We start from the raw sequence: 56,061 nt of genomic DNA on the forward strand, positions 1-56,061 counted from the left end.
GCGGGACGAGCATCAGGGTGGTGTATTCGACCAGCACGGGCCCGGCGTTCTGGTGGGGCGTGCTGTACACGGCTGTCACCTTCGCCATCGGGGCGAGCCTCTCGGTCTTGGGCCTCAGCAGGGCCATCGACCGGACGGACTGGTCACTCGACACGAGTCTGACGGTGTTCCGCCTCGGGCTCCTGCTCCAACTCGGCCTGTTCGTGTACGGCGTCGTACGGGACCCGGCACACGCCGGCAGCATAGGGTAGTTCGCCCGCATCTTTGCCCAGGAGCTGGGGCCTGCACAGTCCCGGTGACCGCGGCCCCCGGCCGATGACGAGAGCGCCCGGCTGCCCGCCGCTGAGTCGCTTACGGCGGCCGCTGTCCCGGTTGCCGTACGGATGGCGGACGGTGGGCTGGACGGGGGTGGGTGTCGACGGGGGGTGGTGCGCGCGGTGCGTCCACCGGCGGGTCCGTGGTCGCGGCGAGCCGGACCGGGCGTCCCGTGCCGCGCACGCCGTTGTCCAGCGGCGCCCTGCCGCGACGGGGCCGGCGGCGTTCCCGGCCGCCCCGCCGGCCACTCGCGGCCGGGCGGAATCGGCCCGAAACGGACCCTGCCGGGCCGCTCCCGGGCGAGTAGCGTCGGCCGCCCTTCTTCCCGTACGGAGGGTGCGGACCCATGGCCGACACCGTGAGTTACGTGCAGTACGAGACGTACCAAGGCGGCAGTCCAGAGGCGGAGCGACTGGTCTTCGAGAAGCTGGCACGCGACCTGATGCGCGTGCAGCTGCGCAACAAGGAAAGCAGCGGGGCGCACCGCGTGCAGCGCGCCTTCCATGCGAAGGGCGTCCTCGGCGTGGAGAACGCCCGGCTGCGCTTCAACGACGACCTGCCGCCCGCGCTGGTCCAGGGCTTCGCCCAGCCGGGAGCCGAGTACCCCGCACTGGTGCGGCTGTCCAACGCCAGCGGCATACCGGGATCCGACGTCTCGCCCGACCTGCGCGGCATCGCCGTGCGGGTGGAGGTGTCGGCCGAGGAGACGCACGACCTGCTGGCGACCAACTTCCCGGTGAGCCATGCGCGCGACGCCCGTGAGTTCGTGGCCTTCGCCAAGGCCATGGCGGGTGCCCGGACGCCGCTGCAGAAGGCGTTCGGGCTGCTGGTGAAGCTGCCGCTGGCGGTCGGCTGGGCCACCGCCACCCGCATGCGCCGCAACGTGCAGGCCGCGGCCCGGCACACCGTCGGCTCGCTGGCCCGCGAGACGTACTGGAGCCGCGGCGCGGTCCTGTGGGGCGACGCCGGGCCGGTGCGCTACCAGCTGCGGCCCGCGCCCGGCGGGGCACCCGCGCCGCGTCCCGACCGGCACGACCCCGACCACCTGCGGCACGAGCTGGCCGAGCGGCTGGCCGCAGCCGACGTCGAATTCGACCTGTGCGTACAGCGGTTCGTCGACGAGAAGCGCACCCCCGTCGAGGACGGTGCCACGGAGTGGCGGGAGTCGGACGCGCCGGTGGTCCCCGTGGCCCGGCTGACGATTCCGCGCCAGGACATCACCACGGCCGAGGCCGGCTCGGCGGCCCGCCGCATCGAGCAGCTGTCGTTCAACCCGTGGCACACCACGGAGGACTTCCGCCCGCTGGGCAATCTCAACCGGGCCCGCAAGGCCGCGTACCAGGCGAGCGCGGCGCACCGCCTCGGCACCCGCTTCGTGACCACCGAGCCGCTGCGCAACACCGTGCTCGGCGTACCGCTGCGGGCGCTCTTCGGCGCCCTGAACCGCTACGTGCCCTGGTACCGGCTGCCGCTCGACGCCGGCCTGCTCAACCTGGTCGCGCTGCGGCAGGTGCTGCGCCGCCGCAACCTCATCGACACCGAGGCCCCCGAGGCGCCGCCGAAGGCCGTCCCGGTGCCGGAGACGGTGGACGAGCGCGCCCGCACGGCCCGCTCGTACGACGGCTCGAACACCGATCTGTCGGCGCCGCGGATGGGCGCGGTCGGCTCCACCTTCGGCCGCAACCTCAAGCCCGTCTACCGCCCCGACCTCTTCGACACGCCGAACCCCGTCACGGTCGCCCGCGAACTGCTGCACCGCCGCGCGTTCCAGCCCGCCACCTCGCTGAACATCCTGGCCGCCGCCTGGATCCAGTTCCAGGTGCACGACTGGGTCGACCACCGGCGCTACGCGCTCGCCGAACGGTCGGTCGAGGTCCCGCTGCCGCCCGGCAGCACCTGGTACAACACCCCCGGCGGCCCCGCCGAGAACGTCATGCGGATCGCCGAGAACAAGGGGGTGGAACGCCCCGGCAAGCCGCCGATCCACTTCACCAACACCACCTCGCCGTGGTGGGACGGCTCCGAGGTCTACGGCAGCGACGAGCGCACCGCGCGCGGCCTGCGCGAGCCGGACGGCGCGAAGCTCCGCCTGGAGGACGGCCATCTGCCGATGGGCAGCAACGGCGTCCCGCTGACCGGCTTCTCCGACAACTGGTGGCTGGGCCTGTCGGTCATGCACACCCTCTTCGCGCGCGAGCACAACGCGGTCTGCGACGCGCTGCACAAGGAATACCCGACGATGAGCGCGGAGCAGGTGTACCAGACCGCCCGGCTCGTGGTCTCCGCGCTGATCGCCAAGATCCACACGGTCGAGTGGACGCCCGCGATCCTCGCCACGAAGTCCATCGACGTCGCGCTGCGCACCAACTGGGAGGGCCCGCCGGACAGCTGGCTGAAGAAGCTGGGGCTGTGGCTGGTCGAGTCGCACTCGCTCACCGGTATCCCGAAGACCCTGCCCGAGCACCACAACGTGCCGTACTCGCTGACCGAGGACTTCGTCACCGTCTACCGGATGCACCCGCTGATCCCGGACGACTACGAGCTGCGCGAGCACCACTTCGGGCAGCGCCTGGAGGCCCCGTCCTTCGCCGACCTCCAGGGCGGCGCGGGCGAGTCGCTGGCGCGCAAGACCGGGCTGACGGACTCGCTGTACTCGCTCGGCATCGCGCATCCCGGCGCGATCACCCTGCACAACTACCCGCGCGCGCTGACCCGCTTCGAGCGGGACGGCGAGATCATCGACCTGTCGGTCGCGGACATCGTGCGGGCGCGGCGGCGCGGGGTGCCCCGGTACAACGACTTCCGGGCCGGGCTGCACAAGCCGCGCATCACCCGGTTCGACGAGATCTCCGCCGATCCGGACACGGCCGCGCTGCTCAAGGAGGTGTACCGGAACGTCGACGAGGTCGACACCGTGGTCGGACTGTTCGCCGAGAATCCGCCGACGGGCTTCGGGTTCAGCGACACCGCCTTCCGGATCTTCATCCTGATGGCGAGCCGCCGGATCCAGTCCGACCGGTTCCTCACCGTGGACTTCCGGCCCGAGATCTACACGCCGCTGGGCATGGACTGGGTGGCGCGCGGCGGGATGAACTCCGTCATCCTGCGGCACTGCCCGGAGCTCGCGGCGATGCTGCCCCGCGACGCCAGCGCCTTCGCGCCCTGGCGGCCGGTGCTTCCGGTGCGCGGCAGCGGCGCGGGGTCGTGAGGGACCGCCGCCGGGCCGCGTACGCGGGGCGAGCGATCTTGTGAAACCCCACGGGATCGCTCCGGGGCGCGGACGTTAACCTCCTCCCTGTGGAGGAGAACACGCCCGCGCCCTTCGAGCGCGGTACGGACGGCCCCAAGGTCATCGTCGTCGGCATCGACGGCTCGCAGTCGTCGTGGCGGGCCGCCGCGTACGCCGCGGGGCTGGCCCGCCGGCAGGGCTCCAAGCTGGTGCTGGTGTACGTCCAGCCGGTGCTGGCGGCCGGCGCCGCGCTCGGCGCGCCGGTCGCGCCCACCACGGACGAGATAGCCGAAGAGCTGATGGCCGAGATCCGCGCCTCGACCGAGCGCCTCCAGGGCATCTACGACCTGCGCTGGGAATTCCACATCGTGCGCGGCGATCCGTACAGCGGAATGCTCCGGATGGCTGACGAGCTGAAGGCCGACGCGGTGGTGGTCGGCGCGTCGGAGTCCGCCGGGCACCGGTTCATGGGCTCGGTCGCGGTACGTCTGGTGAAGGCGGGGCGCTGGCCGGTCACGGTCGTTCCGTAGCGCGCCGGGGCGCTCCGAAGTCGTTCTTGAGGCGTCCGGAGACAGCTCCGGAGGCGTTCGGTGACGCGCTCCGAAGGCGTTCGGTGACGCGCTCGGGAGGCGGGCGGCGGCGGGCCGGTGCACTGTGGGAAAAGCGCACCGCGGGAGAGGCGCACCGCGGAGTACGACCCGACGCGCCCACCCGGCACGCCGACGGGTGCCCGACAACACGCCGACGAGGGAGTCTGCCGTGACCGACCGTACCTACCGCGTGACAGAGATCGTAGGAACGTCCCACGAAACCGTGGACGCCGCCATTCGCAACGGCGTACGGCGCGCGTCGCAGACGCTGCGCAACCTGGACTGGTTCGAGGTGACCCAGGTGCGCGGCCACATCGTCGACGGCGAGATCGAGCACTACCAGGTCGGCCTGAAGGTCGGCTTCCGGCTGGAGGAAGCGGACTGACCGGACCGGCCGGCTGATCGGGCGGCCCGGGCGTCCGCGTGCGGACGGTGCGGACGGTGCGCCGGCCGCGGGGGGCGTTTTCCGGTCCCCGCCCCCCGTATGGGGAGTCGCTCTCCGAGTCGCCTTCCGTAAGCGTCCGATAAGGGCCATGATGATCCGCCGTCGGAACGACGAGAGGACACGACATGGGCCTGCGCGCGGGACAGGGCGTATTGCGCCGCAAACCGATCGAAATGATCCAGGAGGCCGAGGGCGGCAAGGGCGAACAGCTCACCCGCTCGCTCGGCCTGTGGCAGCTGACGGCCATCGGCGTCGGCGGCATCATCGGCGCCGGCATCTTCACGCTGGCCGGCACCGTCGCGAACGAGAAGGCCGGCCCGGCCGTCCTGCTGTCGTTCCTCATCGCGGGCGTCGCGAGCGCGGCCGCCGCGTTCTCGTACGCGGAGTTCGCCGGGATGATCCCGAAGGCGGGCTCCGCCTATACGTACGGGTACGCGGTCCTCGGCGAGCTGGCGGGCTGGTTCATCGGCTGGGACCTGCTGCTGGAGTACACCGCGATCGTCGCCGTGGTGGCCATCGGCATCTCCGGCTACTTCAGCTTCCTGCTGGGCGAGATGGGCGTGCACCTGCCGGCCTGGATGCTGGGCGCGCCGGGCACGGGTGACGGCCACCGCGTCGACCTCTTCGCGGCGGCCCTCTGTCTCCTCATCGCCTACCTGCTCACGCTCGGCATCAAGAACGCCGCGCGCTTCGAGACCGTCGTCGTCGGCCTGAAGGTCCTCGTCGTGCTGGTCGTCATCGCCGTCGGCTTCTTCCACATCAAGACCGGGAACTACAACCCGTTCTTCCCCCACGGCATCAGCGGTGCGTTCGCGGGCGCGGCGACGGTCTTCTTCGCCGTCTTCGGCTACGACGCCATGTCGACGGCGGCCGAGGAGTCCAAGGACGCCCAGCGCCACATGCCGAAGGCGATCCTCTACTCGCTGCTGATCTCCATGGTCCTGTACGTGCTGGCCTGCCTGGTGCTGACCGGCATGCAGAACTACACGAAGATCGACCCGGAGAGCGGCTTCTCCACGGCCTTCAAGTCGGTGGGCCTGAGCAGCCTGGCGGACGTGATCGCGGTCGGCGCGATCATCGGCATCCTGACCGTCATGTTCACGTTCATGCTCGGCGTGACCCGCGTCTGGTTCTCCATGAGCCGCGACGGCCTCCTCCCCAAGTGGTTCGCCAAAACCCACCCCACCCGCCACGTCCCCACCCGCGTCACATGGATCGTCGGCGCGGCATCAGCGGTGATCGCGGGGTTCCTGCCGATCAGGGAGGCCGCCGAACTCACCAACATCGGGATCCTGCTGGCCTTCGTCGTCGTCTGCATCGCCGTCATCGTGCTGCGGCGCAAGCGCCCCGAACTGCCCCGCGCCTTCCGGTGCCCGGGCGTCCCGCTCGTCCCGGCCATCGGAGTCGTCTTCTCGATCTGGCTCATCACCTTCCTGGAGTGGCAGACCTGGGTCCGCTTCGTGGTGTGGTTCGCGATCGGTCTGGTCATCTACTTCGCGTACTCGTACCGGCGCTCGGAACTGGCGAAGGCCGACCGGGAAATCAGCGATCTGGAAGACCGTGAGGGTCGTCTCTGAGTTCGCAATTCATTCGTCCGAAATAACGGTACGGCGAGCCGATAGAAGCAATAATTGGACTATCGGGCGGGCCGGCCGCTAATGTCCGCCGCAATCGAGCAGAGCCGTCCGGTGCTGTTTTTCGGACGTGCCGCTGCGCGGAACAGCGGACGAAAGACGAAACACTTATGCGCAAGGCAATGCGTTCGATCCTGGCGGCGGCCCTCACGATGGGGTTCGCCGCCGCCCTTTCCACGCCGTCGTACGCCAGCGCGGTCGACTGCGTGGGCGGCAACGGGACGGACGACTCGTACCAGACCTGCACGACGGTCGAGGGCAAGGGCCTGCGGGTCACCCTGTGGCAGACGTCGGCGTACTCCTCGCTGGGCGGCCAGAACGTGTACGCCTACTTCTACGTCAACGGAAAGCGCGTGCACACGGTCAAGAAGTACACCGGAGCGCCCAAGCGGCTGGCCACCAATTTCCCCGGAAAGCTCCCGCGGAAATACCGCAACGGCACGCGGCTGTGCAATGTGTGGAGCGTAAACAAGCACTACAGGTCCTGCATCACCGTGCACAGGTAAGACGCCGGAGGCTGGATAACGAAAACCGTGCGCCCGCCGGGCATTGGGTCCGGCGGGCGCACGCGTATAGAAGTCGCGGCGCCACCGGGGCGGCGTCGGTTCGGCGAACCCATCCACCGGGGCCCGCATCCGCCGCGGGGCGACTCATATCGGTGCCGCGCGAGTGGCGAGGATTCGAGTCGGCGGGCGGGGCAGCCGGTGGTGCCGCGCGGCACGGCCGGAGGCCGGAGCGGGAACGCCTACGCCCGCCGGGCCATGGCGTTCGGCGGGCGTAGGCGTGTACAGGGGGCTGGGCCGGTGTTGGGCCCGGGGTGAGTCAGGAGTTCTGGAGGGCGGTCCAGAACTCTTCGAAGGACATCAGGCCGTCGTTGTTGGTGTCGCGGGCCGCGATGACTGCCTCGGCGACGGGGCCGGTGACGTAGGGGTCGCCCATCTCGGCCATCGCGTGCTTGAACTCCTCGGCCGTGACCATGCCGTCGCCGTTCGCGTCGAAACGTGCGAACGTCGCCTTGGCCTTCTCGATGTCTGCCACGGGTGTGCCCCCTTCGTGCGGTGCTGTCGTCGTGTCGTCCGGGTGACCGACCCGGCCGCCCCGGGTACATTAACCGACTGTCATCACCGGCCGAGCGCCCGGGCGAGGTAAGGCGCCGTGCGGCTGTCCTCCGCCGACGCGACCTCGGCCGGCGGGCCGGCCGCCACCACGCGGCCGCCCTCGGCCCCGCCGCCCGGCCCCAGGTCGATGACGTGGTCGGCGCCCGCGACCACGCCCATGTCGTGCTCCACCACGACCACCGTGTTGCCCGCGTCGACCAGCCCGTGCAGCTGCCGCAGCAGCACTTCGGTGTCGGCCGGGTGCAGCCCGGTGGTGGGCTCGTCGAGGAGGTAGAGCGTGTGGCCGCGGCGGGTGCGCTGGAGTTCCGAGGCGAGCTTGATGCGCTGGGCCTCGCCGCCGGAGAGCTCGGTCGCGGGCTGGCCGAGCCGGAGGTAGCCCAGGCCGACGTCCTGGAGCGTGCGCAGGGCGCGGGCGGCGGCCGGTACGTCGGCGAGGAAGTCCGCCGCGGCGTCCACCGTCATCTCCAGCACCTCGGCGATGTTCCGGCCCCGGTAGGTGACCTCCAGCGTCTCCGGGTTGTAGCGGGCGCCGTGGCAGGCCGTGCAGGGCGCGTACGTGCCGGGCAGGAAGAGGAGTTCGACGGCGACGAACCCCTCGCCCTGGCAGGTCTCGCACCGCCCGGACGCGACGTTGAAGGAGAAGCGGCCCGCCTTGTACCCGCGGGCCCGCGCCTCGTCGGTGGCCGCGAAGACCTTGCGTACGGCGTCGAACAGGCCCGTGTACGTGGCCAGGTTGGAGCGCGGGGTGCGCCCGATCGGCTTCTGGTCGACCCGGACCAGCCGGTCGATGGCGTCCAGCCCCTCGGCGGCGGCCAGTTCGGCCGTCTCCGGCACCCCCTCGTCGGCGCCCTCCTCGGCGTCGGCCCCCGGCCGCTTCCCCGCGCCGGCCCCACCGGCCCCGCCGGCCACCGCTTCCGCGCCCAGCCGCTCCCGTACCGCGTCCGCCAGCACCCGCGTGACCAGTGTTGACTTGCCCGACCCCGAGACGCCGGTGACGGCCGTGAACACCCCGAGGGGGAACTCCGCGTCCAGGCCCCGCAGGTTGTGGAGCCGGATGCCCGAGAGGCGCACCGTGCCCGTGGGCTTGCGGACCGTACCCGTGGGCTTGCGGACCGTGCCCGTGGGCTTGCGCGGCTCACGCGTGCCGTCGCCGTCACCACCGTCCCCGTCACCACCGTCACCGTCCCCCGGCTCGCCGAAGAGGAAGCGGCGGGTGACCGACTCCGGTACGTCCGCGAGGCCGTCGACCGGGCCGCTGTGCAGGACCCGGCCGCCGTGCTCGCCGGCCCGCGGCCCCACGTCCACGATCCAGTCGGCGCGCCGGACGACGTCCATGTCGTGCTCGACGACGAAGAGCGAATTGCCGGCGCCCTTCAGCCGGTGCAGCACGGTGAGCAGCGCCTCGGTGTCGGCCGGGTGCAGCCCCGCCGACGGCTCGTCCAGGACGTAGACGACGCCGAAGAGGCCGGAGCGGAGCTGGGTGGCCAGCCGGAGCCGCTGGAGTTCCCCGGCGGAGAGGGTGGGCGAGGGACGGTCCATGCTGAGGTAGCCGAGGCCCAGTTCGGTGAGCACCTCGATGCGGGCGACGAGGTCGCGCGCGAGGGTGCACGCGACGTTCTCCTCGGCCGACGCCGACGCCGAAGCCTCCGTACGGCCACTGCCGCCCGTACCGCCACTGCCGTCCGCACCGTCGCTGCCGTCCGCGCCGTCGCTGCCGGCCGTACCGTCGCGGCCGTCCGTACCGCCACTGCCGCCCGTGCCCTCGGCCGTCGGCCGCAGCAGGGCGGCGAGCGCCGTGAGCGGCATGCCCGCCAGCGCGGCGATGTCGTGCCCGGCGAAGGTGACGGCCAGCGCCTCGGGGCGCAGCCGCCGTCCGCCGCACGCCGGGCACGCCTCGGACACCAGGAACCGCTCGACGCGCTTGCGCTGCGTCTCGCTCTGGGAGTCGGCGAAGGTGTGCAGGACGTAGTGCCGGGCGCTCTGGTACTGGCCCTGGTACGGCCGCTGGATGCGCCCGGCCTCGCGTACCGGGTGCACGGTGACGACCGGGCGTTCCTCGGTGAAGAGGATCCACGCGCGGTCCGCCGCCGACAGCTCGCGCCAGGGGCGGTCGATGTCGTACCCGAGCGTGGCGACGATGTCGCGGAGGTTCTTGCCGAGCCAGGCGCCGGGCCAGGCGGCGATGGCGCCCTCGCGGATGGAGAGCGAGGGGTCGGGTACGAGGGAGTCCTCGGTGACCCGGTGGACCAGGCCGAGGCCGTGGCATTCGGGGCAGGCGCCCGCCGCCGTATTGGGCGAGAAGGCGTCGGAGTCGAGGCGTCCGGTGCTGCCGGCCGGGTAGTCGCCGGCGCGCGAGAAGAGCATCCGGAGGGAGTTGGAGAGGGTGGTGACGGTGCCGACGGAGGAGCGCGAGGTGGGGGCCGAGCGGCGCTGTTCCAGGGCGACGGCCGGCGGCAGCCCGGTGACCTCCTCGACCCGCGGCGCGCCGACCTGGTGGATCAGCCGCCGCGCGTAGGGCGCGACCGATTCGAAGTACCGGCGCTGCGCCTCGGCGTAGAGCGTGCCGAAGGCCAGCGAGGACTTGCCGCTGCCGGAGACGCCGGTGAAGACGCAGAAGGCGTCGCGCGGCACGGCCACGTCGACGGCGCGGAGGTTGTGCTCACGGGCGCCGCGCACCCGTACGTACCCATCGGTCATGGCGTCCATGATCCCTGAGGGGGCCGTGCCCGTCCCGCGGGGTACGGGCGTGCGGGGACGCCGGGCCGGCCGGCGGGGAGGTGGCCGGCCCGGCGTCCCCCGTCTCACTCCGCGCCGACGGCCGTGAGCAGGCGCGCGTACGCCTCCTCCCACGGCCCCGGCGTGGCGATCACCGCGCGCAGGCCGCGGATCTGCCGGGGCGGCAGTCCGGCGGCGAGCACGCCCGTGGCCAGCCCGTCCCGGCCGTAGAGCGCGGCCACCCGGCGCTCGTCCTTGTCCAGCAGGACCGTCTCGGCGCGGTCGGCGCCCGCGAGCACGCCGTACGCCTGGAGCTTCATCCCGTACTGGTCGGACCAGAAGTACGGGACCGGCGTGAACGGGCGGCGCTCGGCCCCGTCCACGCCCAGCTCGGCGAGCAGGTTGCGGGCCGCGGCCATGGCCTGCTCGGTGGCGTTCATCCGGTGCTCGATCCGCAGGTGGCGGCCGTGTCCCGGGTGGTACCAGCGGGCCACGTCACCGGCGGCGTGGACACCGGGCGCCGCGGCGCAGTACTCGTCGCAGCGCAGCCCGTCGGCCGTGTCCAGCGCGGCGTCGGCGCGCAGCCAGTCCACGGCCGGCTCGGAGCCGATGGCGAGCAGGACGGTGTCGGCGTCGAGCGTGCTGCCGTCGGTGAGCCGTACGCCGGTGACGTGGCCGTCCGCCGTCTCCACGCCGTCCAGGCTGCCGGTGAGCATCCGGACGCCGTGTCGCTCGTGCTCGGCGGCCAGCAGCGCGCCGGTGCCCTCGCCGACGAGGCGGCCCATGGGCAGCGGATCACGCCCGACGAGGGTGACCTCGTGGCCCAGCTCGCGGGCGACCGCGGCGGCCTCGCAACCGAGGACGCCGTTGCCCGCGACGACCAGCCGGCGCGGCGCGCCGAGCAGCCAGGCCCGGAGCCCGAGCGCGTCGTCGAGCGTGCGCAGGGTGTGCACGCCGGCGGTGCCGGCGAGGCCCGGCAGCGTACGAGCGCGGACGCCGGTGGCGACGATCACGCCGTCGTACGCCAGCCGCTCCCCGTCCGCCAGGGTCAGCGTGCGCGCCCCGCTGTCCAGGGCGGTGGCACGCGTACCGAGGCGGAGGTCCAGGTCCAGCGCGTCGAGCTGGTCGGCCGTGCGCAGCCCCAGCCGGTCGGCCTGCCAGTCGCCGGACAGCAGCTGCTTGGACAGCGGCGGCCGGTCGTACGGCAGGTGCGGCTCGTCGCCGATCAGGGTCAGTGCGCCGGTCCAGCCGCCCCGGCGCACCGCCTCGACGGCGGCGAGACCCGCCGCCGAGGCGCCGACGACGGCGATGCGTCCGACGGTCATGCGTCGACCTTGATGGCGGCGGCGGGGCAGATGGCGGCGGCCTCGCGGACCGCGGCGTGCTGCTCGGCGGGCGGCTGGGCGTCGAGCAGGACGACGATGCCGTCCTCGTCCCGCTGGTCGAAGACCTCGGGTGCCACCAGGACGCACTGGCCGGCGGCGCAGCACTTGTCGACGTCGAGGGTGATGTTCATGGCTTCTCGCTCCTGTGGGGTCGGTGTGGCGTGGTGGGGTACGGGGTCACCAGGTGACGGGCAGCTCGTGGCAGCCGTAGATGGCCATGTCCGTGCGGAAGGGGATGGACTCGATCGGCACGGCGGGGCGCATCGCCGGGAAGCGGCGGAGCAGGGTCGCGAGGACGACCTGCAGCTCGACGCGGGCCAGCGCCTGGCCGAGGCACTGGTGGATGCCGTAGCCGAAGGCGACGTGGTGCTGCGCGTTGGGACGGCAGACGTCGAGCGTGTCGGGGTCCTCGAAGGTCTCCGGGTCGCGGTTGGCGGCCGGCACGGCGACCACGACGCCCTCGCCGGCGCGGATGAGCCGGCCGCCGATCTCGACGTCCTCGGTGGCGGCGCGGCGCGGGCCGTTGCGGATGATGCTGTGGAAGCGCAGCAGTTCCTCGACGGCGCCGCGGATCAGCGAGGGGTCCTCGCGCAGCTGCTGCGCGGTCTTCGGCTCGCCCATCATGCTCAGCGCGGAGAGGCCGATCATGTTGGCGGTGGTCTCGTGCCCGGCGACCAGCAGCAGCGCGGCGAAGCCGATGACGTCGTCGTGGGTGATCTCCCCGGCGTGCTGCTGCTCGACGATCAGGCGGCTGAGGATGTCGTCGCCCGGGTTCGCCTCCTTGGCGGTGACCAGGCCGTCCAGGTAGGCACGCAGCTCGTTGCGGGCGGCGTCGGCCTCCTCCTTGGCGACGGTGCGGGACAGCAGCTTGCCGGTCAGGCCCTGGAAGAGCGCGTGGTCCTCGTAGGGGACACCGAGCAGCAGGCTGATGACGAGGGAGGGGACGGGGAGCGCGAGGGCCTCGACGAGGTCCACCGACTCGGCGCCGTTGAGCTTCGCGGACTGCATCTGGTCGCAGAGCTCGTCGGTGATCCGCTGGATCTCCGGGCGCAGCGCCTCGACCTTCTTGACCATGAACTCGCGGGTGACCATCCGGCGGAGCCGGGTGTGCTCCGGCGGGTCCATGCGGATGAAGCCGCGGTTCTGCTGGTTGGCGCCGCCGGTCATGCCGCTGAGCGGGTAGCCCGGGGTGGTGGTGTCGGAGCTGAACCGGGTGTCGCCGAGGATCGCGCGGATGTCGGCGTACCGGGTGACGAGCCACGCCCAGGTGCCGTCGGGCAGCGAGACCTTCTTGATCGGCTCCTCGATCCGCATCCGGCCGAACTCGGCGGGCGGGTCGAAGGGGCAGCCGGTGGGGGGTTCCACGGGCAGCGGGGCATGGGGGGAAGTGACGGTCATGTCGCTCCTTGCGGACACGCGGAGGGTGGCGCCGTACTCGGACGCTCGCCTAACACCCGTAAACTTACACGCGTAAAAGGCAGGCAAACGGACCGGGGGTCCCGTCAACTGCCGCACGGACAGCGGGTACGCTGGTGGTGGTTGCCAAATACAACCCATTGCCCGGAGTGCGGCCCGGATGCCGCACGGATGCTGCCGCCCGGACGGCGCTCGGCGCGCGGGGCGGTCAGGTCCCCTCGGTGTCCCGCTCCAGCAGCAGGTCGAGGATTTCGTCGACGAAGCGGTGCAGGCGCTCGGGGTTCTTCACGGCGGGCAGCACCTGCCAGAGCATGACCCGGCCGTGCACCGCCGACCACAGGACGTACGGCGCCTCGTCGCGGGAGCAGCGCACCCGCCGGCCCGCCTCCTCGCACGCGGTCAGCGCGTCGTGCAGGCCGCGCACCAGCAGGCCCGCCGGGTGCTGCGCCAGCCGCTCGGAGTCGACCGGGGACTGCCGGGTCTCGTAGAGCAGCCGGTACTTCGCCGGGTGGTCGATGGCGTACCGGCAGTACGCGCGCAGCCGGGCCCGCAGCCGGGCCACCGGGTCGCCCTCCGGGACCAGCGCGCTCGCCGCCGCCATGTCCTCGACCAGCCGCTCGTAGCTGACCTGCATCGTCGCCCAGACCAGCTCGGTCTTGTCGGCGAAGTGCCGGTAGATGCTGGGCGCGGCGACCCCCGCCTCGCGCGCGACGGCACGCAGCGACAGCGCGTCCTCGCTGCCGACCTGCTCCAGCAGCCGCTCCGTCGCGGTCAGCAGCTCGGCGCGCAGCCGGTCACCCTGGCCGCGCGGGTTCCTGGGCCGTGCGGCCGCGCTCTCCGTCATCGCCGTGCGCCTCTTTCTCGTCCTGGCGGGCACCCAAGAGTTTCATACCGCTCCCCCGGGCCCGCCGCACGGCCACCGCCGAGCCGCTAGCGTGCGGGCATGCCCGAGCCACCGCACCCCGACGCCGGTCCGGCCGCCGCCGTGCCCGCCCGGCGGCCCGACCTCTTCCCGCCCGGCCTGCCGGTCGCCGGAACGCTGTCCCGGCACGCCTCCGGCCGGGCCTGGCTGGCCCGGCTGCCGCGGCTCGTCCGCGAGGCCGCCGCGCGCTGGGAGCTGCGGCTGTCCGCACCGTTCGACGGCGGCAGCTGCTCCTGGGCGGCCCCGGTACGGCTGCCCGACGGCGGCCCCGCCGTACTGAAGGTGACCTGGCCGCACCGGGAGGCGGCGGGCGAGGCCGCCGCACTGCGCGCCTGGGACGGCCACGGCGCGGTACGGCTGCTCGCGCACGATCCGGAACGCCACGCGCTGCTCCTGGAGCGCTGCGTCCCGGGTACGACGCTGCTGGACGCGGTACCGGAGACGGACGCCGGCCCCGAAGCCGAGCGGAAGGCGGCTCTTCCAGGCGCCGCGCTGTCGCCCTCCGAAGCCGGGCGGGACGCCGCTCCTCCTGGTGCCGCGCTCTCGCCCTCCGAAGGGCTCTGCCGCGCAGCCGACGTGCTGGCGGAGTTGTGGCGCGCGCCCCGGCCGCCGGACGGCGAGCTGGAGACCGTGGCGGCGGTCTGTGCCGAGTGGGCGGACCTGGTGCGCGCACGGCAGGACCGGCTCCGCCCGCCGTACGACCCGGGCCTGGTGGAGCTCGGCGCCACCCTGCTCCGGGAGCTGCCCGCGACCGCCCGCCGGGACGTCGTCGTGCACGGCGACTTCAACCCCGGCAACGTGCTGGCCGCCGGCGGCCCCCGCGGCTGGCTCGCCATCGACCCCAAGCCGATGACCGGCGACCCGGCGTACGACCCGTGGCCGCTGCTGACACAGCTGGACGACCCCTTCGCGCACCCCGCGCCGGGCGACGTGCTCCGCGCACGGCTGCGGCTGCTCGCCGGCCGGCTCGGCGAGGCGCCCGAACGCCTCGCGGCCTGGGGCGTCGCCCGCTCCGTCGAGAGTGCCCTGTGGTCCGCGGCGCACGACGACGTGCCGGGCGGCGCCCAGGAGCTGGCGGAGGCCCGGACACTGGCTGAGGTCGCGGGGCTGTGAGGCGGGCGACGGCCGCACGGGCACGGTTTTCGGCCAACTGCCTCTAAGCTGACTGTGCATGAGACGCGAGTGTCCGGTGGTGACGGTCTGGGACGAGGCGACGCCCGGTGCCCCGCGCGTCGTCATGGTGTTCGGGCCGATCGCTCCCGGGCCGGAAGTCTTCGCCGGTCAGCGGCCGTTGGCCGAGCTGTTCCGGCTCGAACTGGCCGGGCCGACGGCGGGCGGCACCGGGCGGGACGGCCCCTGGGTCGCGGAACTCCTCGGCCGGGGCGCCCACTTGCTGGGGCACTGCGCCGGCGCGACGGCCGCCCTGAACGCCGCCGCTGCCGCGCCGGACGCCGTGCGCTCCCTCACGCTGATCGAACCCTGCGGCCTGCGGGCCACCGCGGAGGGCCTGCGGAGCACGTCCCCTCGCGGTGGCCCGCCCGACCCGCCCGTCCGCCAGGCCGCGCTGCTCACCGCCGCCTGGCCGAAGCTGATCGTGAACGGGGCGCCCGGCCGCCCGTACGACGCCCGCCGCCGCTGCGCCCACCCCACGCCGCCCGGGTACGGCGAGCAGCTGGCCGACGCGCTCGGCGCCCGCCAGCTGCGGGTGGACGACGCGGGCCATGCCCCGCAGCGCGACCGGCCCGGCCCGGTGAACGCAGCGCTGCGGCGGCTGTGGCAGGGCTGAGCGGCACCGGCCGGCCCCTTGGGCGATGGGCCCTGCGCGGCGGCCCCGGCCTCCCGTGCCTACGCGGCGGCCTCGGCCTCGCGACGGGCGGCCGCCGCCGTGTGGGCTGCCTCGTAGCCCTCCGGGACGCCGGCGGCGAGCACGATGTCCGCGTCGATGTGCCGAGTGCGCAGCGGCACGAGCTCCTGGTAGGCAGGTGAGTCGTACCAGGCGCGGGCCCGCTCCAGGTCGGGGAACTCGATCATGACCAGGTGCCCGGGCCAGGTGCCCTCGCGGACCTCGACCGTGGTGCCGTGCACCAGGAAGCGGCCGCCGAAGGGATCCATCGTTTCCTGGATGCGTTCCATGTAGGACAGCACGTCCTCGTGCCGGCTGCCGTTCTTCAGGTGGGCCACGGCGTACGCGCTCATGTCGGTCCCCTCTCCCCGTAGGAGGCGCCGGCCGCCCGTGCGGCCCGCGCTGACCCGTACGGTGGCACGTCCGGGTCAGCGCGTCGATGACCTCCGAGGTCATGGCCGGCGCGCGGGACTCAGTTCGCGCGCAGCGCCGCCAGCTGCTCCTCGAACGGCACGACGTCGTCGAGGCCGTCGACGTCATCGAGCGCGTCGGAGCCGTCGGGACCGTCCGCGGGCGAGGCGTCCGCGGGCGAGGCGTCCGCGCCGCTCGTGGCCGGTGCCGACGCCGGGCCGATGGGCAGCAGTGCGGTCAGCTCCGCCGCGGCCCGTTCGATGCGTTCGGTGAGCGCGCCGCCGGGGCCGCTGCCGCCCGTGCCCCAGTCCTCGGACGCGGCGTACACCGCGGTCGGCACGACCACCGCGCGCAGGTACGCGAAGAGCGGGCGCAGCGCGTGCTCCAGCGCGAGCGAGTGCCGGGGCGTGCCGCCGGTGGCCGCGATGAGCACCGGCTTGCCGGTGAGCGCGGTGTTGTCGACGACGTCGAAGAACGACTTGAACAGCCCGCTGTAGGAGGCGGTGAAGATCGGCGTGACGGCGATGACGCCGTCCGCCTCCGTCACGGCCTCGATCGCCTCCGCGAGGGCCGGCGAGGGGAAGCCGGTCACCATGTTGTGCGCGATGTCGGTGGCCAGGCCGCGCAGTTCGATCACGCGGACCTCCACCGGCCGGGCCGTCCCGTCCGCGGCGCGCTGCCGGGCGGCCTCGGCCAGCCGGTCGGCGAGCAGGCGGGTGGACGACGGCACGCCGAGCCCGGCCGAGACGGCCACGATCGTCAGGGGCTTCATTCCGCCACCTCCTCCAGGGCCGCGGCGTCGCGCTGTGCGACGCGGGCCGCGTGCGTGGGCCCGTCCGGCACCTCGGCCGGGCGGTTCTTGGCGAACTCCTTGCGGAGCACGGGGACGACCTCTTCGCCGAGCATGTCCAGCTGCTCCAGGACGGTCTTCAGGGGCAGGCCCGCGTGGTCCATCAGGAACAGCTGGCGCTGGTAGTCGCCGACGTAGTCACGGAACGCGAGGGTCTTCTCGATGACCTGCTGCGGGGAGCCGACGGTCAGCGGCGTCTGCTCGGTGAACTCCTCCAGGGACGGCCCGTGCCCGTAGACCGGCGCGTTGTCGAAGTACGGACGGAACTCGCGCACCGCGTCCTGGGAGTTCTTGCGCATGAAGACCTGGCCGCCGAGGCCGACGATGGCCTGCTCGGCGGTGCCGTGGCCGTACTGCGCGTACCGGTGGCGGTAGAGCCGGACCATCTGCCGGGTGTGGTGCTTGGGCCAGAAGATGTGGTTGTGGAAGAAGCCGTCACCGTAGTACGCGGCCTGTTCGGCGATCTCCGGGCTGCGGATCGAGCCGTGCCACACGAAGGGCGGTACGCCGTCCAGCGGGCGGGGCGTGGAGGTGAAGCCCTGCAGCGGGGTGCGGAACTTGCCCTCCCAGTCGACCACGTCCTCGCGCCACAGCTTGTGCAGCAGGGCGTAGTTCTCGATGGCGAGCGGGATGCCCTGGCGGATGTCCTGGCCGAACCAGGGGTAGACCGGACCGGTGTTGCCGCGGCCCATCATCACGTCCATCCGGCCGTCGGTGATGTGCTGCAGCATCGCGAAGTCCTCGGCGATCTTCACCGGGTCGTTGGTGGTGATCAGCGTGGTGGACGTGGAGAGGATCAGCCGCTCCGTGCGGGCCGCGAGGTAGCCGAGCATGGTGGTCGGCGAGGACGGCACGAACGGTGGGTTGTGGTGCTCGCCGGTGGCGAAGACGTCCAGGCCGACCTCCTCGGCCTTGAGCGCGATGGCCAGCATCGCCTTGATCCGCTCGTGCTCGGTCGGCGTCCGGCCCGTCGTCGGGTCGGTGGTGACGTCGCCGACGGTGAAGATCCCGAACTGCATGGTGCCGCCTCCGTACGGTCCGCGTGGGGACGCGGTAGTTGAATCATGAACTACACCGCCCAACCGTATCGGCCACGCACGTATTCCGCACGTCCGACCCCCGCGCGCTCACCACAAGCGACTGGCGGAAATAACACCGATCCCGTGAAGTTCACGTCTTGATTTGAGAACTTCACATGTGCTTTTGTTTTAAGCACCATGAACGACGTGATCCCTGAGAACTCGCCGTCCCCTGGCCCCTCCCCCGGAGGCCCCGGCGGCCGCCGCCCCGTGGTGGGCGTCTCGCTGAAGCTGTACTTCGGGCTCGCCGAGACCCGGAAGTGGCTCGCGGACGTCGCCGCGCTGGCCGGCACCGCCGCGCTCGGCACCCGCGCCGTCGACCTCTTCGTCCTGCCCTCCTTCCCGGCCCTGGCCGACGCCCGCGAGCTGCTGGCCGGCACCGGGGTGGCCTACGGCGCGCAGGACGTGCACTGGGCCGAGTCCGGGCCGTGGACCGGCGAGGTCTCGGCGGGGATGCTCGCCGAGGCCGGGGCCGCGTACGTCGAGGTGGGGCACGCCGAGCGGCGCGCGCACTTCGGCGAGACCGACGAGACCGTGCGCGCCAAGACCCGCGCCGCCACCGCCGCCGGGCTGGTGCCCGTGATCTGCGCGGGCGAGCGGGACGGCACGGACCCGGCGGCGGCCGCCGAGGAGACGGTGCGGCAGGTGCGGGCCGCGCTCGCGGGCGCCGTGCCCGGCAGTGAGGTGGTCGTCGCCTACGAGCCGGTCTGGGCGATCGGCGCCGCCGACCCCGCGCCCGCCACTCACGTCCTGACCGTGGCCGCCGCGATCCGCGCCTGCCTGGACGCGCACGACGTGCGCGGCCGCCTCATCTACGGCGGCACGGCCGGGCCCGGTACGTACGAACGGCTCTCCGCAGGCCCCGTCGACGGCCTCTTCCTCGGCCGGCTCGCCCATGACACCGAGGGCCTGCGCCGCGTCCTCGACGAGATCGCCCCGTCCGACCACCCCAGGGAGACCCCATGACCTACCGCATCGCCATCGGCTGCGACGACGCCGCCTTCGAGATGAAGGACGCGATGATCGCGCACCTCAAGGGCCTCGGTTACCCCGTCACCGACCTCAGCGCGACGCCCGACGAGGACTACCCGGACGTGGCCGAGCGAGTGGCCCGCAGCGTCGCGCGCGGGGAGCACGAGCGTGCCGTCCTCGTGTGCGGCACCGGCATCGGCATGGCCATCGCCGCCAACAAGGTGCCCGGCATCCGCGCGGCCCAGATCCCGGACAGCTACAGCGCCGAGCGGGCCCGCAAGTCCAACGACGCGCAGATCGCCTGCTTCGGCAGCCGCACCATGGGCGTGCACGCCGCGCTGGTCTGCCTGGACCACTGGCTGGTCTCCGACTTCGCCGGCGGCGGCTCGGCGCCCAAGGTGGAGAAGATCAAGCAGGTCGAGACCCGCAACCTGGTCGCCTGAACCGTCCCGCACCGCCCCGACCCGAAAGGTGGCAGCACCATGCGCGCAGTAGTCATCGAGGAACCGAACAAGCTGAACGTGACCACCGTGCCGGACCCGACGCCCGGCCCCGGCGAGGTCGTCGTCAAGGTCACCGCCGCCGGGCTGTGCGGTACGGACGTGCACATGCTGGCGGGCGAGTTCGGGCCGACGAAGTACCCGGTCGTCCCCGGGCACGAGTTCTCCGGCGAGATCGTCGCGGTCGGCGCCGACGTCACGGAGTTCGCCGAGGGCGACAAGATCGCCGCCGATCCGGCGATCTACTGCGGTGCCTGTCACTTCTGTGCCATCGGCCGCGGCAACCTCTGCGAGCAGTGGGGCACCATCGGCATCACCGTGGACGGCGCGGCCGCCGAGTACGTGAAGGTCCCCGCGCGCAACTGCTACCGGCTGCCGGAGACCGTCGAGCTGCGGCACGCCCCGCTCATCGAGCCGCTGTCGACGATCGTGCGCGGCTTCGACATCGTCGACCCCAAGCTCGGCGACCACTTCCTGATCTACGGGGCGGGCACCATGGGCCTGCTGTACATGCAGGTCGCGCAGCGCGCCGGGGCCGGCTCGGTGTCCGTCGTGGACATCAACGAGGACCGGCTGGCGGTGGCGAAGAAGCTCGGCGCCGACCACGTCGCCACCAGCGCCGACGACCTGCCGGGCCCCCGGCTGGGCTGGCAGGTCGTGACCGACTGCACCGGCAACGTCAAGGCGATCGAGGACGGGCTGACCCGGCCGATCCGCGGCGGCACCTTCCAGCAGTTCGGCTGCGCGCCCGACCAGGAGATGGCGCGGTTCTCGCCGTTCCGGATCTACAACGACGAGATCCGCATCGTCGGTTCGATGGCGATCCTGCACAGCTACGGGCGCGCGGTGGAGCTGCTGGGCAAGGGCGTCATCGACTCCGAGACGATGATCACCCACCAGTTCGCGCTGGACGAGTACGCCGAGGCGCTGGAGACCTTCAAGCGCGGCACGGGCCGCAAGCTGCAGATCGTGCCCGACAAGGCCGCCGCCTGACGTACCGCCGACGGCGGTACGGGCGGGGCGAAACCGGTGGTCCGGGCCGCCCCGCCCGGCGAGAATGCCCGCATGCGACGCCTCGTGGTCCTCGACGCCCCGTCCAACCTCGGCCTCCGGCCGCCCGCCGAAGGCACCGTGCCCGGCTGCTACAAGCTGGCGGGCGCGCTGCGCGACCGGCGGCTGGTGCAGCGGCTCGGCGCGTACGAGGGCGGGGTCGTCGTGCCGCCCCGGTACGACCGCGGCGGCTGGCGGCCGGGCGACGGGGTGTTCAACGCCGCCGCCCTCGCCGCGTACACCCGCAAGCTCGCCGACCGCATCGAACACCACGTACGCGCTGGGGACTTCCCCGTGGTGCTGGGCGGGGACTGCTCCATCCAGCTCGGCGCCTCGCTCGCCCTCCGCCGCATCGGCCGGTACGGCATCGCCGTCCTGGACGGTTCGGCGGACTTCCGGCATCCGGGCAACGCCGCCCACGTCGGCGCCGCGGGCGGCGAGGAACTGGCCCTCGCCACCGGGCGCGGCCAGCCGGACCTGACGGACCTCGAAGGGCTGCGGCCGTACCTGAAGGACGAGGACGTACGGGTCCTCGGCATCCGGGACGACGACACCGAGCGGGCCGAACTCGCCGAGCTGAAGATCATGAATGCCACGGTGGGCGAGATCCGCGAGTGGGGCGCGGCGGAGCTGGCCCGCGCCGTGCTGCGCACCCTCGAAGCCCCGGTGACCGGGGGCTTCTGGGTGCACCTGGACGCGGACGTGCTGGATCCGTCCGTGATGCCCGCCGTCGACAGCCCCGACCCCGGCGGCTTGCTGCCCGGCGAACTGGGCACGCTGCTGCGCACCTTCGTGCGGTCCGAGCGGTGCGTCGGCCTCAACGTCACCATCTACGACCCGGACCTCGACCCCGACGGCTCCTGCGCGGCGCTGCTCGCGGACGTCGTCGTGGAAGCGCTCGTCGGGAGCTGACCGCGGGAGGGAGCTGACCGCGGGCCGGCGCGTCAGCCCGCCAGCGCCGCCAGTTCGCAGCCCGCGTGCAGGAAGGCGCCCACGCCGAAGTCGGCCGTGGTGTCCGGGCCGACCGGCTGGCTCGACTCGGGCCGGTCGCCGACGCCCTGGACGTGGCCGAGGAAGCCGTCGGGGTGCACCGCCGTGGTGGTCAGGCCGTGCCAGGCGCGCACCGCCACCGGGAGGTACCGCGCACGCGGCACGAGCCGGGTGCGCAGCGCGTAGGCGGTGGCGTACAGGAAGAAGGACGTGCCGCTCGTCTCGGGGCCCGGGAGGTGCGCGGGGTCGGCGAGGTTCACGTTCCAGAACCCGTCGGCGCGCTGGACGGCGCGCAGCGCGGCCAGTTCGCGCATCAGCGTGGCGCGGTACTCCGGTACGTGCCGGGCGCCGGCGGGCAGCGTGCCGAGGACCTTGACGTGGGCGCCGGCCACCCAGCCGTTGCCGCGCGACCACAGGACGGGCCGGCCGTCCGGCGAGACGATCCCGCCGGGGAGGAAGCGCTTGTCGCGGTACCAGAGGCCGGCCTGCGGGGCGTACAGGCCGGGGCCGCCCTCCGCCGACTTGGTGTGCGTGTAGAGCGCGTACAGCTTGTCCCAGTAGGCCGGTTCGGCGCGCAGTTCGCCGAGGCGGGCGAACGGCGGCATGGCCATGTGCAGCGCGTCGTCCCACCACCAGTCGTCGTTCTTCTCCGGCCGGTCGGTGAAGACCATCCGGTGCAGCGAGTCCTCGATGGCGGCGATCTTCCCCGGCTCGGGTTCCAGTGCGTACAGGTCGAGGTAGGTCTGGCCGGCGCAGTGGTCGTCGGCGTGCCGGGTGGTGACGCCGTTGTTCAGCGCGTAGTCGTGGCCCTCGGCCCAGCCGCGTGCGTAGGCCAGGTAGCGGGGGTCGCGGGTGAGGCGGTGGAGGGCCATCAGCCCGCTGAAGAAGGTGGCGCGGGCCCACTTGTTGTCGCCGGGGTCGGCGTGCGCGCCGATCCAGTGGTCGGCGACCCGGCGGAGCACGGCCGTGATCTCGGCCGCGGTGGGGAGCGGTCCGGGCGGGCCGGCGGGCGCCGCGGCGCGGGCGGTGGCGGGGAGTGCCGGTACGGCGGCGAACGCGGCGCCCGCCGCGAGGACGCGCCGCCGTGCCGGCTGTCGTCCGGGGTGCCCGAGGTGTGTCATGCCTGCGCCCTTTCCGCCGACGGAAGCCACGCGCGTCACGCAAGCCATACGGCTCACGTACGTGAACATCGTTCACCCACGCGGCGCACAGAATGGCACGCCAACTCCCGTCAGCGGAAGGGGACTTGCCTCAGATCCTGGTGTCCCGGCCCGCCCAGTACGGCTCGCGCAGCCGCCGTTTGAAGAGCTTGCCGGACGGGTCGCGGGGCAGTGCGGCCTCGAAGACGACGGTCCTCGGGACCTTGTAGGCGGCGAGCCGGGCCGCGACGTGGGCGCGGACGTCGTCGGCGGTGAGCCCGGCGGCCGGGTCGGCCTGCACGTGCGCGGCCAGCGCCTCCCCGTACTCCTCGTCCGGGATGCCGAAGACCGCGGCGTCCCGTACGCCTTCCAGCGACAGCAGGCAGCCCTCGATCTCCGCCGGGTAGATGTTGACCCCGCCGGAGATGACCATGTCGTTCAGGCGGTCGCTGAGGTAGAGGTAGCCGTCCTCGTCGAGGTGGCCGATGTCGCCGATGGTGACGTAGCCGGGCAGGTTCGGCGCCTCCATCCGGGCGCGCTTGGCGGGGTCGCCGAGGTAGGTGAAGCGCGGCCAGGTGTCGGCCGGTCTGAGGTAGATCTCGCCGGTCTCGCCGGGCGGCAGCACCTGTCCGTCGGGCCCGAGCACGGCGACCGCGCAGGTGCCCTCCGCGTGCCCGACCGTGCCCGGGTGGGCCAGCCACTGCTCGCTGTCGCACCAGGTCACGGCGCCGGTCTCGCTGCCGCCGTAGTACTCGCGGAGCACCGGCCCGAGCCAGTCGATCATCGCGTGCTTGACGTGCTGCGGACAGGGCGCAGCGGCGTGCACGACCGAGGTGAGGGAGGACAGGTCGTACCGCTCACGGACCTCCTTCGGCAGCCGGAGCAGGCGCACCAGCATGGTGGGGACGACCTGCACGTTCTCGATGCGGTGCGCCTCGATCAGCCGCAGGAACTCCTCGGCGTCGAAGCGCGGCATGAGGGTGATGTCCAGGCCGCAGGCGACCGCGAGCACGGCGTGCTGGCTGGGCGAGGCGTGGTACAGCGGCGCCGGGATCATGGTCCGGCCGCCGGGGCGCACGGCGAAGTAGGAGAGGAAGTTGGCCACCGCGTCGGGCAGTGCGGCGGCCGGGACGGGCTCGCGCAGCACGCCCTTGGGGCGGCCGGTGGTGCCGGAGCTGTAGATCACGGTGGAGGGCCGGTCGGGCACCGGCTCGGCCAGCGGCGCGTGACCGGCCAGCCAGTCGTCCAGGACCGGATGCGCACCGCTGACCGGGGGCGCGGGAAAGCCGCAGGCCGCGGCGACGCCTTCGGGCACGGGCGCCTCGATGACGTGCACCCCTGCGGGCAGGTGCGCGGTGACGGCGGGCAGCATGTCGGAGTGGACGAAGACGGCGCGGCTGCCGCTGTCGGTGAGGACGTGACGCAGGTCGTCGCGGCGGAAGTGCCAGTTCACGGGCACCGCGGAGATGCCCGCCTGGGCGGCGCCGGTGGTGACTTCCAGGTAGGCCGGTTCATTGCGCATGACCACCGAGATCCGGTCACCCGGCGCGATACCGAGGGCCCGCAGTCCGGTGGCGATGCGGGCGGCGCGTTCCTGGAAGGCGGGGTAGGGGCGTTCGTGCCCCGCGGAGCGGATGGCGGGTGCGGACGCGAGATCCATGCAGCCTCCAATGATTTTCGGCTCGCGCACATCAAACCGGCAGCGCCGGGGATTGACCAGGGTGCTCACACCGGAAAACACCGGGCCGCTGACGGTGCATCAGCGTCACGACGGGGGTTCGCCCCCGGTGGTGCCGGCGGCATCGGCTGCCGCAGGGCGCGCGTCGGGGCGCCGGGGCCGGCCCGCGCTCCTATGCTGAGGAGACATGGAGTCCAACGACATTCTGCGCCGGCACGGCGAGGCCATCGACCTGTTCGGGGACCGCGTCCACGCCGTGCGCGACGACCAGTGGGACGCCCCGACGCCGTGCACGGACTGGACGGTGCGGGACCTGGTGAACCACCTGACCGCCGAGCAGCTGTGGGTGCCACGGCTGGTGCGGGACGGGGCCACGATGGAGGAGGTCGGCGACGCCTTCGACGGCGATGTCCTGGGCGACGACCCGGTGGCGGTCTGGGACCGTGCCGCGGTCGCGGCGGTCGCGGCGTTCAGCGAGCCCGGCGCCCTGGACCGGGAGGCGCACCTCTCGTACGGCACGAGCGGCGCGGCCGCGTACTGCAGCCAGATGACGATGGACGCGGTGGTGCACGCCTGGGACCTGTCACGGGCGATCGGCGCGTCGGAGGAGCTTCCGGGCGAGCTGGTCGGCCATGCGCTGCGGGAGGTCGAGCCGTACGCGGCGGAGCTGAGCAAGTCCGGACTGTTCGCGCCCGCGGTCGAGCCCCCGGCCGGCGCCGATGAGCTGACCCGGCTGCTGTGTCTGCTGGGCCGCCGTCCGTAGGCAGCGGCCACAACGGCGTTCCGGCGCGGTCAGCCGCGCCCGGAGCGCATCATCGGGGAGAGCCGGCCGGGTCACCCGGCCGGCCGTACGCGTCAGTCGATACCGCGGAAGATGTGCTGCTCGGTCGCGGATTCGTCCTCGCAGCCCGCCAGGTGGACCGGGGCGCAGCGGCTCCAGACCTCCAGGTTGCGGACCTCCCGGATGCGCCCCTGGCGCTCGCCCTGCTTCGGTCGGGGCTGCTTGCTGATCGTCTGCTCCGGTGCCACCACGCACTCCTTAGCCAAAGGGATGAGGTACTGACGCGGTGGCGCCGTATGTCACAACCGGGAGTTCGGCCATGGTTCGTGGCGCATCCCGCGACGGGCCGAGGATGTCGGCATCTCCCAGACAGGTCGTCCGTCGTCGCCCAGCCTAACGACATGAGTGCCCCACTGCTCGGCAATTACCGTCGATAGGGTCACAGGACGGAGAAACCGCCCCCGCACGGCGGGTTTCGGCCATGGTGGCGGCGTGTGACAGGCATCTTACGACGTGCCCGCGCGCGGCCTTGCGACACGGGCGCAGCCCGGTGGGCACAGTGGCCGCCACGGTGCTACGGATAGGCAGATGGAGTGGTTCCCGGCACCGGAGTACTGGCTGGGCCGGCTGGTCTTCCAGCGGGCCCTGGCCGCGCTGTACGTGATCGCGTTCGTCTCGGCCGCGCTGCAGTTCAGGGCGCTGATCGGGGAGCGCGGGATGACCCCGGTGCCGGAGTTCGTGCGCCGGGTGCCCTTCCGCAAGGCCCCCTCGGTCTTCCACTGGCGCTTCTCCGACCGGTTCTTCGCGGGCTGGGCGTGGGCGGGCGCCGCGCTGTCGGCGGCCGTGCTGGCGGGCGCCGCTGACGCCGTGCCGCTGTGGGTGTCCATGGTGTGGTGGGCCGCGCTGTGGGCGATGTACCTCTCGATCGTCAACGTGGGCCAGACCTGGTACGGCTTCGGCTGGGAGACCCTGCTGCTGGAGACCGGGGCGCTGGCCGTCTTCCTGGGCAACGCGCGCACCGCGCCGCCCGTCCTCGTGCTGTGGCTGCTGCGCTGGCTGCTGTTCCGGCTGGAGTTCGGCGCGGGGCTGATCAAGATGCGCGGCGACCCGTGCTGGCGGGACCTGACCTGCCTGTACTACCACCACGAGACGCAGCCGATGCCGGGCCCGCTGAGCTGGTTCTTCCACCATCTGCCGAAGCCGGTGCACCGGGTGGAGACGGCCGCGAACCACGTCGCGCAGCTGGGCGCCCCCGTGCTGCTCTTCACCCCGCAGCCGGTGGCCACCTGGGCAGCCCTGGCGATGATCGTCACCCAGCTGTGGCTGGTGCTCTCCGGCAACTTCGCCTGGCTGAACTGGCTGACGATCGTGATCGCGGTGTCCGTCGTGGACGCCTCGGCCGTGGGCCTCGGCGGCCTCGCCGGGCCGCCGGCGCACCTCGCCCCGCCCCCGCTCTGGTACGAGGTGCTGGTCATCGCCGTGACCGCGGCCGTCCTCGTGCTCAGCTACCGCCCGGCCCGCAACCTGCTCTCCCGCCGGCAGCGGATGAACACCTCCTTCGAGCCGCTGCACCTGGTCAACGCGTACGGCGCCTTCGGCTCCATCACCCGGGTCCGGCACGAGGTGGTCATCGAGGGCACGGCGGACGAGGTGATCACCGATGCCACCGAGTGGCGGGAGTACGGGTTCAAGGGCAAGCCGGGTGACGTGCGGCGGCTGCCGCGCCCCTTCGCGCCGTACCACCTGCGGCTGGATTGGCTGATGTGGTTCGCGGCGCTGTCGCCGGGCTACGCGAGCCGCTGGTTCGGCCCGTTCCTCGAACGGCTGCTCGAAAATGACCGGGACACGCTGCGGCTGCTGCGCCACAACCCCTTCCCCGGCGAGCCGCCCCGCCACGTACGCGCCCTGTACTACCGCTACCGCTTCACGACCTGGCGGGAACTGCGGGAGACCGGCGCGTGGTGGCACCGGGAGCCGGTACGGCAGTTCTTCCCGCCGACAGCTCTGCGCGGAAGGATCTGACCATGTCCCGGGCGTGCCGCAGCCCGATCCGGGTGACCTCCCGCTCCACGTCGTCCAGCTCGGCGCACACCTCGTCGTACGGCCGGCCCAGGTGCGCCCCGGACTTCACCAGGCCCAGCCGCGCGAGCGCCGTGCCCCGCGGCTCCGACATGGACCGGAACTCCGCCAGCGCGCCCCGGTAGACCACCGCGGCCTCCTCGTAGCGGCCGGCCCGGTACAGCACGTTGCCGCGCATCTTGTGGTTGTAGGCCAGCGCCCCCGCGAGGTCCAGCTCCCGGCAGAGCGCCTCACCGCGGCTCAGCAGCCGCAGCGCCGCCTCCGTCTCCCCCAGCACGGACCGCACGTCGGCCACGCCCCGCAGCGACCAGGCGAGCCCCCGCCAGTCCTCGGCCTCCTCGGCGACCCGGGCGGACTCCTCGAACAGCTCCAGCGCCTTGTCGTAGCCGCCGGTGTTGCGGTGCATCTGCGCGATCCCCGACATCGCCCACACCATGTGCCGCGCCTCGCCGTGCGCCCTGGCCTGCGCCAGCAGCTCCTCGTGCAGTTCGGCGACGGCCTCGTAGTCCCCCTGTATCCGGCCGGTCTCGGCGAGCCCGGCCAGCGCGTACCCGTGCGCGAGGCGGTCGCCGCTCGGCTCGGCGAACGCGACGGCGGCCGCGAGCAGCCGGCGGGCGAGCGCGAGCCGGCCGCACTGGCGGGCGAGGGTGCCGCCGCTCCACAGCGCCCAGGCCATCCCGCCGGGGTCCCCCGCGGCCCGCGCGCTGCGGTAGCTGGCCCGCCACGCGGCCCCGGCCTCCGCGACCCGCCCCAGCCGCCGGCCGGCCTCCGCCTCCGCGAGCGCGGCGCGTGCGGCCTCCCGCGGCCCGTCGGCCGTCCCGCGCGCTCTGCGGGCCGCCGCGAGCACGTCCTCGTACGAGGAGTTCACACTCAACTCCGCCCCCAGCTCCCCCTGATACTCCGGAGCGAATGCCTTCCCGTACATCGCGGTCCTCCTGGTCACATGCGTCGGTCGGTCATCGACGCTATGTGCCGGGGAAGCCGCCACACGTCCCTCCACCTGCGGTGATTCCGGTCGCTCTCGGGATGTACGGACGCGCTGCCGATCACCCTGGAGATGTACGGGGTGTCCCCTAGGGGGAGGAGGCGCGGGCCGGGGGCGACGAAGGATGTACGGGCCGTTCCGCCCTGCGCAGGAGGCCGCGGCCGGGGACGGCGGTGAGGATTCCAGGGGCGACCGGCCACACACACCAGGGGGAGAACGGATGACGCACCGCCGCGGCAGAACAGCCACCACTTCCAGGACCACCCCGTCCACGTCCACTGCGTCCACGGCCACCGCGTCCACGGCGGGCGCCCTGCGCGGGGCCCTCGTCGGCGGCCTCGTGATGGCGACGGCGCTGGGGGCCGGCACCGTCCTCGGCCCGGCCGCCGCCGCGGGCCTCGGCCTCTCCGGGCTGCCTGCCCGGCTGCTGCCGGCCGCGCTGGTCAGCGCCCTCGCCGTACCGCTGCTCGTCGTCGCGCGCCGGGGCCGTGCCGGGCGCCCGCTCGGGTTCGGCGGCCCGCGCGCGAGCCTGCGCGCCTTCCTGACGGGTACGGGCGTGACGGCGGCCGCGGCGGCACTCGTGCTGGGCGCCGCCACGGCCGCCGGGCTGCTGCGCTGGTCGCGCCCCGACCCCGGCGCCCTCGCCGGGTTCCTCGCCTCGAACGCGGTGGTCGCCCTGCTGCTCGAAGCGCTGCCGGAGGAGACGGCCCTGCGCGGCCACGCCTGGACGGCGCTGCGCGGACGGTTCGGCGGCACCGTGGCCGCGCTCGGCACCACCGCGGTCTTCCTGCTGGTACCGGGGGCGTCGACGGTCGTGGGGGCGGGGACCGCGTGGCTCATCGGCGCGGAACGCCAGCCGGTCGGCTTCGCGCCCGGCGGGCAGCCCGCCGCGGACTACCTCGTCCTGCTCGCGGTGTTCGGCCTGACCCTCGTCGCGGCCCGCACGGCCGTGGACCGGGCCCCGCTCTGGGCCGCCATCGGCGCGCACCTGACGTTCCTGACGGTGAACCGGATCGTGCTGGAGGGCGCGGAGCGGGGCGCGGGCTGGTCGGCCCGGCTCCTGACGCCGGACGCTGTCCTGCTCGTACCGGCGTACCTGCTGGTCGCCGCCGCCGGGTTCCTCGTGTGCCGCCGGATCACACGGACACGCGCGGCCGAGCGGACCCTTCGGGCCGTGCGGGAGCGGCCGGGGCCGGACGACGGGTCCCGCGCGTCGCGCCGGCGCGCCGTCGGGCGGTGAGGAGACGGAGCAGGTGGTGGCCGACGAGGGTGGTGAGGGTGCCCAGTGCGATGCCGCTGACGGCGAAGGCGCCGCCCAGGTGGAGGGAGACCCCGCCGATGCCCACGATGGTGCCGGCGGCGGTGGGGACGAGGTTGACGGGGTCGTTGAAGTCCACCTTGTGCGCGGCCCAGATCTTGGCGCCGAGCAGGCCGATCATGCCGTACAGCACCACGGTGACCCCGCCGAGCACGCCGCCGGGTATGGCCGCGACCAGCGCACCGAACTTGGGGCACAGGCCGAAGAGGACGGCGGCCCCGGCGGCGACCCAGTAGGCGGCGGTCGAGTAGACGCGGGTCGCCGCCATCACTCCGATGTTCTCCGCGAAGGTGGTGGTGGGGGCGCCGCCGACCGAGGTGGACAGCGCGGTGGCCAGGCCGTCGGCGAAGATGGCGGGGCCCAGGCTGTCGTCGAGGTCGGTCTCCGTCATCGCCGCCACCGCCTTGACGTGCCCGGCGTTCTCGGCGATCAGCGCGACGAGCGCCGGGAGGGCCATCAGGACGGCGCTCAGGTGGAACTCCGGAGCCTGGAAGTGCGGCAGGCCGAACCAGTCGGCTTCGGCGACGCCGGCGAAGTCGATCCGGAAGTGGGTGGTCACGCGGCCCGTCCCGTCGGCCGCGTGCACGGGGCCGGTGAGCAGGTCCAGGAGCCACGAGAAGGCGCAGCCGCAGAGCAGGCCGAGGAAGACCGCGATGCGGCCCCAGAAGCCGCGCAGCAGGGCCGCAGCGGCGATCACCGCCACCATCGTCACCAGCGCCGCCCACTGGTCCTGCGGCCAGTAGGCGGTGGCCACGACCGGGGCGAGGTTGAAGCCGATGAGCAGGACCACGGCGCCGGAGACCACGGGCGGGAACGTGCGGTGGACGAGGTGCGGGCCTACCTTCCGTACGAGGAGTCCGGTCGCGGCCATCACCACGCCCGCCACCAGGATCGCCCCCAGGACGGTGGCCGTGCCGCCGCCCGCCGCCCTGATCGCGGCCACCGCGCCCACGAAGGAGGCGCTGGTGCCCAGGTAGCTCGGCACCCGGCCCCGCACCACCAGCAGGAACAGGATGGTGGCCAGCCCCGACATCATGACGGCGAGGTTGACGTCCAGCCCCATGACCGTGGGGAAGACGAAGGTGGCGCCGAACATCGCCACGACGTGCTGGAGGCCGAGCCCGGCCGTGCGGGGCCAGGAGAGGCGCTGGTCGGGGCGTACGGCCTGGCCCGGCGGCGGCGCGCCGCCGTCTCCGTAGAGCGTCCAGCGCACGCCCAGTCTGCTGCCCGCCATCGGTGCGGTCACCTTTCTCTCGGTGGGGTGGAACGAAGGGGTGGGGCGGACGCGCGGGGCGGTGGGGCGGGGGCCGCCACCGCCCCGGCGCGGCCGGCGCGCGGCGTCAGGAGACCGCCGAGACGACCGGTGCCGTGTCGCGCGCGCCGGGTTCCGGCAGCGGCGCGCCGGTGATGCCGTCGATCTCCGCGATGACGTCCGGCGCGATCAGGCCGAAGCGCTCGTTCAGGGAGCGGAGCCGGCCGGGCAGCGCGGGTCCGTCGGCGAACTCGCAGGAGAGGATGACGTTGCCGTGTGCCCGGCCGTCGATGTGCAGCCGGGTCGCGCGGACCAGGTCCAGCTCCGTCCGCAGCGCCGCGACCGACTCCGGGGTGAGGTCCGAGACGGGGAACTGGAAGGCGTACCGGCGCGGGCCCTGCCCGAGCCGCCGGGCGTGCGCCGCCGACCAGCGGCCCTGCGCCATGTCCAGCAGGCATGCGTAGGTGTTTTGGCCGGAGGCGGCGATGGACAGCGTCGTGGATCCGGAGACCCGCGGGTTGATCTCGATGATCTGGTAGGCGCCCTCGCTGTAGATCATCTCGACCTCGGCGGCGCCCTCGATGCCGATGTCGGCGCACATGGTGCGCAGCCGTTCGGCGACGGGCGCGAAGTCGGCCTCCGCCTGCAGTCGGGGCGCGGAGTAGCGCAGCGTTCCGAAGGTGAACTCCGGTCTGCCGCCGGTGCGTCCCTTCCAGATCAGCGGCTGGACGAAGTGGTCGCCGCCCCGGCCGACGATCTCCACCGAGCACAGCTCGCCGCGCAGGCACTTCTCCAGCACCGCGTTGCCGTTGTACGGGGACCGCAGGTAGTTGCGCAGGTCGGCCTTGCCGTCCAGGAAGCTGACCCCGTTGGCGAGGCAGTCCCACAGCGGCTTGGTCAGCAGCGGGAACCCGAACCGCAGGGCGCTGCGCTCGACGAGTTCGCCGTACGCGGGGACCGCGAGGCTGCGGCCGTTGAGCAGGTCCCCGTCGAGGAGCATGCCGTCCGGGGTGTCCAGGCCGTAGGAGCGGACCAGTTCCTTGGTGTCCCACTTGTTGGCGAGCCGGCGGGTGGCGTCGACGCCGTGCATGACGACGGGGATGCCGTGTGCGGCCAGTTCGTCCTTGACCAGGGCGTCGCGCAGCGCGTTCTCGTCCGCGATGGAGAGGGAGACCACGCCGTCGGGCCGCCAGCGCAGCAGCTCCTCGGCGAGGCGTCCCGCGGTGATGTCCGGGTCCAGCCGCCGGGCCTCGCCGGGGAAGTCCTCGGGGCCGCACTCGCCGTCCGTGTAGTAGAGCCGGGCCTCGATGCCGTCCCTGCGGAACCGCTCCCGCAGGTGTGCCAGGTACGGGGCCGTCTGCTGGATCTCGATGGACCGGAGGAAGGCTATCTTCGTCACCACTGGGTCACCATCTCCACCGTCACGGCGCTCATCGCCTCGACCGCCGCCTTGTTGACCTCCGTCGCCGTGGCGCCGCGGAGCATGACGTGCCCGACGCGCCCGATGTTGTCCTGCGGCCCGCCCACCTCGTCGCCCGGCATCTTGTAGACGCTGGTGGCGATGGTGTGTTCGCCCTCGGGGAGGTTGCCGATCCACTTGAGGGTGCCGGCCTCCGGCGCGGTGAAGAAGCGGATCGCGGCGGCCGCTTGGCGATCGGGGGTGACGTCGGGCCGCTCCCCCAGCGCGGTCTGCAGGTACGCCCGTGCCTCGCTCACGCCCAGCGCTTCGGACACCAGCCGCATGATGTGGTCGCCGGGCGGCCGCGCGCCGATTTCGATGATCTTCGCGTTGCCCCGTCCGTCGGCCTTCACCTCGGTGTGCGCGATGCCGTTGCGCAGGCCCAGCGCCGCCACCGCCGCGTCGACGGCGGCCAGGACGGCCGCCCGGTCGGCGGGCTGGAGTTGGGCGGGGACGGTGTGGCCCAGCTCGGCCCGGCCCGCGCCGTCGGTGGTGAACTTCTCGGTGACGGCGAGGTGGTGGGTGACGCCGTCGGCGATCACGGTTTCCACGCTGTACTCGTCCCCGCCGACGTACTCCTGGGCCAGCAGCGTGGTGTCCAGCGCGATGCCGTGCGGGAACTCGTGCGTCTGGGCCTGGGCGAGCCGGGCGGCCCCGGGCAGCTCGGCGGCCGAGCGGACGACCGACACCCCGATCGATCCGGCGTTCTCGGCCGGCTTGACGACCAGCGGGTACGTCAGCCCGCTCGCCTCGATGCGCCGGGCCAGTGTCTCGTGGTCGGGGGCGTGGACGGTGCGCGGCGCGGGCACCCCGTGCGCCGCGAACACCTCGGACATCAGCTTCTTGTTGCGGCAGGCGTCGGCGTGCTCGGGGGCGTGTCCGGGCAGGCCCAGTTCGGCGGCGAGCCGGATGGCGAGCGGGGAGAGGAACTCCCAGGAGGTGACCACGCCGTCGATGCCGGTCCGGCGGCAGAAGTCGGCCAGGTCGCGCAGTGCGCGGTCGGGGTCTGCGAAGTCGGTGAAGACCGTGCCGGCGATCGCCTCCCGCAGTTCGGTGCGGTACTGCTCGTACAGCTCCTCGTGCGTGGCGACGTACGCGTCGACGCCCAGTCCGGCGGCCGCTTTCAGCAGCTCCTCGCCGGCGGCCACGTTGGCCTCGATCAGCAGGACTTTCTTCGCGGTGTTCACGGGGTCTTTCCTTCCAGGGAGACGGGGGTGCCGGCGGCGGGCGGGGCCGGCTCAGGGGCCGGTGCGGTCCGCGGTTCCAGGCCGAGCACGAGGGGCACGGCGAGCAGGCTGAGCGCCGCGAGGAAGAGCCAGGGCCAGGCCGGGCCCAGGGCGAGCAGGCCGGTCAGCGCAGCGGGCGCGACGACGCCGCCCAGCGTCCACGACAGCTGGAACACGCCCAGGTAGCGGCCGCGTGCGTGCTCCGGGGCCAGCGAGACACTGAGTTCGCCCATGGGCGGGGAGCCGAGCACCTCGGCGAGCGTGTAGACGATGACGGCGAGCAGGAGGCCGGCGAACACGGCCCAGCCGGGCAGCAGGCCGAGCGCGGCGAAGGCGCCGAACGCCACGGCGTTGACCACGGAGGCCAGCGCGATGACGCGGGCCGGCCGGTGCCGTTCGATCCACCTCGTGGCGACGGTCTGGGTCGTCGCGACCAGTGCCGTGTTGAGGGTGATCAGTACGCCGGCCACCCAGGCGCCGGCGCCGAGGCTGTCCGTCGCGTAGATGCCGAGCAGGACGCTGAGCACCATGGAGGCAAGCACGAAGGCGAGGTTGGCGACGACCAGCCGCAGGTAGCGGCCGTCCTTGAGGACCAGCAGGTACCCGGCGGCCGGGCGTTCCGCCTCGTCGGACCCGGCGGTGTCCCCGCCGGCCCGCTCCCCCGCCGGCCGCCAGCCGGTGATGAGCCAGGCCGCGACCAGGTAGCTCACGGCGTTGAGCGCCACGAGGACGCGCAGGCCCGTGGTGCTGGCCAGGGCCACGGCGAGCGCGGCGACCGCGCCGCCGAAGCCGATGCCGACGTTGCGCAGCGCGCGGATGAAGCCGAACCACCGGGTGCGGTCGTGTTCCTGGGCGACCAGGGTGACCAGGGCGCTGCTGGACGTCCAGTACAGCGAAGCGCCGGCCTGGACGACGAACTGGGTGACGACGATGTGCCAGGCCGAGTCGGCGAACAGCAGGGCGACGAAGCCCAGCGCCGAGGCGAGGTTGCCCACCGCCACCGTGCGGCGCGGGCCGATCCGGTCCAGCAGCCAGCCGGCGAGCGCGGGCCCGGGGAGGGCCAGCGCGTACCCGAGGGTGAGGGCGGTGCCGACCTCGGCGAGCGGCAGCGAGGTGGCCCGCGTGAAGTAGACGACCATGAAGGCCACGACGAGACCGCTCGCGAGGCTGTCGATGACGTTCGCGGTGACGAACCGGCCGTTCCCCGCCAGGTCGGGGAAGCCCAGCTTGGCCAGTACGGTCGCGCCGCGCGGCCGGGCGGGTGGGGTCAGCGGCATGGGTGCACCATTTCTTCTGCGTACGGTGTGCGGGGCGCCCGCCGCGGGAGCCGCCCGCGGCGCGCGCTCGGATCAGAGGTCATAGGCCCGGCGGAACTTCTCCGTGATGTACTCGCCGGAGAGCACCGGGGCGTACCGCGCAGGGCGGCCGGGGCCCGCGCAGGTCGGGATGCACTCGATGAGCGCGTCGTAGTTGGGCTGGTGGAAGAACGGGATGGAGTACCGCTCGCGGTGGGCCTGTTCGCGCGGCGGGTTCACCACGCGGTGCACCGTGCTCACCCACTTGTCGTTGGTCCAGATGGCCATCAGGTCCCCGATGTTCACGACGAAGGAGCCCGGGATGACGGGAACGTCGAGCCACTGGCCGCTCTTGTCCTGGACCTGCAGACCGCCCGGGGACTCGTCCTGGTAGAGGATCGTCAGGCTGCCCCAGTCGCTGTGCACGCCCTTGCGCAGCTGCCCCGGCTCCGGCGCCACCGGCTGCGCCGGGTAGTAGTTCGCCGTCATGTTCGTCATGTGCTGGTCGACCTTGCCGTCGAACCACTGCTCGGGGAGGTCCAGGGCCAGCGCGAAGAGCCGCATGATCTCCTGCGCCAGGTCCTCCATCCGCGCGTAGTACGCGCGGTAAGCCTCGGCGAAACCGGGCAGCTCGGGCCACTTGTTGGGCAGCCGGAGCCGGTCGTCGGCCGAGTCGGGCAGCCGTACGCCGTGCCCCTCGCCGAGCCGGTTGTAGGTGAAGGTCTCGGAGAGGTCGGGGCGCTTGCGCTCGTCCTCGACGGAGGCGTCGGCGTTGGAGGCGGCGAGGCTGCCCTTCCGCCCGAAGCCCCGCATGAGGGGGTCGCGGGGGTCGCTGCGCAGCGCCTCCTTGGCCTCCTGCGGCAGCGCGAAGAAGCGGCGCGTCGCGTCGTACACCGAGGCGATCGACTCCTCGGGCACGCCGTGCCCGACGATCACCAGGAACCCGCTGGTCTCGCAGACCCTGCCGATGGCCTCGGCGACGGCCTGCCGGTCGGCCGCCGTGCCGCCGCGGGCCGGGCCGATGTCGATGACCGGTACGTACCCGTCGACCACGGTGATCAGGGAGCCGCTTCTGGTGTCCGGGGCCGGCTGCGTGCTCATCGTCGTCATGTCGTCCTTCTTCCGTGCGTGTTCGTCTGCGTCTTCGTTCTGTGGGGTGGGCGGCGTGTGCCGCCGGGGTCGCTTCCGGCGCGCTCCTGGGTCACTTCCAGCGGGGCGGCGGGGGCTGCCAGGACGCGCACACGTCGAAGAGGTCCTGGGCGTCCCGGATCAAGGTGAAGGCCGCCAACTCCTCCGGGCTGAGGAAGCCGTTGACGGCCATGCCGCGCGCCATGCCGAAGAGGCGGTTCCAGTAGCCGTCCGTGTTGACCAGCGTGATCGGCTTGCCGTGGTGGCCCAGCACCAGCCAGGCCCACACCTCGACGATCTCCTCGACCGTGCCGACGCCGCCGGGCAGCGCCACGAAGCAGTCGCCGAGGTCGGCCATCAGCTGCTTGCGCTCGTGCATCGAGTCGACGACGTGCAGCTCGGTCAGTCCGGGGTGCGCCACCTCGGCGTTCACCAGGGACTGCGGGATGACGCCGGTGACCCGGCCGCCGGCCGCCAGCGCGGCGTCGGCCACCGCGCCCATCAGGCCGACGGCGCCGCCCCCGTAGACGATCTCCCAGCCGGCCTCGGCCACCTGCCGGGCGAACCGCCGTGCCTCCTCCAGGAACACCGGGCGGTTGCCCGGCGCCGAGCCGGCGTAGACGGTCACCTTCCGCTGCTTGTCCCTCAGGCCCTCCGCGCGGGAGATCACGGGCTGACCCGGCCGAAGGAGTTGAACGCCTGGTGCGTCAGCGGCATGAGCTTCGCGAACTCGTCCTCCATCTGCTCGGCGACGATCTCGATCTCGCGCTGCGGGTGGGAGACGTAGGAGGCGTCCTGCCGGTTGGTGCGCAGTCCGAGGAAGTGCATCAGCGAGCGCGCGTTGCAGGTCGCGTAGACGGCGGAGTACGTGGAGACCGGCAGCACCATCCGGGCCAGCTCGCGGGCGACGCCGGCCTGCAGGAGGTTGGTGTACTCCTCGTAGGCGGCCTCGTACACCCGGGACGCCGAGGCGGTCAGGAACGCGTGGTCGCCGTCGGCGCCCGGCACGTACTGGTAGTCGCCGGGCTTGCCCTCCTGGCGCAGCAGGCGGTCGCCGTCCGGTACGTAGAAGACCGGCTTGATCTCCCGGTAGCGGGCGCTCTCCTCGTTGAAGGACCAGGTGCGGTGCCGCATGAGGTGCCGCACGGTGAAGATCGGGGCGCTGATCAGGAAGGTCATGTAGTTGTGCTCGAAGGGACTGCCGTGCCGGCTGCGCATCAGGTACTTGATGAGGCCGTTCATGTAGCCCTCGCCGCGCTCCTCGCGGTGCGCCCGCTCGCCGGCGGTCGAGACGCGGGCCGCGCGCACCACGCCGAGGTCGCTCGCGGAGTGGTCGACCAGCTCGACGGTGATGTCGCTGCGCAGCTCGAATCCGGGGCCCTGCGGGAGGCTCACCGGGGAGGTCGTGAGGCCGGCCGGCGCCTCGATTTCACTGACGGTCATTTTCCGTTTCCTTCTCTTCCTGATTACCGTGAATTGGTCTTGTACCGGGCTTTGCGCGACCTTTACCGCTTCCCCCAACCGGAATCCGCGCTTTCACTTGCCGCGGCCATCGCGTACTTCCGGCCGGCCCACCCCTGAGTCGTGGCCCTGAACATTTCCCACCCCTCGTTCCTGTCCTTGCGGTCCGTTCCGCCCGGTGCCCCACCATCGTGTCCCGCGAGTCCGGCGGTTGAGAATGCCGGAAGCGGCTCACCTTTCTGCACTGCGCCAAGATGAGGGGTGAAAAATGGACGCAAGGGAACACATCCCCCCGCCCTCCCCCGCTTTGCTTCACGACCGAGCAACAAAAGGCGCCGAGGGCCCGCCATAACATTCCCGCCGGCCTTTTTCTCCGTTGCCCGGGTACCGACCGACTCCGGCCCGCACCAGCCGACCGGGTGATCCAGGTCACAGCAGAATCCCGAATGTCGCATGAGATACTGCTCGCACCCCCACCAAAAAGGAACATTCAGCATGAAAGTGTGCGACTCGAAAAACCCGTTCCTGAACGAGCCGCCGTCCGTGGTGCTCAGCACCGAGGCGAAATCGCTCTACCGCCGGGCCTTACGCCAAGGGGTCCTCAGGCCGTTCGCCGAACAGCCCTCGGACGCCGCACCCGGGCAGGCCCGGCGCACGGCGGTCGACCAGCTCGTCCGGCTGGGCCTGCTCGAACGGAACCCGGCTGCCGAACCAGGCGCCGGCGAAGAATTCCTGCCGATCGAACCGCAGATAGCCGAGGCCCGGATAGGCGTCACCTGGCGCGCGAAAGCGCTCGATCTGCTGTCCCAGGCGGTCGATTTCAGCGATCAGCTCGCGCCCTTCATCGAAGAACACCGGAAAGCGCCGGCGCCGGCCTCCGCGAGTGCTGCCCTGGACCGGATCACCGGTTATCAGGCCATCAATTTCCAGCTGGACCGGGCGCTCGGCGAATGCCGCGAAGAACTGCTGACCGCACAGCCCGGCGGCGGCCGTCCGGCGGAACTCCTGAAAGAGGCGGTCGAACGCGACCGGGCCGTTCTCCAGCGCGGCGCGACGATGCGCACGCTTTACCAGCACAGTGCGCAGTTCGACGTGCCGACCCGGCAGTACGTCACCGAGGTCACGTCAATCGGCGCTCATGTGCGGACGCTCGACGAATTCTTCAAGCGGCTGATTGTCGTCGACCGGCGGGTGGCCTTCATCCCCGCCGCTGACGACGACAGCGCGGTCGTCATCCACGACGAAGCCGTGGTGCACTACCTGGCCGACGTCTTCGACCGCAACTGGCAGCGGGCCACCGCATTCCCCGTCGGGCAGAGCCCGGCGGTCACCCGGCGCATCGCCAACGAGGTGCGCCAGTCCATCATCCGGCTGCTGGTCGAGGGGGAGAGCGAGGCGGTCATCGCCAAGCGCATCGGCCTCAGCAAGCGGAGCTGCGCCGCGCACATCGCCAAGATCAAGCAGCAGCTGGGCGCCGAGACGCTCTTCCAGCTCGGCTACCGCGTGGCCACCGCGGAGCCGGCCCTCACCACCACCCGGGCCGCTGCGCCGCACACCGTGCCGCCGGCCGTCCCGGAGAACCCGCCGAGTCGATCGCATGGAGACGATCGTGCAGTGTCGCGGGCGGTTCACGATGTCATTTGACGATCGTCGTCAACCGACGGGGTGGCCGGGCACCCGGCGGCGAAGGGTGGGCAAGTGAGCGTAACGATCGACATCACGGGGCTGACCGCCGACCAGGTGCTGTTCGCGCCCTCCCCGTTGTCCGAACTGGCCGAGATGCTGCACGTCATGGCCGAGCCGGGACACCATCCGGGGCTCGCGTCCTGGGCCACCGCGACCGCCTCCGGGCTGCCGCCGGGCCTCGCCGACCGGCTGGCCGACGCGGAGTTCCTGTGGCGCACCACCCGTGCGGACGTCCTGCTGCCCGCGCGGCCCGGGGCGACGCTGGAGGAGGAGCTCGACGCGCTGGACCGGATGGACACCGAGGTGTTCGTGGCGGCCGCGCTGGAGATCTCCTGCATGGCCCACTACGACCGCGGCGTACCGCAGCCGCTGATCAGCGCCGAGGACCGGACCCGGGCAATGGAGCGGGCCGAGGCGCGCGGCCCGCGCCAGGCGGCCTTCGCCGAGCGGCTGCTGACCGACCCCGAGGGCGTACGGGCCTGGCTGCGGCGCGTCCTGGAGGACTGTGCCGAGGCGTTCTTCACCGACGCCTGGCAGGACGTGCAGGCGCGGCTGTACGCCGACGCGCGGCACAAGACCGAACTCCTCAAGCGGAAGGGGCTGGCCGAGGCGCTCACGGCGGTGTCACCGGCGCTCGACGTCGACCTGGAGCGGTCCCGCGTCGTCGTGGACAAGCTGCACGACAGCGCGGGTTCGGTCGCGGGCCGCGGACTCACCTGCATCCCGAGCGCCTTCGGGTGGCCGCACCTGATCGTGATGGTGACCCCCGGCTTCCGCCCGGTGCTCCAGTACCCCGTCGCCGCACCCGACCTGCCCGCGCCCATGGCGGTCGAGCTGATCCAGCGGCGCCTCGAGGCACTGGCCCATCCGGTCCGCATGCGGATGCTCCGGGCGCTGGCGCGCGGCCCGCACACCACGGGCGAACTGGCCGGCGCCTACCAGCTCACCGCGCCGGAGGCGTCCCGGCACATCGCCCGCCTGAAGAAGGCCGGACTGCTGACCACCCAGCGCCGCGGCCGGTACGTCGTCCACCAGCTGGACCTCACCGCGGTGGCCCGCCTCGGCAGCCACATCCTGGAAAGCGTGCTCCGCTAGCGGACTCCGCAGGCGGGCCCGCGCCCGGCGCGGCGCCGGGCTTCGCGCCGGGCCGGACCACCGTTCCCCGGTCCGGCCCGGCGCGCCCGCTCACGCCGTGACCTCGCGGCCGGCAGCCCGCCCCGCCCGGCACCGTCCCGGCCCCCGCAACGGCCCGTACAAGAAGCCACGTGGAGAGGGAAAACGCAACGTCGACAAGGCCCGCGGAGACGGCTACCTTCACCTGGTCTTCGGCGGCCGCTCACCCGCCTCGCGATTCCTCGCCCGTGCGTGAGCCGCCGCGCCGGGTCCGCACCAGGCACCCCCGACCAAGGAGAGACGCATGCCCCGCCTCGCGCTGTACACCTTCGGCGTCCTGAAGTCGCCTCTCGCCGATCAGGGACCTCTCACGCGCGAGTTCTACGACACCGGTGGGGCCGTCTACCGGGCGATCAGCCGGCACCCCGGGTACCTCGCTCACGCGGAAGCCGCGGACGATGCCCGGGGCGTGCTCTTCGACGCGGACTGGGGCGCATGGGGAGAGTTCGCCGTACCGGGCTGGTACGACAAGGGCCGTACGGTGGAAACCACCGCCCTGGCCGCGACCCTCTCGCTCTGGACCGGCCTGCGCCCCGCGTTCGACGCCATCTACACCGGGCTGCACCGTGCGGCGCTGAACAGGCGTGACGACTGGTTCGAGCGGACGGCACACCCGAATTACGTGTTCTGGTGGGTCTCCGACGACGCGATACCCACCTGGCAGGACGGGGTTTCCCGGCTGGAGCACCTCCACCGCCACGGCTCCGCGCCGCACGCCTTCACCTTTCCTCACTCGTTCGCGCCGGACGGAACTCCGGCCAGGGTCAGGGGCATGGGGCCGAAGAGCGACCAGGTGGCCGGCAAGGGAGCCTGAACGGCCTTACGGAGGCGGCCACTCGGCGTCGGCGTACTGCGGGCCCACTACTCACGCCGGGCCGGGACGTCCGCTCGCCCGTCCGGCCCGGCGCGCCCGCTCACGCCGTGGACTCGCGGGCCAGCAGCCGGTGGCGGGCGACCACTTGGCGGGACGGGGTGTTCGCCAGGCGGCCGTAGATCCGGTCGGCGAGCAGCTGCAGCGAGCTCTCGGCGATGTGCTTCTTGTCGGGGGCCACGGTGCTCAGGGCCGGGGTGCTGTACCGGCCGTCCTCGATGTCGTCGAAGCCGATGACCAGCAGGTCGCGCGGGACGCGCAGACCGCGGGAGAGGGCCGCGCGGAGGGCGCCGAGGGCCAGTTCGTCGGTGAAGCAGAAGACGGCGTCCGGCGGCTCCGGCAGGTCCAGCAGTGCCTCCATCGCGCGTCGGCCCTCGGCGCGGTGCAGCGAGGCGACCGCGGCCGTCAGCCGGGGGTCGGGCGTCAGGTCCGCCTCGGCCAGCGCCTCGTGGTAGCCGCGCAGCCGCAGTTCGGCGGTGCGGTTGCGCAGCTCCGGCTGGAGGCCGAGCGCGGCGGGCCGGCGGGCGCCGCGGGCGAGCAGGTGCCGGGTGGCCTCCCGGGCCGCGGTGACGTTGTCGATCGCCACGTGGTCGGCGGTGCCCTCGGGGTCGATCTCGCCGAGGACGACGACGGGCGCGGGGCCCTGGCAGGTGCCGATCTCGGCGGGCGACAGCGCCCACGGGCTGATGATCAGGCCGTCCACGGCGTGGCCCTCTGCGCCGGACAGCAGCCGGCGCTCGCGGTCGGCCCGGCCGGCCGTCTGGTCGATGAGGACCGTCCAGCCGCGCTCCTGGGCCGCGTCGATCAGCAGGCCCGCCAGTTCGCCGAAGTAGGGCGAGCCGACTTCCGGTATGGCGAGCCCGATCAGTCCGGTACGGCCCTGCCGCAGGTTGCGCGCCGCGAGGTTCGGGCGGTAGCCGGTCTGCTCGATGGCGGCCAGCACCCGCTCCCGGGTGGCCGGCGCCACCGCAGCGGAGTCGTTGACCACGTTCGACACCGTCCGCACGGAGACCCCGGCGAGGGCGGCCACGTCTTTGAGCTTCGCTCCCACCTGCTCCTCCTCCGGACACGCGCCAGGTGATCGTCTCACGCCCCCGGGAGGGCCGGGCAGCCGGTCGAAAAAATCTTGCCGCGCACTATTGCAACGTTGCATTCCACGTTGCAATGTAGCGCAGACATCCCCCGCCTCCCCTGACGCGAGGAGTACCACCCATGCCCGAGACCGCCATTTCCCCGGGCCGCGCCGCCGTCTCGCCGATACCGGCGGCCGCCGCCGAACCCACTCCCGTGGAGATCGGCAGCGCCGTGCGCGAGCTGTACACCGACGGCATCACGGCCCGCCGGTCGGCCTTCCCCGTCACCTTCGCCGACCGGCTCCGCGAGGACATCGAGCGGGCCTTCGAGGAGGCCCGCAGCCGCCCGGGCGGCGCCGTGGGCCGCGGCCCGAACCGGTACTACGTGGAGATCCACCCCGAGCAGCTGCGCGACTTCGTCGAGCTGGTGGACCACCCCTGGGTCCGCTCGGTGTGCGAGGCCGTCCTCGGCCCCGAGTACCGCATCGTCGAGCTGGGCTTCGACGTCCCCCTCGAAGGCGCCGTCAACCAGCCGTGGCACCGCGACTTCCCCTCCCCCGCCGCCACCCGCGAGGAGCACCGGCTGACCTCGCTCGCCTTCAACGTCACCGCCGTCGACACGGCCGAGGACATGGGGCCCTTCGAGATCGCCCCGGGCACGCAGTGGGAGACCGGCAGCGACTTCACGCACGAGATGTTCCCCGACCGCTCCGAGTACCCCCGGTACGAGGCGCGGGCCGTTCGCAAGTACCCGCGGCGCGGTGACATCTCCGCCCGCTCGGCGCTGACCGTGCACCGCGGTACGACCAACCACTCCGCCGCCTCCCGGCCCGTCCTGGTGCTCGGCGTGGACGCGCCCGGCGCCGGCAACGAGGCCCACCACGACATGGCCGTGACCCGCGACTACTGGGCCGCGCTGCCCGCACGCGTCCGCGACCGCCTCGCCGCCCGCGTCGTGGACGAACTCCGCCCCGTGGTGCAGCAGCACACCATCGAGGGCCTCGTCATGGGCGACGCCTGACCCAGCGCGGGCCCTCCCGCCCGGGCCGGCGCCCCGCGGCCGCCGGCCGGCCGTCCGCATCCGACACCGAACCGACCGACTGGCGAAGGAATCCCGTGACCGTGCTCGAACCGGCCGGCAGCGCCGCCACCGGGGACACGCCCCGGCGCTCCGGGCCGCCCGCCCTGCTGTACGCCGTCGCCGCGATCTCCGCCCTGGGCGGACTGCTCTTCGGCTACGACACCGGCATCATCTCCAGCGCGCTGCTGGACCTCGGCCGCGATCTGCACCTGTCCACCGGCCACCGCGAGGTGGTCGTCAGCGCGATCCTCGTGGGCGCCATGGTGGGCGCGCCGGTGTCCGGGGTGCTCAGCGCCCGCCGGGGCCGGCGCCCCGTGATCATCGCCGTGGCGGCCGTCTTCGCGCTCGGGGCGCTGGCCTCGGCGCTCGCGCCGTCGGCCGCCGCGCTCACCGTCGCCCGGCTGGTGCTCGGCCTGGCGGTCGGCGCCGCCGCCAACACCGTGCCCGTCTACATCGCCGAGACCGCGCCGCCGGCGATCCGCGGCCGGCTGATGGTCCTCTTCCAGCTCATGGTGGCCATCGGCCAGCTGATCTCCTACCTCGTGGGGTACGCGCTGGCCGGGCCGGGCGGCTGGCGGTGGATGTTCGGGCTCGCGGTGATCCCGGCCGTCGTCCTCGCGGCCGGCATGCTGCCGCTGCCCGAGAGTCCCCGCTGGCTCGTCGGCCGCGGCGAGCAGGAGCGCGCCCACGCGGTACTGACCCGGCTGCGCGGCCCGGACGCGGGCATCGCCGCGGAGGTCGAGGACATCGCGGCGCTGTGCCGGGCCGAGAGCGACGCGCCCCGCGGCCTGCGGGCCACCGCACGCGCCCTCGGCGCCCGGCGGCTGCGCCCGGCCCTCCTCATCGCCCTCGGCATCGCGGCGTTCTCCCAGCTCACCGGCATCAACGCGATGGTGTACTACGCGCCCACCCTGCTGACCGACGCGGGCTTCGGCGGCTCCGTCGCACTGCTCACCGGCATCGGGATCGGGGTGATGCTCGTCCTCGCGGGCATCACCGGGGCGCTGTCCGTCGACCGCGTCGGCCGCCGCCGGCTGCTGCTGTGGCTGATGCCGGCCTCCGGCGCGGCGATGGCCGTCCTCGCGCTGGCCTTCCTGCTGCCGGCCTCCGGGGTGCAGCGCTGGACGGTGGTCCTCGCGCTGTTCGCGTACATCTTCCTCAACGGCGCCGGCATGCAGACCGTCGTGTGGCTGCTGGCCCCCGAGGTGCTGCCGCTGTCCGTACGCGGCCCCGCCACCAGCCTGGCCACCACCACCGTGTGGGGCTTCGACCTGCTCATCGCCGTCACCGCGCTGACCGCCGTGCAGGTCTTCGGGCTCACCGCCACGATGCTGACGTACGCGGTGATGAACGGCCTGTGCTGGCTGTTCGTCCTCCGCCGCGTGCCCGAGACCCGCGGCCGCACCCTGGAGGACATCGAGCGCACCCTGTGCCGCACCGGCGACTGAGCCGGCCGCCGCCACGGCTGCTCCGTGGCGGAAGGGGTACGCGGGCGGCATGAGCGGGATCGTGGTCGGTACGTGTTCGTGGACGGACCCGGCGCTGGTGCGCAGCGGGTGGTATCCACCGGGGCAACGGGACGCCGAGGGGCGGCTGCGGTACTACGCCGAGCGGTTCCCCGTCGTGGAGGTCGACGCCACGTACTACGCGCTGCCCAGCGTGCGGAACAGCGCCCTGTGGGCGGAACGCACCCCGCCCGGCTTCCGCTTCGACGTGAAGGCGTTCTCGCTGCTCACCGGGCATCCCACGCCGCCGCGGGCGCTCCCGCCCGATCTGCGGTCCGCGCGGGAGCGCCCTGGCGGCGCGCGGGGCACCGACCCGGCGCTGCTGGACGAGGTGTGGGACCGGTTCGGGCAGGCGCTGGAGCCGCTGCGGCGGGCCGGCCGGCTCGGCACGCTGCTGTTCCAGTTCCCGCCGTGGTGCGCGCCGGGGCCCCGGTGGGAGGAGTTCCTCACCCGGTGCCGGGAGCGCGCCCAAGGGTGGCCGGTCGCCGCGGAGTTCCGGCATCCGGGCTGGTGGCAGGAGGACCGGGCGGCGCGCACGGCGGCGCTCCTGACGGAGCTGGACATGGCGGCCGTGGCCGTGGACATGACGCAGACGCTGCCCGAGTCCGTGCCGCCGGTCACCCCGGTGACCTCGCCGCGCACGGCGGTGGTGCGGTTCCACGGCCGCAGCACCGCGTGGGGCCGTGGCAGCAAGGAGGACCGCTTCCGGTACGCGTACGGGGCGTCGGAGCTGGCCGAGTGGGTGCCGCGCATCCGCGGCATGGCGGACCGGGCCGAGCGGGTCCACGTCCTGTTCAACAACTGCTGCGGGGACGCGGCGGTACGCGCCGCTGCGCAGATGCAGCAGCTGCTGACAGTGCATCAGGAATGAGCGGCCCGCAGGCGGTGGTCCGTCCGGACACCGCTCGCCTCCGGTCCCCGGCGCGTGCCGTGGAACCGGAGGCGAAGTGAGCGGGACCCGTCCGGCGGTGCCGTCAGAGCCTGTCGCTGCGGGCCAGGAGCCGGTAAGCGGTGGACCGCAGCAGCACGGTGAGCAGACGTACCGACTTCACGCCGCCGCACGCTCCGGGACGTTCTCGCCGACGCGGTCGGCGATCTGGCGGCAGGTGCGCGAGATGATGCGGGAGACGTGCATCTGGGACAGGCCCAGCCGCTCCGCTATCCGGCTCTGCGTCATGTCGCGGAAGAAGCGCAGGTAGAGGATTTCCTTCTCGCGCTCGGGCAGCCGGTCGAGGTGCGGCTTGACCGCTTCCCGGGCCACGACCAGGTCGAAGCCGGCCTCCGGGCTGCCGAGGGTGTCGGCGAGCGAGCAGCCGTCGTCGCTGTTCTGCAGCTCCGCGTCCAGGGACAGGGGACTGAAGCTGTTCAGGGCCTGGGAGCCGAGCACGACGTCCTCGACGGACATGCCGGTGTGCTCGGCGATCTGCTCGGGGGTGGGTCCGTGGTCGTCGATGGTGCTGGTGAGTTCCTGGCGGGCCGCGCGGACGCGGTTGCGCAGCTCCTGGACGCGGCGGGGCACGTGCACGCCCCACATGTGGTCACGGAAGTGGCGCTTGATCTCACCGATGACGGTGGGGACGGCGAAGCTCTCGAAGGCGTTGCCGTGTTCGGGGTCGTAGCGGTCGACGGCCTTGACCAGACCGACCGCGGCGACCTGCTGCAGGTCCTCGAGGTTCTCGCCCCGGTTGCGGAAGCGCAGCGCGAGCCGCTCCGCCATCGGCAGCCAGGCGTTGATCACCCGGCCGCGGAGCTCCTGCCGCTCGGGGCCGTCCGGCAGGGTGGCCAGGCGGCGGAAGTCCTCGTCGGTGTCGGGCGCGTCGTCGTGCGGGTGCCGGGCACTGCGCCGGGGTGCGGCCGGGGTGGCCGCCTTCACCGCGCGGCGCTGCCGCTTGATGCCGCGGGGCTTGTTCGGCGGACGGTTCGGGGCCTGGTCACCGCGCCGCCGGGCGGCCCGGGTCTCGGTGCCGCCGGCGTTCACGGGGACGTCCTCCGGCGCGTGCTCCGCCGCACCGGCGAGCTGCCGGTCGTCGATCTCAACTGTGTTCAGCGTCTTCACGAGCATGGTCCGGGCTCCTGGGTCAGCAAGTCTCGTTCCAATGGACACATCGGTCACCCGTGGAAGAGGCGGCCGGGCAGGCGCGCCGGGCGGAAGTCACACTGCTTCCACGGGGCGTGCCTACGGGCCGAAGCACGTAGTCCCTGCTGCCCCCGGCCCTCCCCGGCAAACAAACCCGTGAAAATTTTTCTCCGGGGTCTTGAACACGCAGGTCAGAAGGGGTGCCGACGAGGCGCGGAGGACACCGGAGAGATATGCGCCCGCCGGAGAAATCCGGTGGCCGTGGTGGTGCCGGGGCGTGCACAGTGCCGTCGTCGCAAGGGTGGGACGAGGCCAGGAGGGTGCGCGTGGACGGCGACGGGACGAGGGTGGACGGGACCGGTCAGGGGGTGGCCCTCGTACGGCGGCTGCTCGCCGCGCGGTTCCCCCGGTGGGCGGAGCTGTCCGTCGCGCCGGTCGGCACGGCGGGCACGTCCAACGCCGTGTACCGGCTCGGCCCGGACATGGCCGTACGGCTGCCGCGCGCGGCGGGTGCGGCGGCGGACGTGGTGAAGGAGCACCGGTGGCTGCCGCTGCTCGCGCCACGGCTGCCGGTGGCCGTCCCCGTGCCGCTGGCCCTGGGCACGCCGGCCGAGGGCTTCCCCTGGCACTGGGCGGTCCACCGCTGGCTTCCGGGCGCGAACCCGCCGGTCGGGCGGGCCGCCGGGCCGGGACGGGCCGGGGCGGTGCCGGACGCCCGGCTTCTCGCCGCGGACCTGGCGGAGTTCGTGACGGCGCTGCACCGGATCGACCCGGCGGACGGCCCCGCCTCGTACCGCAGTGAGCCGCTGGCCGCGCGGGACGCGACGACCCGCGGCGCCCTCGAAGTGCTGCGCGACAGCGTCGATCCCATGGCGGCGACGGCCGTGTGGGACGCGGCGCTGCGGGCTCCGGGCCCCGCCGGTCCGGCGGTCTGGATCCACGCGGACCTGCAGCCGGGGAACGTCCTGGTCGACGGCGGGCGGCTGAGCGCCGTCATCGACTTCGGGTGCCTGGGGCTGGGCGATCCGGCGGTGGACCTGATCGCGGCGTGGTACCTGCTGCCGGCCGGTGCGCGGGAAGCGTTCCGGGCCGCCGTGGGCGCGGACGACGCCGCGTGGGCGCGCGGCCGTGGCTGGGCGCTGTCGATCGCGCTCCTGGAACTGCGCAGTTACCGGGAGAGCCATCCGGTGATGGCCGCCATCGCCCGCCATGTCCTCGGCGAACTCCTCACCGAGCACGCGGAAACCGGCGGCACGCCCCGCTGACGCACCGGACCGCTCCCCCACCCCGGCGGTGGCCCTTACTGGTCGCCGCCGGGCTTGCGGCCCCACGCGGAGATGAGCGGGGCCATCGTCAGGTCGAGCCGCCCGGCCGTGACGTTCGCGAGGTGCTCCTCGATCTCGTCCTCGGTGGCGAGCCCGGCGTCGAGGAGCCGGCCGCGGATCTGCCGCACGGTCGCGGCCTCCAGTACGTCGCACACCGGCGAGGCGACCGGGAAGTATCCGTCGGCCGCGACATCGGTCAGGCCCGCCTCCCGCAGCAGCCGCGGCAGGGTGCGCCCGAAGGCCAGGTCGGCGCCGCGCCGGGCGAGCAGTTCGCGGGAGCCCCGGCGCAGCCGGTTGGCCAGCCGCTCCGCGGGCCCGTGCTCGTCCAGGCAGCTCAGCGGCTGGAGCGCCGGGTCGGCGTCCTCCAGCACCAGCCAGCCACCGGGCCGCAGCGCCCGGACCATCGCCGCGAGCGCCGCCGCGCGCTCCGGTACGTGCACCAGGACCAGCCGCGCGTGCACGAGGTCGAACGGGCCCTCCGGCGGCTCGTCCGCCGCCACGTCGTGCCGCGCCACCTCGAACGGGGCGTCCTGCGGCATCCAGGCCGGGTCGATGTCGGTGGCCAGGACGCGGCCGGCCGGACCGGTGCGCGCGGCGAGCCAGGCCGGTACGCCGGGGCTGCCGGCCCCGACCTCCCAGCAGTGCCAGCCCTCGGTCACGCCCACGGCCGACAGGTGCCGGAAGGTGACCGGGTCGAAGAGCTCGGACAGCGCGGCGAAGCGCTTTCCGGCCTCGGTCTGCTGGTTGTCGAAGAGGTATCCGTCGTCGTTGTCGTGCGCCACCCGGAGATCGTAGAACGCCGGCCGCCGGGCCGCCCCGCGCGCCGTCCGGCGTGCGGGATAATGCGGCCATGCGCATCTCAGCCAGGGCGGACTACGCGGTACGGGCCGCGCTGCAGCTCGCCGCCTGTACCGACGAGGGACCGCTCAAGGCCGAGGCCATCGCCGCCGCCCAGGACATCCCGCACAAGTTCCTCGAGGGCATCCTCAACGACATGCGCCGCGGCGGACTGGTGCACAGCCAGCGCGGCGGCAACGGCGGGTACCGGCTGGCCAGGCCGGCCGGGGAGATCAGCGTCGCGGAGGTCATCCGGGCGGTGGACGGGCCGCTGGTGTCGGTGCGCGGCGTCCGTCCGCCGGAGCTGTCGTACACCGGACCCGCCGAGTCGCTGCTGCCGCTGTGGGTCGCGCTGCGCGCCAACGTCCGCCGCATCCTGGACGAGGTGTCGCTGGCCGATGTGGCGTCGGCCCGACTGCCCGAGGACGTCCTGTCGCTGACGGAGCGTCCGGAAGCATGGACCAACCCCTGACGGCTGCTCGGTTGATGAGGCGCCGCTGACCTGCGGTTTCTCGTATCGCGAGACGACTTTGTCCACTTCCTGAACGGCCTCTTGTCACCGCGCCGCCGCGCACCGAGTATTCCTATCAATCCAGTGGGAAAACTAGGGAACTGTGAGGTCGCCGTGCGTACGCTGATCCTGTTGGCCTTGGCCGGGCTGGGTGCCCAACTGGTGGACGGCAGTCTGGGCATGGCCTACGGCGTCACCTCCACCACGCTGCTGCTCGCCGTGGGCACCAATCCGGCCGCCGCCTCCGCCACCGTCCACCTCGCCGAGATCGGCACCACCCTCGCCTCGGGCGCCGCGCACTGGCGGTTCGGCAACGTCGACTGGCGGGTCGTCCTGAAGATCGGCATACCCGGGGCCGTCGGCGCCTTCGCGGGCGCCACGTTCCTCTCCGCCCTCTCCACCGAGCTCGCCGAGCCGGTGATGGCCCTCCTCCTGCTGGGGCTCGGGCTGTACGTGCTGAGCCGGTTCACCCTCGCCGGGCTGCCCACCGACAAGCTGGACAAGCCGCTGCGCAAGCGGTTCCTGTCCCCGCTCGGGCTGGTCGCAGGCTTCCTGGACGCCACCGGTGGCGGCGGCTGGGGCCCGGTCGGCACGCCGGCGATCCTGGCCAGCGGCCGCCTGGAGCCCCGCAAGGTCATCGGCTCCATCGACACCAGCGAGTTCCTGGTCGCGGTCGCCGCGAGCCTCGGCTTCCTCTTCGGCCTCGGCTCCGAGGGCGTCAACTGGCTCTGGGCACTGGCCCTGCTGGCCGGCGGGCTCGTGGCGGCGCCCATCGCCGCCTGGCTGGTCCGCCACGTACCGCCGCGCATCCTCGGCTCCGCGGTCGGCGGCCTCATCGTGCTCACCAACATCCGCACCCTGCTGCGGAGCGACTGGGTCGCCGCCGGCGACGCCGTCCAGTGGACGGTCTACGGCCTCGTCTACGCACTGTGGGCGGCCGCCGTCGGCTACTCGGTCAAGGAACACCGCCGCGCGGCCCGTACCGCGCCGCAGCACGCCCCGGACACGGCGGAAGCGGAAGCCCGCCCCGCCGGGGCCACCACCACCTGACCACTCGTGTCCCCGAACCCCCCACCGGTGACCCGCATCCTCCCGGAGGTACTGCGTGCTCCTCGACACCACTTGTCCCGCGCCCGCCGGACGGCCGGCCGACGGCGGGGCCTGGCCGCGCACCGTACGGGAACTCGCCGACGACCTCGCCGTGGACGCGAGCGCCCGCGACCGGGCGGGCAAACCGCCCTTCGACGAGGTCTCCCGGCTGCGCGAGGCCGGGCTGCCCGGCTTCCTCGCGCCGCCGGGCCCGGACGGCCGCGGCGCGGACTGGCCTACCGCCTGCGCCGCCGTACGGGAGATCGCCGCGGCCGACAGCTCCCTCGCCGAACTCCTCGCCCACCACTACGTGCTGTCGTGGGCGCCGCGCCTCTTCGGCACCCCGGAGCACGCCGCACGGCTCGAACAGCGGGCCGTGCGCGGGCAGTGGCTCTGGGCGGGCCGCACCGACGTGCCGCAGCGCCCGGACGGCACCGGCCTCTGGCTCACGCCGCACGGCAAGAAGTACCTGCTCAGCGGGGGCTGCACGCTGGCGGCCGGGGCGAGCACGGCCGACCGGTTCCTGCTGTCGGCCACCCACGCCGACACCGGTGAGCCGGTCGTCGTCCTGGTGGACCCGGCGCGCACGGCCGTGACGCCGGACGCGCCGGAGGACCGGCTCGGCCAGCGGCTCACCGGCGCCGCCACCGTCGGCTGCGACGACGTACCGGTGCCCGCCGCCCAGGTCCTGGGCACCGTCCCGGGCGACGAGCACACCGTCCCGCCGTACACCGCGCTCGCCCCGCTCGCGCTCCGGCTGATCCTGCTCCACGTCGGGCTGGGCAACGCGGAGGGCGCGCTCGCCGAGGCGCGGGACGTGAGCCGGGTGGCGCCCGGCCTCCACCCCTTCACCGACACCGGCAGCGGCGAGTACGCCACCGCGCCCGGCGAGGACCCGTACCTGCTGCTCGCCTATGGGGAGCTGGCGACCGCGGCGCACAGCGCGTCCTCGGTCGTGGACCGCGCGACGGAGGCGCTGGCGCGCGGGCTCTTGGCCGGTCCCGGGCTCGGCCCGGACGAGCACGCCGACATCGCCTTCCTCGTGGCCGCGGCCGAGGCCGTCACCAGCGACGCGGCGCTGCACATCACCACGCGCATCCTCGAACTGACCGCGGGGGCACCGGGCCTCTCCCCCGCCACCGACCCCGGCTTCGACCGCTTCTGGCGCAACGCCCGCACGCTCACAGCGCGCAGCTCCCCCAAGCACCGGCTCCGCGACATCGGCGCCCACTACCTCAACGGCGCCCGCCCCTCGCTCACCCTGCACGCCTGAGCCGGGGCCCTAACGGTCCGCGCCCGCCCGCTCCAGGGTGCGCAGGACGTCCTCGTCGGAGACCTGGGTGAAGTCCTCGTACCACTCGCCGACCGCGCGGAAGTCCGGGGGCTTGCTGAGGCACAGCACCACGTCGGCCTCCTCGGCCAGCGCGGCGGCCGTGGTCGGGGAGGCGACCGGTACGGCGAGGACGACGGCCGCGGGGCCGCGGCTGCGGAGGGCGCGCAGCGCGGCCGTTGCCGTCATGCCGGTGGCCAGCCCGTCGTCGACGAGGATCACCGTACGGCCGGCGACCTCGGGCGGCGGGCGGTCGCCGCGGTACAGGCGCTCGCGGCGGTGGAGTTCGCCGCGTTCCCGGGCGACGTCGGCCGCGAGCCGGTCCTCACTGAGGGAGAGGAACTCCAGGGCACGGCGGTCGAAGAGCGGCGGGTCCTCGCCCGCGAGCGCGCCGATGCCCAGCTCCCGCTGGCCGGGGGCGCCGATCTTGCGGGCGACGAGGACGTCCAGCGGTGCCCCGAGCTCGCGGGCGATCTCGGCGGCGACGGGGACCCCGCCGCGGGGCAGGGCCAGGACGAGGGGGCCGTCCGGCGGATGGCCGCCCTGGAGGTGCGGCGGGGTGCCCGCGAGGTGCTCCCGCACCCGCCGCGCGAGCTGCCGGCCGGCGTCTCTGCGGTCCGTGAAGCGCATGGTGTCTCCTTGGCGACGGGGCGTCGGCGCCACCGGCCGACGCCGGGCAAGCGGTCAAGACCCGGCCGGCGGGCGGTCATTGGCCGGTTGGCCAGGTTTCCTCCTCGCCCGTGCCGGCCGGCTGCCGGGCCGTCAGCGGTGTCAGCGCCCGGGTGGTGTCGAGGTGGAGGAACGCGTCGTAGCGCCGGTCGAGCACGGTGGGCACGTAGTTGCCCCACTTCTCCCGCTCGGGCCGGTAGACCACGCCGATGGCCCGGTGGTCGCGCGGCAGCCGCGTCCAGTGGCCGGGACCGGCGGCCGGCTGCCCGCCGGGCGTCGCGGGGGTGAGCAGGAAGAGCGCGGCGCCGCCGGGCAGGGCCCGGTGCAGCAGTTCCTCGGTGCTGCCGGGCCGGGCGGCGGGGACGGTCATGGCGCGCGGCTCGGCGCCCCAGTGGTCACCGGCCAGCACCGTGCCGTCGTAGGCCCCGAAGCCGATCAGGACGACGCCGTCGTCGGCGTGCCGCTCGCGCACCAGCTGCCCGACGTTGACCAGTCCCGCCTCCGCCATGTCGGTGGCGCGGGCGTCCCCGACGTGCGTGTTGTGTTCCCACACCACGGCCTTGGCGTGCGGACCGTGATGGGCCGTCAGGCGGTCGAGGGTGTCGGCCATGTGGTGGTCGCGCACGTTCCACGACTCGGGCCCGCCGCGCACCATCGCGCGGTAGTACCGTTCGGCGCCGGCCAGCACCTCGGCGTTCTGCCGTGCGGCGAGCCCTGCCAGGCTGCCGTCGTCGGCGGCGGCGGTCCGCCGGGCCCGTTCGCGGACCGCGACCAGCAGCCGGACCACCTCCGGTTCGCAGCCGCTGGGCACGAGCCGGGTGGCCCGCGCGTAGCTCTGCGGGTCCTCGGCGTACGGCTCGAAGCAGCGGAACGCCTCCAGGGCCGGGGCCACCTGCTCCGGGTCGTGCGCGCGCGGGTGGTCCAGGACCGCTTCCAGGGACTCCCAGAGGCTGTAGACGTCCAGGCCGTAGAAGCCGACGCGGCGTTCGGGCGGCAGGGCCGCGTTGTGCTCGCGGAGCCGGCGGGTGAAGCGGGCGACCTCGGTGTTGGCCCACATCCAGGCGGGCCAGCGGCGGAACCCGGCGAGTGCGTCGGCCGGGTCGTCGGGCGCGCCGGGTGCCCCGGTGACCGCGCAGTGCACGTCCTGGCAGTCCGGCCAGTCGCCCTCCACCGCGACGAAGGAGAAGCCCTTCTCGGCGATCAGACGGTGGGTCAGCTCGGCGCGCCAGTGGTAGAACTCGGCGGTCCCGTGCGACGCCTCGCCCACCAGGACGTAGCGCGCGTCGCCGATCTGCTCCAGCAGCGGGTCCAGCGAGTCCGGGCCGGTCAGCGGCCGGGCGAGGGCGGTGACCTCGGCGAGGTCACCGGCACCGGGCGCGGGGCTCACCGGTGGCCCTCCTCCCCGGAGGGCGGGGCGCCCGGGGCGAGGAACCAGTCCCGGGCGGCGAGGGCCACCTGGTCCAGTGCGCCGGATTCGGGGAAGAGGTGGGTGGCGCCGGGGATCACGTGGAGGTGGCAGGGGGCCGTCAGCCGGCCGGCGGCCTGCCGGTTCAGCTCCAGTACCTCCGTGTCGCGGCCGCCGACGATCAGCAGGACGGGGGCGCGTACGGCGCTCAGCGCGTCACCGGCGAGGTCGGGGCGGCCGCCGCGGGAGACGACGGAGCCGACCGCGTCGGGGCGTTCGGCCGCGGCGACCAGCGCGGCGGCGGACCCGGTACTGGCGCCGAAGAGGTGCGGGCGCAGCCGTGCGGTGGCCGGGTGGGTGCCGAGCCAGTCGACGGCGGCGACCACCCGCCGGCCGAGCAGGCCGATGTCGAAGCGGTGCTCCCTGGTCACCTCGTCGACCCGGTCCTCGTCCTCGGTCAGCAGGTCCATCAGCAGCGTGCCCAGCTCGTTGGCCTGCAGGTAGGCGGCGACGCCGCGGTTGCGCGGACTGTGCCGGGAGCTGCCGCTGCCGTGCGCGAAGACGACCACGCCCCGCGCGTTGTCGGGAACGGTGAGGTCCCCGGCCAGGGCCGCGCCGCCGGCCGGTACGGACACCGGTTCTTCGAAGGTCATCGGACTCGCTTCCGCTCTGTTCGCTCGCGGTCTCTCGCTTCTCCGATACGGGTAACCCTCCACGGAAGATCGTACGCTTCCCCGCAAAGCGGGCAAACGCGGCCGTGGCGGGCGAGGCGTGCGCGGGGTCTTGTCAGCTCCGGTGGTATGGACCACTCTGGCTGCCGACCGACGCCCGATCATGACGAGGGATGCCGAGGTGTGCCATGGACGACCGCTCGTCGGCGGCAGAGCACGGACCTTCCGGGCCGCTCGGCCGCCGCGGCTTCCTCGGCGCGGTGGCGGGGGCGACGGCCGCCACCGGCCTCGCGGCCGCGGGCGCCGCACCGGCCGCCGCAACGGAGCGCGGCGGTCACCGGCGGCCGGCCGGGCTCCGGCCGCTTTTCCTCGGCACGTACACCTCGATCCCGGGCGGCGGGACCGGGATCGGCCTGGCGGCGTACCACCCGGAGACCGGCCGGATCACCGCCACCGGCGTCCTCGCGGGCGTCGCCGACCCGTCCTACCTCGCGCTCTCCCCCGACCAACGGACGCTGTACGCGGTCGACGAGAACGCGGACGGCGCGGTCACGGCCGTGGCCCTGGCCGCCGACGGCCGGCACCGCGTGCTGGGCAGCCGGTCCACCGGCGGCGCGGGCCCCTGCCACCTGTCCGTGCACCCCACCGGGCGCTGGCTGCTGAGCGCCAACTACCTCTCGGGCAGCGTCGCCGTGCACCCGGTCGACCCGGCGACCGGTGCCCTCGGCGAGCGCACCGCGCTGGTGACGCACTCGGCGCCGCCGCCCGGTCCCGGCCAGGACGGGCCGCACGCGCACCAGTTCGTCACCAGCCCCGACGGCGGCCATGTGCTCGCCGTGGACCTGGGGACCGACACGGTGTACACGTACCGGCTGGACCCGCTCGCGGGCACCCTGCGCCAGGTGTCGACGGCGGCGCTGCGCCCCGGTGCGGGCCCGCGCCACCTCACCTTCCATCCGGACGGCCGGCACGCCTACCTGGCGAACGAGGTGGACAACACGGCGGTGGTCTGCGGTTACGACCCGGCGACCGGCCGGCTCACGCCCGGTGCCCCGCAGTCCACCGGGACCGGACCCGGGACCAGCTATCCGGCGCAGTTCCTGGTCACTCCGGACGGCCGGTTCGCGTACCTGGCCAACCGGGGTGACAACAGCCTGACCCGGTACGCCGTCGAGGACCGGGGCGCCCGGCTGCGGCTGCTGGACACCGTTCCGGTGGGCGGCGACTTCCCGCGCCACCTCGCCTTCTCCCCCGACCACCGGCTGCTGTTCGCGGGCAATCAGCGCTCGAACACGGTCACCGCCTTCCGCGTCGACCCGCGCACCGGGGCGCTGCGTCCGACGGGGACACCGTTCGAGGCGCCGATGCCGGTGTGCGTGCTGCCGCTGTGACGACGGGGCCGGGCGGCTCCCGTCGGGAACCGCCCGGCCCTTCGTCCTCCGGGCTCAGCCGCCGAGCCGGCTGCTCAGCAGCTGCTTGCCCAGTTCGGCGCC

The 56,061-nt window shown here is 73.4% G+C and carries 53 protein-coding genes (2 of these 53 only partly in view); 26 read left to right on the top strand and 27 right to left on the bottom strand.

The genetic code is table 11. The features are described 5' to 3' along the window. The 6 genes from C3486_RS09340 to C3486_RS09365 all read left to right on the top strand — a co-directional run. A protein-coding gene (locus C3486_RS09340; RefSeq protein WP_103832132.1) for a hypothetical protein crosses the window boundary here: on the top strand, positions 1-251 show its 3' portion. It extends 262 nt beyond the left edge of the window; the window shows 251 of its 513 coding nt (coding positions 263-513); its start codon lies beyond the left edge, outside the window; its stop codon occupies positions 249-251. Positions 252-661: 410 nt separating this feature from the next. Continuing rightward, a complete protein-coding gene (locus C3486_RS09345) occupies positions 662-3,523 on the top strand; it encodes a peroxidase family protein (RefSeq protein WP_103832133.1) in 2,862 nt (953 codons plus the stop codon). Between the two features lie 89 nt (positions 3,524-3,612). Further along, positions 3,613-4,074: a universal stress protein gene (locus C3486_RS09350; protein WP_103832134.1), complete on the top strand. Its 462-nt coding sequence runs from the start codon at positions 3,613-3,615 to the stop codon at positions 4,072-4,074. 229 nt (positions 4,075-4,303) lie between these two features. Next, positions 4,304-4,519, top strand: a complete 216-nt coding sequence (locus C3486_RS09355) for a dodecin (protein ID WP_103832135.1) — start codon at positions 4,304-4,306, stop codon at positions 4,517-4,519. Positions 4,520-4,704: 185 nt separating this feature from the next. After that, positions 4,705-6,156 carry an amino acid permease gene (locus tag C3486_RS09360; protein WP_103832136.1) on the top strand — a complete coding sequence of 484 codons (1,452 nt, stop codon included), beginning with the start codon at positions 4,705-4,707 and terminating at the stop codon, positions 6,154-6,156. 179 nt (positions 6,157-6,335) lie between these two features. Then, positions 6,336-6,719 carry a hypothetical protein gene (locus tag C3486_RS09365; protein WP_146074979.1) on the top strand — a complete coding sequence of 128 codons (384 nt, stop codon included), beginning with the start codon at positions 6,336-6,338 and terminating at the stop codon, positions 6,717-6,719. Between the two features lie 316 nt (positions 6,720-7,035). Here the strand turns inward: C3486_RS09365 and C3486_RS09370 are convergent, their stop codons facing one another. The 6 genes from C3486_RS09370 to C3486_RS09395 form a co-directional block, all read right to left on the bottom strand. Next, a complete protein-coding gene (locus C3486_RS09370; RefSeq protein ID WP_103832138.1) occupies positions 7,036-7,251 on the bottom strand; it encodes an EF-hand domain-containing protein in 216 nt (71 codons plus the stop codon). Positions 7,252-7,334: 83 nt separating this feature from the next. Beyond that, positions 7,335-10,037: an excinuclease ABC subunit UvrA gene (locus C3486_RS09375; RefSeq protein ID WP_103832139.1), complete on the bottom strand. Its 2,703-nt coding sequence runs from the start codon at positions 10,035-10,037 to the stop codon at positions 7,335-7,337. Positions 10,038-10,132: 95 nt separating this feature from the next. Further along, the gene (locus tag C3486_RS09380; protein ID WP_103832140.1) at positions 10,133-11,371 is read right to left on the bottom strand and encodes an NAD(P)/FAD-dependent oxidoreductase; all 1,239 of its coding nucleotides are present in this window, start codon (positions 11,369-11,371) and stop codon (positions 10,133-10,135) included. Then, entirely contained in the window at positions 11,368-11,562 is a 195-nt protein-coding gene (locus tag C3486_RS09385) for a ferredoxin (RefSeq protein WP_103832141.1), read from the bottom strand. The genes C3486_RS09380 and C3486_RS09385 overlap by 4 nt, the downstream gene beginning before the upstream one ends. A 46-nt stretch (positions 11,563-11,608) precedes the next feature. Further along, positions 11,609-12,829 (bottom strand): cytochrome P450, encoded by a 1,221-nt coding sequence (locus C3486_RS09390; protein WP_103832142.1) that lies wholly within the window; start codon positions 12,827-12,829, stop codon positions 11,609-11,611. Between the two features lie 226 nt (positions 12,830-13,055). Next, positions 13,056-13,691, bottom strand: a complete 636-nt coding sequence (locus C3486_RS09395; RefSeq protein ID WP_103832143.1) for a TetR/AcrR family transcriptional regulator — start codon at positions 13,689-13,691, stop codon at positions 13,056-13,058. Between the two features lie 99 nt (positions 13,692-13,790). Here C3486_RS09395 and C3486_RS09400 point away from each other — a divergent pair, with 99 nt between their 5' ends. Both C3486_RS09400 and C3486_RS09405 read left to right on the top strand, forming a co-directional pair. Continuing rightward, on the top strand, positions 13,791-14,882 hold the full coding sequence (locus tag C3486_RS09400; protein WP_103832144.1) for an aminoglycoside phosphotransferase family protein: 1,092 nt from the start codon (positions 13,791-13,793) through the stop codon (positions 14,880-14,882). Between the two features lie 58 nt (positions 14,883-14,940). Then, entirely contained in the window at positions 14,941-15,555 is a 615-nt protein-coding gene (locus C3486_RS09405; RefSeq protein WP_103832145.1) for an alpha/beta fold hydrolase, read from the top strand. A 59-nt stretch (positions 15,556-15,614) separates the two neighbouring features. Here the strand turns inward: C3486_RS09405 and C3486_RS09410 are convergent, their stop codons facing one another. The 3 genes from C3486_RS09410 to C3486_RS09420 form a co-directional block, all read right to left on the bottom strand. Then, positions 15,615-15,965, bottom strand: coding sequence for a DUF1330 domain-containing protein (locus C3486_RS09410; RefSeq protein WP_103832146.1), 351 nt, complete (start codon positions 15,963-15,965; stop codon positions 15,615-15,617). A gap of 119 nt (positions 15,966-16,084) precedes the next feature. After that, complete coding sequence (locus C3486_RS09415) at positions 16,085-16,795, bottom strand: FMN reductase (protein WP_103832147.1); 711 nt, start codon at positions 16,793-16,795, stop codon at positions 16,085-16,087. Further along, positions 16,792-17,892: an LLM class flavin-dependent oxidoreductase gene (locus C3486_RS09420; RefSeq protein WP_103832148.1), complete on the bottom strand. Its 1,101-nt coding sequence runs from the start codon at positions 17,890-17,892 to the stop codon at positions 16,792-16,794. The genes C3486_RS09415 and C3486_RS09420 overlap by 4 nt, the downstream gene beginning before the upstream one ends. A gap of 207 nt (positions 17,893-18,099) precedes the next feature. On the opposite strand from C3486_RS09420, the gene C3486_RS09425 reads away from it, so the two are divergent. The 4 genes from C3486_RS09425 to C3486_RS09440 all read left to right on the top strand — a co-directional run bounded on the left by C3486_RS09425 (position 18,100) and on the right by C3486_RS09440 (position 21,386). After that, a complete protein-coding gene (locus C3486_RS09425; protein WP_308461231.1) occupies positions 18,100-18,918 on the top strand; it encodes a triose-phosphate isomerase family protein in 819 nt (272 codons plus the stop codon). Further along, positions 18,915-19,367, top strand: a complete 453-nt coding sequence (locus C3486_RS09430; RefSeq protein ID WP_103832150.1) for an RpiB/LacA/LacB family sugar-phosphate isomerase — start codon at positions 18,915-18,917, stop codon at positions 19,365-19,367. The genes C3486_RS09425 and C3486_RS09430 overlap by 4 nt, the downstream gene beginning before the upstream one ends. Positions 19,368-19,406: 39 nt before the next feature. After that, positions 19,407-20,417 carry a zinc-dependent alcohol dehydrogenase family protein gene (locus C3486_RS09435; RefSeq protein ID WP_103832151.1) on the top strand — a complete coding sequence of 337 codons (1,011 nt, stop codon included), beginning with the start codon at positions 19,407-19,409 and terminating at the stop codon, positions 20,415-20,417. 72 nt (positions 20,418-20,489) lie between these two features. Then, entirely contained in the window at positions 20,490-21,386 is an 897-nt protein-coding gene (locus tag C3486_RS09440; protein ID WP_103832186.1) for an arginase family protein, read from the top strand. A 32-nt stretch (positions 21,387-21,418) separates the two neighbouring features. Here the strand turns inward: C3486_RS09440 and C3486_RS09445 are convergent, their stop codons facing one another. Further along, complete coding sequence (locus C3486_RS09445; protein WP_103832152.1) at positions 21,419-22,585, bottom strand: glycoside hydrolase family 88 protein; 1,167 nt, start codon at positions 22,583-22,585, stop codon at positions 21,419-21,421. Between the two features lie 130 nt (positions 22,586-22,715). Continuing rightward, the gene (locus C3486_RS09450) at positions 22,716-24,263 is read right to left on the bottom strand and encodes an AMP-binding protein (protein ID WP_103832153.1); all 1,548 of its coding nucleotides are present in this window, start codon (positions 24,261-24,263) and stop codon (positions 22,716-22,718) included. A 205-nt stretch (positions 24,264-24,468) separates the two neighbouring features. Between C3486_RS09450 and C3486_RS09455 the strand changes: the two genes are divergently transcribed. Further along, positions 24,469-25,044: a TIGR03086 family metal-binding protein gene (locus C3486_RS09455; RefSeq protein WP_103832154.1), complete on the top strand. Its 576-nt coding sequence runs from the start codon at positions 24,469-24,471 to the stop codon at positions 25,042-25,044. Between the two features lie 92 nt (positions 25,045-25,136). Here the strand turns inward: C3486_RS09455 and C3486_RS37200 are convergent, their stop codons facing one another. Further along, positions 25,137-25,310 (bottom strand): hypothetical protein, encoded by a 174-nt coding sequence (locus tag C3486_RS37200; protein ID WP_181138496.1) that lies wholly within the window; start codon positions 25,308-25,310, stop codon positions 25,137-25,139. Positions 25,311-25,650: 340 nt separating this feature from the next. Between C3486_RS37200 and C3486_RS09460 the strand changes: the two genes are divergently transcribed. Then, positions 25,651-27,084, top strand: coding sequence for a lipase maturation factor family protein (locus tag C3486_RS09460; protein ID WP_103832155.1), 1,434 nt, complete (start codon positions 25,651-25,653; stop codon positions 27,082-27,084). Here the strand turns inward: C3486_RS09460 and C3486_RS09465 are convergent. Further along, positions 26,987-28,066: a tetratricopeptide repeat protein gene (locus C3486_RS09465; protein ID WP_103832156.1), complete on the bottom strand. Its 1,080-nt coding sequence runs from the start codon at positions 28,064-28,066 to the stop codon at positions 26,987-26,989. The genes C3486_RS09460 and C3486_RS09465 overlap by 98 nt on opposite strands. 280 nt (positions 28,067-28,346) lie before the next feature. Between C3486_RS09465 and C3486_RS09470 the strand changes: the two genes are divergently transcribed. Further along, positions 28,347-29,366 (top strand): type II CAAX prenyl endopeptidase Rce1 family protein, encoded by a 1,020-nt coding sequence (locus tag C3486_RS09470; RefSeq protein ID WP_181138497.1) that lies wholly within the window; start codon positions 28,347-28,349, stop codon positions 29,364-29,366. On the opposite strand, the gene C3486_RS09475 is transcribed toward C3486_RS09470, so the two are convergent. From C3486_RS09475 to thyX, 7 genes are all read right to left on the bottom strand, one after another. Continuing rightward, positions 29,263-30,678, bottom strand: coding sequence for a uracil-xanthine permease family protein (locus tag C3486_RS09475; protein ID WP_103832157.1), 1,416 nt, complete (start codon positions 30,676-30,678; stop codon positions 29,263-29,265). The two genes, C3486_RS09470 and C3486_RS09475, sit on opposite strands and share 104 nt — an antisense overlap. 106 nt (positions 30,679-30,784) lie before the next feature. Continuing rightward, positions 30,785-32,095, bottom strand: coding sequence for an acetyl-CoA carboxylase biotin carboxylase subunit family protein (locus C3486_RS09480; protein WP_258052680.1), 1,311 nt, complete (start codon positions 32,093-32,095; stop codon positions 30,785-30,787). Beyond that, positions 32,092-33,342: an ATP-grasp domain-containing protein gene (locus C3486_RS09485; RefSeq protein WP_103832158.1), complete on the bottom strand. Its 1,251-nt coding sequence runs from the start codon at positions 33,340-33,342 to the stop codon at positions 32,092-32,094. Before C3486_RS09485 ends, C3486_RS09480 begins: the two co-directional genes overlap by 4 nt. Further along, positions 33,339-34,658 (bottom strand): MFS transporter, encoded by a 1,320-nt coding sequence (locus C3486_RS09490; protein WP_103832159.1) that lies wholly within the window; start codon positions 34,656-34,658, stop codon positions 33,339-33,341. The genes C3486_RS09485 and C3486_RS09490 overlap by 4 nt, the downstream gene beginning before the upstream one ends. A gap of 72 nt (positions 34,659-34,730) precedes the next feature. Next, positions 34,731-35,786 carry an isopenicillin N synthase family oxygenase gene (locus C3486_RS09495; protein WP_258052681.1) on the bottom strand — a complete coding sequence of 352 codons (1,056 nt, stop codon included), beginning with the start codon at positions 35,784-35,786 and terminating at the stop codon, positions 34,731-34,733. 91 nt (positions 35,787-35,877) lie between these two features. Then, positions 35,878-36,432 (bottom strand): TIGR00730 family Rossman fold protein, encoded by a 555-nt coding sequence (locus C3486_RS09500; protein ID WP_258052682.1) that lies wholly within the window; start codon positions 36,430-36,432, stop codon positions 35,878-35,880. A 38-nt stretch (positions 36,433-36,470) separates the two neighbouring features. Continuing rightward, the gene (thyX, locus tag C3486_RS09505) at positions 36,471-37,247 is read right to left on the bottom strand and encodes an FAD-dependent thymidylate synthase (protein ID WP_103832160.1); all 777 of its coding nucleotides are present in this window, start codon (positions 37,245-37,247) and stop codon (positions 36,471-36,473) included. A gap of 513 nt (positions 37,248-37,760) precedes the next feature. Here thyX and C3486_RS09510 point away from each other — a divergent pair. The 3 genes from C3486_RS09510 to C3486_RS09520 all read left to right on the top strand — a co-directional run bounded on the left by C3486_RS09510 (position 37,761) and on the right by C3486_RS09520 (position 40,938). Next, positions 37,761-38,909, top strand: coding sequence for a LuxR family transcriptional regulator (locus tag C3486_RS09510; protein ID WP_103832161.1), 1,149 nt, complete (start codon positions 37,761-37,763; stop codon positions 38,907-38,909). Between the two features lie 54 nt (positions 38,910-38,963). Then, on the top strand, positions 38,964-40,046 hold the full coding sequence (locus tag C3486_RS09515; protein WP_103832162.1) for a DUF5937 family protein: 1,083 nt from the start codon (positions 38,964-38,966) through the stop codon (positions 40,044-40,046). A 322-nt stretch (positions 40,047-40,368) separates the two neighbouring features. Continuing rightward, positions 40,369-40,938 carry a DUF3291 domain-containing protein gene (locus tag C3486_RS09520; protein ID WP_103832163.1) on the top strand — a complete coding sequence of 190 codons (570 nt, stop codon included), beginning with the start codon at positions 40,369-40,371 and terminating at the stop codon, positions 40,936-40,938. Positions 40,939-41,038: 100 nt separating this feature from the next. Here the strand turns inward: C3486_RS09520 and C3486_RS09525 are convergent, their stop codons facing one another. Continuing rightward, positions 41,039-42,046 (bottom strand): LacI family DNA-binding transcriptional regulator, encoded by a 1,008-nt coding sequence (locus tag C3486_RS09525; RefSeq protein ID WP_103832164.1) that lies wholly within the window; start codon positions 42,044-42,046, stop codon positions 41,039-41,041. A gap of 161 nt (positions 42,047-42,207) precedes the next feature. On the opposite strand from C3486_RS09525, the gene C3486_RS09530 reads away from it, so the two are divergent. From C3486_RS09530 to C3486_RS09540, 3 genes are all read left to right on the top strand, one after another. Continuing rightward, complete coding sequence (locus tag C3486_RS09530; protein ID WP_103832165.1) at positions 42,208-43,089, top strand: phytanoyl-CoA dioxygenase family protein; 882 nt, start codon at positions 42,208-42,210, stop codon at positions 43,087-43,089. A 95-nt stretch (positions 43,090-43,184) separates the two neighbouring features. Further along, positions 43,185-44,597: a sugar porter family MFS transporter gene (locus C3486_RS09535; RefSeq protein ID WP_181138498.1), complete on the top strand. Its 1,413-nt coding sequence runs from the start codon at positions 43,185-43,187 to the stop codon at positions 44,595-44,597. Positions 44,598-44,646: 49 nt separating this feature from the next. Beyond that, positions 44,647-45,525, top strand: coding sequence for a DUF72 domain-containing protein (locus C3486_RS09540; protein ID WP_103832167.1), 879 nt, complete (start codon positions 44,647-44,649; stop codon positions 45,523-45,525). A 177-nt stretch (positions 45,526-45,702) separates the two neighbouring features. Here the strand turns inward: C3486_RS09540 and C3486_RS09545 are convergent, their stop codons facing one another. Then, entirely contained in the window at positions 45,703-46,716 is a 1,014-nt protein-coding gene (locus tag C3486_RS09545) for a SigB/SigF/SigG family RNA polymerase sigma factor (protein WP_103832168.1), read from the bottom strand. Positions 46,717-47,057: 341 nt separating this feature from the next. Between C3486_RS09545 and C3486_RS09550 the strand changes: the two genes are divergently transcribed. Beyond that, complete coding sequence (locus C3486_RS09550; RefSeq protein ID WP_258052683.1) at positions 47,058-47,996, top strand: aminoglycoside phosphotransferase family protein; 939 nt, start codon at positions 47,058-47,060, stop codon at positions 47,994-47,996. Between the two features lie 35 nt (positions 47,997-48,031). Here C3486_RS09550 and C3486_RS09555 read toward each other — a convergent pair whose 3' ends face one another. Then, positions 48,032-48,838 carry a methyltransferase domain-containing protein gene (locus C3486_RS09555; RefSeq protein ID WP_103832170.1) on the bottom strand — a complete coding sequence of 269 codons (807 nt, stop codon included), beginning with the start codon at positions 48,836-48,838 and terminating at the stop codon, positions 48,032-48,034. Between the two features lie 68 nt (positions 48,839-48,906). Between C3486_RS09555 and C3486_RS09560 the strand changes: the two genes are divergently transcribed. From C3486_RS09560 to C3486_RS09570, 3 genes are all read left to right on the top strand, one after another. Further along, positions 48,907-49,365 (top strand): Rrf2 family transcriptional regulator, encoded by a 459-nt coding sequence (locus C3486_RS09560; protein WP_103832171.1) that lies wholly within the window; start codon positions 48,907-48,909, stop codon positions 49,363-49,365. Between the two features lie 153 nt (positions 49,366-49,518). Then, positions 49,519-50,454, top strand: a complete 936-nt coding sequence (locus C3486_RS09565; RefSeq protein ID WP_103832172.1) for a sulfite exporter TauE/SafE family protein — start codon at positions 49,519-49,521, stop codon at positions 50,452-50,454. Positions 50,455-50,509: 55 nt separating this feature from the next. Beyond that, positions 50,510-51,766, top strand: a complete 1,257-nt coding sequence (locus C3486_RS09570) for an acyl-CoA dehydrogenase family protein (RefSeq protein WP_103832173.1) — start codon at positions 50,510-50,512, stop codon at positions 51,764-51,766. A gap of 9 nt (positions 51,767-51,775) precedes the next feature. Here C3486_RS09570 and C3486_RS09575 read toward each other — a convergent pair whose 3' ends face one another. The 3 genes from C3486_RS09575 to C3486_RS09585 all read right to left on the bottom strand — a co-directional run bounded on the left by C3486_RS09575 (position 51,776) and on the right by C3486_RS09585 (position 54,550). Beyond that, complete coding sequence (locus tag C3486_RS09575) at positions 51,776-52,453, bottom strand: phosphoribosyltransferase (RefSeq protein ID WP_103832174.1); 678 nt, start codon at positions 52,451-52,453, stop codon at positions 51,776-51,778. A gap of 76 nt (positions 52,454-52,529) precedes the next feature. Further along, entirely contained in the window at positions 52,530-53,879 is a 1,350-nt protein-coding gene (locus C3486_RS09580; protein ID WP_103832175.1) for an erythromycin esterase family protein, read from the bottom strand. After that, entirely contained in the window at positions 53,876-54,550 is a 675-nt protein-coding gene (locus C3486_RS09585; protein WP_103832176.1) for a dienelactone hydrolase family protein, read from the bottom strand. The genes C3486_RS09580 and C3486_RS09585 overlap by 4 nt, the downstream gene beginning before the upstream one ends. 206 nt (positions 54,551-54,756) lie before the next feature. On the opposite strand from C3486_RS09585, the gene C3486_RS09590 reads away from it, so the two are divergent. Further along, a complete protein-coding gene (locus tag C3486_RS09590) occupies positions 54,757-55,959 on the top strand; it encodes a lactonase family protein (RefSeq protein WP_181138499.1) in 1,203 nt (400 codons plus the stop codon). 54 nt (positions 55,960-56,013) lie between these two features. Here C3486_RS09590 and C3486_RS09595 read toward each other — a convergent pair whose 3' ends face one another. Continuing rightward, on the bottom strand, positions 56,014-56,061 hold the end of the coding sequence (locus tag C3486_RS09595) for a hypothetical protein (protein ID WP_103832177.1). It continues 186 nt past the right edge of the window; the window shows 48 of its 234 coding nt (coding positions 187-234); its start codon lies off the right edge, out of view; the stop codon is at positions 56,014-56,016.

Source organism: Streptomyces sp. Ru73, from assembly GCF_002920575.1.
Taxonomy (GTDB): domain Bacteria; phylum Actinomycetota; class Actinomycetes; order Streptomycetales; family Streptomycetaceae; genus Streptomyces.

Excerpts from the sequence above, each read along its gene's own strand:
- C3486_RS09465 (WP_103832156.1), bottom strand. The coding sequence starts at position 28,066 with ATGTACGGGAAGGCATTCGCTCCGGAGTATCAGGGGGAGCTGGGGGCG.
- C3486_RS09365 (WP_146074979.1), top strand. The coding sequence starts at position 6,336 with ATGCGTTCGATCCTGGCGGCGGCCCTCACGATGGGGTTCGCCGCCGCC.
- C3486_RS09360 (WP_103832136.1), top strand. The coding sequence starts at position 4,705 with ATGGGCCTGCGCGCGGGACAGGGCGTATTGCGCCGCAAACCGATCGAA.
- C3486_RS09420 (WP_103832148.1), bottom strand. The coding sequence starts at position 17,892 with ATGCAGTTCGGGATCTTCACCGTCGGCGACGTCACCACCGACCCGACG.
- C3486_RS09430 (WP_103832150.1), top strand. The coding sequence starts at position 18,915 with ATGACCTACCGCATCGCCATCGGCTGCGACGACGCCGCCTTCGAGATG.
- C3486_RS09410 (WP_103832146.1), bottom strand. The coding sequence starts at position 15,965 with ATGAGCGCGTACGCCGTGGCCCACCTGAAGAACGGCAGCCGGCACGAG.
- C3486_RS09405 (WP_103832145.1), top strand. The coding sequence starts at position 14,941 with ATGAGACGCGAGTGTCCGGTGGTGACGGTCTGGGACGAGGCGACGCCC.
- C3486_RS09380 (WP_103832140.1), bottom strand. The coding sequence starts at position 11,371 with ATGACCGTCGGACGCATCGCCGTCGTCGGCGCCTCGGCGGCGGGTCTC.
- C3486_RS09440 (WP_103832186.1), top strand. The coding sequence starts at position 20,490 with ATGCGACGCCTCGTGGTCCTCGACGCCCCGTCCAACCTCGGCCTCCGG.
- C3486_RS09590 (WP_181138499.1), top strand. The coding sequence starts at position 54,757 with ATGGACGACCGCTCGTCGGCGGCAGAGCACGGACCTTCCGGGCCGCTC.
- C3486_RS09395 (WP_103832143.1), bottom strand. The coding sequence starts at position 13,691 with ATGACGGAGAGCGCGGCCGCACGGCCCAGGAACCCGCGCGGCCAGGGT.
- C3486_RS09470 (WP_181138497.1), top strand. The coding sequence starts at position 28,347 with ATGACGCACCGCCGCGGCAGAACAGCCACCACTTCCAGGACCACCCCG.
- thyX (WP_103832160.1), bottom strand. The coding sequence starts at position 37,247 with ATGACCGTCAGTGAAATCGAGGCGCCGGCCGGCCTCACGACCTCCCCG.
- C3486_RS09575 (WP_103832174.1), bottom strand. The coding sequence starts at position 52,453 with ATGCGCTTCACGGACCGCAGAGACGCCGGCCGGCAGCTCGCGCGGCGG.
- C3486_RS09510 (WP_103832161.1), top strand. The coding sequence starts at position 37,761 with ATGAAAGTGTGCGACTCGAAAAACCCGTTCCTGAACGAGCCGCCGTCC.
- C3486_RS09455 (WP_103832154.1), top strand. The coding sequence starts at position 24,469 with ATGGAGTCCAACGACATTCTGCGCCGGCACGGCGAGGCCATCGACCTG.
- C3486_RS09545 (WP_103832168.1), bottom strand. The coding sequence starts at position 46,716 with ATGCTCGTGAAGACGCTGAACACAGTTGAGATCGACGACCGGCAGCTC.
- C3486_RS09345 (WP_103832133.1), top strand. The coding sequence starts at position 662 with ATGGCCGACACCGTGAGTTACGTGCAGTACGAGACGTACCAAGGCGGC.
- C3486_RS09445 (WP_103832152.1), bottom strand. The coding sequence starts at position 22,585 with ATGACACACCTCGGGCACCCCGGACGACAGCCGGCACGGCGGCGCGTC.
- C3486_RS09585 (WP_103832176.1), bottom strand. The coding sequence starts at position 54,550 with ATGACCTTCGAAGAACCGGTGTCCGTACCGGCCGGCGGCGCGGCCCTG.
- C3486_RS09390 (WP_103832142.1), bottom strand. The coding sequence starts at position 12,829 with ATGACCGTCACTTCCCCCCATGCCCCGCTGCCCGTGGAACCCCCCACC.
- C3486_RS09540 (WP_103832167.1), top strand. The coding sequence starts at position 44,647 with ATGAGCGGGATCGTGGTCGGTACGTGTTCGTGGACGGACCCGGCGCTG.
- C3486_RS09475 (WP_103832157.1), bottom strand. The coding sequence starts at position 30,678 with ATGGCGGGCAGCAGACTGGGCGTGCGCTGGACGCTCTACGGAGACGGC.
- C3486_RS09450 (WP_103832153.1), bottom strand. The coding sequence starts at position 24,263 with ATGGATCTCGCGTCCGCACCCGCCATCCGCTCCGCGGGGCACGAACGC.
- C3486_RS09435 (WP_103832151.1), top strand. The coding sequence starts at position 19,407 with ATGCGCGCAGTAGTCATCGAGGAACCGAACAAGCTGAACGTGACCACC.
- C3486_RS09490 (WP_103832159.1), bottom strand. The coding sequence starts at position 34,658 with ATGCCGCTGACCCCACCCGCCCGGCCGCGCGGCGCGACCGTACTGGCC.
- C3486_RS09385 (WP_103832141.1), bottom strand. The coding sequence starts at position 11,562 with ATGAACATCACCCTCGACGTCGACAAGTGCTGCGCCGCCGGCCAGTGC.
- C3486_RS09495 (WP_258052681.1), bottom strand. The coding sequence starts at position 35,786 with ATGACGACGATGAGCACGCAGCCGGCCCCGGACACCAGAAGCGGCTCC.
- C3486_RS09415 (WP_103832147.1), bottom strand. The coding sequence starts at position 16,795 with ATGAAGCCCCTGACGATCGTGGCCGTCTCGGCCGGGCTCGGCGTGCCG.
- C3486_RS09560 (WP_103832171.1), top strand. The coding sequence starts at position 48,907 with ATGCGCATCTCAGCCAGGGCGGACTACGCGGTACGGGCCGCGCTGCAG.
- C3486_RS09375 (WP_103832139.1), bottom strand. The coding sequence starts at position 10,037 with ATGGACGCCATGACCGATGGGTACGTACGGGTGCGCGGCGCCCGTGAG.
- C3486_RS09520 (WP_103832163.1), top strand. The coding sequence starts at position 40,369 with ATGCCCCGCCTCGCGCTGTACACCTTCGGCGTCCTGAAGTCGCCTCTC.
- C3486_RS09460 (WP_103832155.1), top strand. The coding sequence starts at position 25,651 with ATGGAGTGGTTCCCGGCACCGGAGTACTGGCTGGGCCGGCTGGTCTTC.
- C3486_RS09400 (WP_103832144.1), top strand. The coding sequence starts at position 13,791 with ATGCCCGAGCCACCGCACCCCGACGCCGGTCCGGCCGCCGCCGTGCCC.
- C3486_RS09530 (WP_103832165.1), top strand. The coding sequence starts at position 42,208 with ATGCCCGAGACCGCCATTTCCCCGGGCCGCGCCGCCGTCTCGCCGATA.